The sequence below is a fragment of the Thioalkalivibrio sp. AKL19 genome, from assembly GCF_000420165.1.
Lineage (GTDB): Bacteria > Pseudomonadota > Gammaproteobacteria > Ectothiorhodospirales > Ectothiorhodospiraceae > Thioalkalivibrio.
The window spans coordinates 111534-168552 of record NZ_ATUK01000015.1; the positions used below are offsets into that span (position 1 = coordinate 111534).

Annotated in this window: 52 protein-coding genes and 1 other RNA gene (2 of these 53 only partly in view); 39 read left to right on the forward strand and 14 right to left on the reverse strand. The window is 68.1% G+C overall.

Annotation, left to right across the window (positions count from 1 at the left end):
• On the forward strand, positions 1–163 hold the 3' portion of the coding sequence (hisC, locus tag F817_RS0111715; RefSeq protein ID WP_024327830.1) for a histidinol-phosphate transaminase. It extends 932 nt beyond the left edge of the window; the window shows 163 of its 1095 coding nt (coding positions 933–1095); the start codon falls outside the window, past its left edge; the stop codon is at positions 161–163.
• 445 nt (positions 164–608) lie between these two features.
• Here hisC and F817_RS0111720 read toward each other — a convergent pair whose 3' ends face one another.
• The 6 genes from F817_RS0111720 to F817_RS0111745 all read right to left on the reverse strand — a co-directional run bounded on the left by F817_RS0111720 (position 609) and on the right by F817_RS0111745 (position 7679).
• Positions 609–5126: a DEAD/DEAH box helicase gene (locus F817_RS0111720; RefSeq protein WP_024327831.1), complete on the reverse strand. Its 4518-nt coding sequence runs from the start codon at positions 5124–5126 to the stop codon at positions 609–611.
• 13 nt (positions 5127–5139) lie between these two features.
• Complete coding sequence (locus tag F817_RS0111725) at positions 5140–5442, reverse strand: hypothetical protein (protein ID WP_024327832.1); 303 nt, start codon at positions 5440–5442, stop codon at positions 5140–5142.
• A 61-nt stretch (positions 5443–5503) separates the two neighbouring features.
• Positions 5504–6715 carry an alkaline phosphatase family protein gene (locus F817_RS0111730; RefSeq protein ID WP_029681122.1) on the reverse strand — a complete coding sequence of 404 codons (1212 nt, stop codon included), beginning with the start codon at positions 6713–6715 and terminating at the stop codon, positions 5504–5506.
• Between the two features lie 4 nt (positions 6716–6719).
• The gene (locus F817_RS0111735) at positions 6720–7043 is read right to left on the reverse strand and encodes a BolA family transcriptional regulator (RefSeq protein ID WP_018176172.1); all 324 of its coding nucleotides are present in this window, start codon (positions 7041–7043) and stop codon (positions 6720–6722) included.
• 115 nt (positions 7044–7158) lie between these two features.
• A complete protein-coding gene (locus F817_RS0111740) occupies positions 7159–7458 on the reverse strand; it encodes a type II toxin-antitoxin system RelE/ParE family toxin (protein WP_024327834.1) in 300 nt (99 codons plus the stop codon).
• On the reverse strand, positions 7455–7679 hold the full coding sequence (locus F817_RS0111745; RefSeq protein WP_024327835.1) for an addiction module protein: 225 nt from the start codon (positions 7677–7679) through the stop codon (positions 7455–7457). The genes F817_RS0111740 and F817_RS0111745 overlap by 4 nt, the downstream gene beginning before the upstream one ends.
• A 130-nt stretch (positions 7680–7809) precedes the next feature.
• On the opposite strand from F817_RS0111745, the gene F817_RS0111750 reads away from it, so the two are divergent.
• The 5 genes from F817_RS0111750 to F817_RS0111770 all read left to right on the forward strand — a co-directional run bounded on the left by F817_RS0111750 (position 7810) and on the right by F817_RS0111770 (position 12911).
• The gene (locus F817_RS0111750; RefSeq protein ID WP_024327836.1) at positions 7810–8478 is read left to right on the forward strand and encodes a haloacid dehalogenase type II; all 669 of its coding nucleotides are present in this window, start codon (positions 7810–7812) and stop codon (positions 8476–8478) included.
• Positions 8479–8581: 103 nt separating this feature from the next.
• Entirely contained in the window at positions 8582–9553 is a 972-nt protein-coding gene (locus F817_RS0111755; protein ID WP_024327837.1) for a hypothetical protein, read from the forward strand.
• A 41-nt stretch (positions 9554–9594) separates the two neighbouring features.
• Positions 9595–10185 (forward strand): RQC-minor-1 family DNA-binding protein, encoded by a 591-nt coding sequence (locus F817_RS0111760; protein WP_024327838.1) that lies wholly within the window; start codon positions 9595–9597, stop codon positions 10183–10185.
• A gap of 79 nt (positions 10186–10264) precedes the next feature.
• Positions 10265–11434, forward strand: a complete 1170-nt coding sequence (locus tag F817_RS0111765) for a GNAT family N-acetyltransferase/peptidase C39 family protein (protein WP_024327839.1) — start codon at positions 10265–10267, stop codon at positions 11432–11434.
• Positions 11427–12911, forward strand: a complete 1485-nt coding sequence (locus F817_RS0111770) for a RimK family protein (RefSeq protein ID WP_024327840.1) — start codon at positions 11427–11429, stop codon at positions 12909–12911. The genes F817_RS0111765 and F817_RS0111770 overlap by 8 nt, the downstream gene beginning before the upstream one ends.
• Before the next feature lie 59 nt (positions 12912–12970).
• Here the strand turns inward: F817_RS0111770 and F817_RS0111775 are convergent, their stop codons facing one another.
• Together F817_RS0111775 and F817_RS0111780 are read right to left on the reverse strand one after the other, a co-directional pair.
• Positions 12971–13516 (reverse strand): glycine cleavage system protein R, encoded by a 546-nt coding sequence (locus F817_RS0111775; RefSeq protein ID WP_024327841.1) that lies wholly within the window; start codon positions 13514–13516, stop codon positions 12971–12973.
• A 290-nt stretch (positions 13517–13806) separates the two neighbouring features.
• Positions 13807–14628, reverse strand: a complete 822-nt coding sequence (locus tag F817_RS0111780) for a TatD family hydrolase (protein WP_024327842.1) — start codon at positions 14626–14628, stop codon at positions 13807–13809.
• Between the two features lie 438 nt (positions 14629–15066).
• Here F817_RS0111780 and pepN point away from each other — a divergent pair, with 438 nt between their 5' ends.
• The gene (pepN, locus tag F817_RS0111785; RefSeq protein WP_024327843.1) at positions 15067–17700 is read left to right on the forward strand and encodes an aminopeptidase N; all 2634 of its coding nucleotides are present in this window, start codon (positions 15067–15069) and stop codon (positions 17698–17700) included.
• A gap of 280 nt (positions 17701–17980) precedes the next feature.
• Here the strand turns inward: pepN and F817_RS0111790 are convergent, their stop codons facing one another.
• Positions 17981–18223 carry a hypothetical protein gene (locus F817_RS0111790; RefSeq protein WP_231369412.1) on the reverse strand — a complete coding sequence of 81 codons (243 nt, stop codon included), beginning with the start codon at positions 18221–18223 and terminating at the stop codon, positions 17981–17983.
• Here F817_RS0111790 and F817_RS14725 point away from each other — a divergent pair.
• The 5 genes from F817_RS14725 to F817_RS0111810 all read left to right on the forward strand — a co-directional run bounded on the left by F817_RS14725 (position 18113) and on the right by F817_RS0111810 (position 23042).
• Positions 18113–18487, forward strand: a complete 375-nt coding sequence (locus tag F817_RS14725; protein WP_231369413.1) for a hypothetical protein — start codon at positions 18113–18115, stop codon at positions 18485–18487. The genes F817_RS0111790 and F817_RS14725 overlap by 111 nt on opposite strands.
• A 145-nt stretch (positions 18488–18632) precedes the next feature.
• Entirely contained in the window at positions 18633–20252 is a 1620-nt protein-coding gene (locus F817_RS0111795) for a TolC family protein (protein ID WP_024327845.1), read from the forward strand.
• Complete coding sequence (locus F817_RS0111800; RefSeq protein ID WP_024327846.1) at positions 20252–21652, forward strand: multicopper oxidase family protein; 1401 nt, start codon at positions 20252–20254, stop codon at positions 21650–21652. The genes F817_RS0111795 and F817_RS0111800 overlap by 1 nt, the downstream gene beginning before the upstream one ends.
• Positions 21653–21758: 106 nt before the next feature.
• Entirely contained in the window at positions 21759–22130 is a 372-nt protein-coding gene (locus F817_RS0111805) for a copper resistance CopC family protein (protein ID WP_024327847.1), read from the forward strand.
• A 3-nt stretch (positions 22131–22133) separates the two neighbouring features.
• Positions 22134–23042, forward strand: coding sequence for a copper resistance D family protein (locus tag F817_RS0111810; protein ID WP_024327848.1), 909 nt, complete (start codon positions 22134–22136; stop codon positions 23040–23042).
• 26 nt (positions 23043–23068) lie between these two features.
• Here F817_RS0111810 and F817_RS0111815 read toward each other — a convergent pair whose 3' ends face one another.
• Complete coding sequence (locus F817_RS0111815; protein ID WP_024327849.1) at positions 23069–24190, reverse strand: S1C family serine protease; 1122 nt, start codon at positions 24188–24190, stop codon at positions 23069–23071.
• A gap of 41 nt (positions 24191–24231) precedes the next feature.
• Between F817_RS0111815 and F817_RS0111820 the strand changes: the two genes are divergently transcribed.
• The 6 genes from F817_RS0111820 to F817_RS0111845 all read left to right on the forward strand — a co-directional run bounded on the left by F817_RS0111820 (position 24232) and on the right by F817_RS0111845 (position 29217).
• A complete protein-coding gene (locus F817_RS0111820; RefSeq protein WP_024327850.1) occupies positions 24232–24981 on the forward strand; it encodes a Nif3-like dinuclear metal center hexameric protein in 750 nt (249 codons plus the stop codon).
• A 323-nt stretch (positions 24982–25304) separates the two neighbouring features.
• Positions 25305–25907 (forward strand): ubiquinol-cytochrome c reductase iron-sulfur subunit, encoded by a 603-nt coding sequence (gene petA / locus F817_RS0111825; RefSeq protein WP_024327851.1) that lies wholly within the window; start codon positions 25305–25307, stop codon positions 25905–25907.
• On the forward strand, positions 25907–27316 hold the full coding sequence (locus tag F817_RS0111830; RefSeq protein WP_024327852.1) for a cytochrome b N-terminal domain-containing protein: 1410 nt from the start codon (positions 25907–25909) through the stop codon (positions 27314–27316). Before petA ends, F817_RS0111830 begins: the two co-directional genes overlap by 1 nt.
• Positions 27316–28059 (forward strand): cytochrome c1, encoded by a 744-nt coding sequence (locus tag F817_RS0111835; protein WP_024327853.1) that lies wholly within the window; start codon positions 27316–27318, stop codon positions 28057–28059. Before F817_RS0111830 ends, F817_RS0111835 begins: the two co-directional genes overlap by 1 nt.
• Before the next feature lie 106 nt (positions 28060–28165).
• Positions 28166–28792 (forward strand): glutathione S-transferase N-terminal domain-containing protein, encoded by a 627-nt coding sequence (locus F817_RS0111840; protein ID WP_024327854.1) that lies wholly within the window; start codon positions 28166–28168, stop codon positions 28790–28792.
• Positions 28789–29217, forward strand: a complete 429-nt coding sequence (locus tag F817_RS0111845; RefSeq protein WP_024327855.1) for a ClpXP protease specificity-enhancing factor — start codon at positions 28789–28791, stop codon at positions 29215–29217. The genes F817_RS0111840 and F817_RS0111845 overlap by 4 nt, the downstream gene beginning before the upstream one ends.
• A 50-nt stretch (positions 29218–29267) precedes the next feature.
• Here the strand turns inward: F817_RS0111845 and F817_RS0111850 are convergent, their stop codons facing one another.
• The 3 genes from F817_RS0111850 to F817_RS0111860 are packed head-to-tail and all read right to left on the reverse strand — an operon-like array spanning position 29268 to position 32874.
• A complete protein-coding gene (locus F817_RS0111850; RefSeq protein WP_024327856.1) occupies positions 29268–30647 on the reverse strand; it encodes an FAD-binding oxidoreductase in 1380 nt (459 codons plus the stop codon).
• Positions 30648–30657: 10 nt separating this feature from the next.
• Positions 30658–31014 carry a YraN family protein gene (locus F817_RS0111855; RefSeq protein WP_024327857.1) on the reverse strand — a complete coding sequence of 119 codons (357 nt, stop codon included), beginning with the start codon at positions 31012–31014 and terminating at the stop codon, positions 30658–30660.
• Positions 31015–32874 carry a penicillin-binding protein activator gene (locus F817_RS0111860; RefSeq protein WP_024327858.1) on the reverse strand — a complete coding sequence of 620 codons (1860 nt, stop codon included), beginning with the start codon at positions 32872–32874 and terminating at the stop codon, positions 31015–31017. It abuts the gene before it with no gap.
• A gap of 82 nt (positions 32875–32956) precedes the next feature.
• On the opposite strand from F817_RS0111860, the gene rsmI reads away from it, so the two are divergent.
• The 19 genes from rsmI to lpxC all read left to right on the forward strand — a co-directional run bounded on the left by rsmI (position 32957) and on the right by lpxC (position 53344).
• A complete protein-coding gene (rsmI, locus tag F817_RS0111865) occupies positions 32957–33793 on the forward strand; it encodes a 16S rRNA (cytidine(1402)-2'-O)-methyltransferase (protein ID WP_024327859.1) in 837 nt (278 codons plus the stop codon).
• A gap of 273 nt (positions 33794–34066) precedes the next feature.
• An RNA gene (gene rnpB / locus F817_RS13870) (RNase P RNA component class A) lies at positions 34067–34418 on the forward strand.
• A 287-nt stretch (positions 34419–34705) separates the two neighbouring features.
• Positions 34706–35146, forward strand: a complete 441-nt coding sequence (mraZ, locus tag F817_RS0111870; protein ID WP_024327860.1) for a division/cell wall cluster transcriptional repressor MraZ — start codon at positions 34706–34708, stop codon at positions 35144–35146.
• 5 nt (positions 35147–35151) lie between these two features.
• Entirely contained in the window at positions 35152–36078 is a 927-nt protein-coding gene (gene rsmH, locus F817_RS0111875; protein WP_024327861.1) for a 16S rRNA (cytosine(1402)-N(4))-methyltransferase RsmH, read from the forward strand.
• The gene (gene ftsL, locus F817_RS0111880) at positions 36078–36362 is read left to right on the forward strand and encodes a cell division protein FtsL (RefSeq protein ID WP_024327862.1); all 285 of its coding nucleotides are present in this window, start codon (positions 36078–36080) and stop codon (positions 36360–36362) included. Before rsmH ends, ftsL begins: the two co-directional genes overlap by 1 nt.
• Positions 36350–38065 (forward strand): penicillin-binding protein 2, encoded by a 1716-nt coding sequence (locus F817_RS0111885; RefSeq protein WP_024327863.1) that lies wholly within the window; start codon positions 36350–36352, stop codon positions 38063–38065. The genes ftsL and F817_RS0111885 overlap by 13 nt, the downstream gene beginning before the upstream one ends.
• Positions 38062–39600 (forward strand): UDP-N-acetylmuramoyl-L-alanyl-D-glutamate--2,6-diaminopimelate ligase, encoded by a 1539-nt coding sequence (locus F817_RS0111890; RefSeq protein ID WP_024327864.1) that lies wholly within the window; start codon positions 38062–38064, stop codon positions 39598–39600. Before F817_RS0111885 ends, F817_RS0111890 begins: the two co-directional genes overlap by 4 nt.
• Positions 39600–40970 (forward strand): UDP-N-acetylmuramoyl-tripeptide--D-alanyl-D-alanine ligase, encoded by a 1371-nt coding sequence (gene murF, locus F817_RS0111895; protein WP_024327886.1) that lies wholly within the window; start codon positions 39600–39602, stop codon positions 40968–40970. Before F817_RS0111890 ends, murF begins: the two co-directional genes overlap by 1 nt.
• Complete coding sequence (gene mraY, locus F817_RS0111900; protein ID WP_024327865.1) at positions 40951–42033, forward strand: phospho-N-acetylmuramoyl-pentapeptide-transferase; 1083 nt, start codon at positions 40951–40953, stop codon at positions 42031–42033. Before murF ends, mraY begins: the two co-directional genes overlap by 20 nt.
• Positions 42034–42037: 4 nt before the next feature.
• A complete protein-coding gene (murD, locus tag F817_RS0111905; protein ID WP_024327866.1) occupies positions 42038–43381 on the forward strand; it encodes a UDP-N-acetylmuramoyl-L-alanine--D-glutamate ligase in 1344 nt (447 codons plus the stop codon).
• Complete coding sequence (ftsW, locus tag F817_RS0111910; RefSeq protein WP_024327867.1) at positions 43378–44583, forward strand: putative lipid II flippase FtsW; 1206 nt, start codon at positions 43378–43380, stop codon at positions 44581–44583. Before murD ends, ftsW begins: the two co-directional genes overlap by 4 nt.
• Complete coding sequence (murG, locus tag F817_RS0111915) at positions 44580–45674, forward strand: undecaprenyldiphospho-muramoylpentapeptide beta-N-acetylglucosaminyltransferase (RefSeq protein WP_024327868.1); 1095 nt, start codon at positions 44580–44582, stop codon at positions 45672–45674. The genes ftsW and murG overlap by 4 nt, the downstream gene beginning before the upstream one ends.
• Positions 45671–47101 carry a UDP-N-acetylmuramate--L-alanine ligase gene (murC, locus tag F817_RS0111920; RefSeq protein WP_024327869.1) on the forward strand — a complete coding sequence of 477 codons (1431 nt, stop codon included), beginning with the start codon at positions 45671–45673 and terminating at the stop codon, positions 47099–47101. The genes murG and murC overlap by 4 nt, the downstream gene beginning before the upstream one ends.
• Positions 47098–48060 (forward strand): UDP-N-acetylmuramate dehydrogenase, encoded by a 963-nt coding sequence (gene murB, locus F817_RS0111925; protein WP_024327870.1) that lies wholly within the window; start codon positions 47098–47100, stop codon positions 48058–48060. Before murC ends, murB begins: the two co-directional genes overlap by 4 nt.
• Positions 48057–48995, forward strand: a complete 939-nt coding sequence (locus tag F817_RS0111930; RefSeq protein ID WP_024327871.1) for a D-alanine--D-alanine ligase — start codon at positions 48057–48059, stop codon at positions 48993–48995. Before murB ends, F817_RS0111930 begins: the two co-directional genes overlap by 4 nt.
• Before the next feature lie 65 nt (positions 48996–49060).
• A complete protein-coding gene (locus tag F817_RS0111935; protein ID WP_024327872.1) occupies positions 49061–49783 on the forward strand; it encodes a cell division protein FtsQ/DivIB in 723 nt (240 codons plus the stop codon).
• A 23-nt stretch (positions 49784–49806) separates the two neighbouring features.
• Positions 49807–51042: a cell division protein FtsA gene (gene ftsA / locus F817_RS0111940; protein ID WP_024327873.1), complete on the forward strand. Its 1236-nt coding sequence runs from the start codon at positions 49807–49809 to the stop codon at positions 51040–51042.
• Positions 51043–51141: 99 nt separating this feature from the next.
• Positions 51142–52299 (forward strand): cell division protein FtsZ, encoded by a 1158-nt coding sequence (ftsZ, locus tag F817_RS0111945; RefSeq protein ID WP_024327874.1) that lies wholly within the window; start codon positions 51142–51144, stop codon positions 52297–52299.
• Positions 52300–52423: 124 nt separating this feature from the next.
• Positions 52424–53344, forward strand: a complete 921-nt coding sequence (gene lpxC / locus F817_RS0111950; RefSeq protein ID WP_231369414.1) for a UDP-3-O-acyl-N-acetylglucosamine deacetylase — start codon at positions 52424–52426, stop codon at positions 53342–53344.
• A gap of 19 nt (positions 53345–53363) precedes the next feature.
• On the opposite strand, the gene F817_RS0111955 is transcribed toward lpxC, so the two are convergent.
• On the reverse strand, positions 53364–53801 hold the full coding sequence (locus F817_RS0111955; RefSeq protein WP_024327876.1) for a DciA family protein: 438 nt from the start codon (positions 53799–53801) through the stop codon (positions 53364–53366).
• A 45-nt stretch (positions 53802–53846) separates the two neighbouring features.
• Between F817_RS0111955 and F817_RS0111960 the strand changes: the two genes are divergently transcribed.
• Positions 53847–54737 (forward strand): M23 family metallopeptidase, encoded by an 891-nt coding sequence (locus F817_RS0111960; RefSeq protein WP_024327877.1) that lies wholly within the window; start codon positions 53847–53849, stop codon positions 54735–54737.
• Positions 54738–54856: 119 nt separating this feature from the next.
• Positions 54857–57019, forward strand: partial view of a preprotein translocase subunit SecA gene (gene secA, locus F817_RS0111965; protein ID WP_024327878.1) — the 5' portion only. 636 nt of this gene lie beyond the right edge of the window; the window shows 2163 of its 2799 coding nt (coding positions 1–2163); it begins with the start codon at positions 54857–54859; its stop codon lies beyond the right edge, outside the window.

Sequence of the window (57019 nt, forward strand, 5' to 3'; positions counted from 1 at the left end):
GGCGGGGCATGCGACCTTCGCGGCCCTGCGCGACGCCGGGATCCTGATCAAGGACGTCGGCCGCGCGCATCCGCTACTCGCGGATTGTCTGCGCGTGACCGTCGGTCGCCCCGACGAAAACGACGCCTTCCTCGCCGCGCTGGGGCAGGCCCTCGCCGCCTGACGCTTTTCCCGGCGCCACGCCTTTTGGTTGCACCACAGAGTGCACAGAGGACACGGAGAAATTCGTGGAGTGGTTTCCGGAACGGGTTAAGTGGAGCGCACACGGGGTCTTGCCATCGCGTACGCCGCGGCGAGATCGGATGAAGGCGGGGCACCAGGTCCGGTTTTCGTTCACCCTGTCCCGACCTCGGAAAACCGGAGGTCTTCCCGGCCGCAACGTAGCGAAGAGCCGGGATCTCCGACGTAAATCCTGCCCTCCAGCGTTCGGTTGGGCCACACCGCGGAGATCCCGGATAACCGCTGCGCGGTTTCCGGGATGACAAGGGGGCGTTGCCGGGCCGGTGTGCAAGAGCGGCGATAGCCCCTGACAGCCCTGCGCATTTCTCCGTGTCCTCCGTGCCCTCTGTGGTGAAAAGCCTTTCCTGGCCCTTTCCCGGCGCGGCTTGTCAGCGTCGGCCTGTGGGCGGTTCCAGACGCAGGCCGCGGACCTCGCCCATGGCACCCCCGGCACGCAGGGCGTCGGCGAACGGGGACTGGCGGGCGGGTTCGCCGTTGATGCTCTCGATGGTGATGCCGCGGCGTTTGGGCAGCCAGCGGCTGCCGGCGAGCTGGCGGATGGCCTCGGTCACCAGGGCGGCGTGTTCCTCCGCGGTGTCGATGCCGGGGATCGCCTCCCAGACGAACAGCTGGCGGCCGGAGGCGGCCAGGTACAGCAGCGGCTGGCCGCCGGCCAGCGCGACCAGGGCCCCGGCCACGCGGCGCAGGCGGCCCTCGGCGGCCTCCGGCGGCTGCGGCCAGGGCAGGAGTTGGCCCCAGGGGTTGGCCGGGTCGACGCTGGTCAGCCACTGCGGCTCGGGGCTGGCGTCGGCCGTGCGTTCCAGCGCGCGCAGGCGGTCCACCGCGCTGGCGCGCGCGAACTGGGCGCCGGTCAAGCCCTCGACGAAGTGGCCGCGGCGCAGCTTGCCGGCGTCCTCCATCGCACGGTAGACGGGATAGACGCGGCCGAAGCCGCCTGGCAGGCCCTCGGCGCGGGCCATCTCGCGGCTGACTACGCCGTAGCGCGCCAGCAGGTTCTCGGCCTGATCGCGGGCGCGTTCCGTCAGCGACACGCCGGGATCGATCAGGTCGGCCACCCGTGACCAGCGCCCGCCGGCCAGGCCCTGGCCCGGGCGCCGCCGGCCGCGCGAGCTGGGCTTACGCTGGCCCAGGCTGCGCAGCGGGGCAAAGGTGTCATTGGTGATCTGCCCGGCCCAGACCCGATCCCAGATCGCGGCCTCGATCGCGTCCTGGCGGGCGTCCGGCTGTGCCTCGCGGGCCGCGCGTTCCAGCTCCATGTAGAAGCAGGCACCGCGTCGGTTCAACGTCTCCAGGATGGCTTCGGCCAGTGGGTCGTCGCCGGCCGGTGTCTCCGCCTCGGGTGTGTCCGGCTCCAGCAGCACCATCGCCTGCTCGCGGCGCAGGAAGCGGATGCGCCCGTCACGCTGGCCCAGCGCGCCACTGCCCACCCAGACGAACTCGCCGGACGCGGTAATGCGGTCCAGCGCGTCCAGCGAGAAGTCGCGCACCCGCATCGGCAGCACATGGGCGGTCCAGGCCGACCAGGGCAGGGCGACGCCTTCGAGCTGCGTGAGCACTTCGCGCAGGGTGCCGATGCCTGACCCGGGCTCGCTCAGGCCCTGCCAGGCGGGCAGGAAGCGGCCCAGCGCGCGGGCGTCCACCGCCGCCGCCTCGTCGCGCAGGCGGGCCAGGGTGCGGCGCTTCAGCCGGCGCAGGATGTCCAGTTCGCACCAGTCCTCGCCCTGGCCCTGCGGGCGGATCTCGCCGCGCAGCAGCACGCCGGCACCCTCTAGCGTCTCCAGCGCCGGAAGCAGCGCGCCGGGCGCGAGGCCGTAGCGAACGCCCAGGTCCTCGACGCGGAATGGCCCATGCGTGCGGGCGTAGCGGCGCAGCAGCTGTTCCAGCGGGCGTTGCGGCGGCTCGAGGAAACCGGCGGGCAGGCCGGGTGGTGGCACGACCCCGAGCGCGTCGCGAAAGAGGGCGGCGTCCTCGGCCGCGACCCAGCGTGGCTCGCCGGCGATCCGGACCTCGACCGCACGCAGCCCGTCGGCCAGGGTCTGTAGCCAGGGTGTGGGGTTTTCGGCCGCTGCGGCTTCGATCTCCTGCCGCGTCAGGTCGCCGCGCCGGCGCAGTAGGTCATGCAGCTCGTCGGCGTCGCGGACCTGTGTGGCCTCGGTGGTGTGCGCCAGTTCGGCCTCGAGTTCGGCCAGGGCATCGGGGTCGATCAGCTCGCGCAGCTCGGCCTGGCCCAGCAGCTCGGCCAGCATCCCGCGATCGAGCGTGAGCGCCTGTGCCTTGCGCTCGGCCATCGGCGCGTCCTGCTCGTAGATGTAGGCGGCGACGTAGGCGAATACCAGGCTGCGCGCGAACGGCGAGGCCCGTGGTGTTTCCACCTCGTGCACGCGGATGTGGCGCTCCTGCACCCCGCGCAGGATCTCGCGCAGGGCGTCCAGATCGAACACGTCGGCCAGCACCTGGCGGTAGGTCTCCAGCACCACCGGGAAGCTCGCGTACTCGCGCACCGACGCGAGCAGCTGCTGCGACTTCAGGCGCTGGGCCCACAGCGGCGTGCGCTGGCCCGGGCGGTTGCGCACCAGCAAGAGCGCCCGCGCCGCGTTCTCGCGGAAGGCGCTGGCGAACAGCGTGGAGTTCCCCAGCTCGCGGGTGACGGCCTCCTCCAGCTCCTCCGGGTCCGGAAACAGACTGTCCAGCTCGGGCAGGTCCTCGCTATCCGCGAGTCGCAGCACGATGCCGTCATCGGTGTACATCACCTGCACCTCGAAGCCAGAGGTGCTGGTCAGCGCGCCCTGCAGGGCCAGCGCCCAGGGGGCGTGCACGCGGGCGCCGAACGGGGTCAGGATGCACACGCGCCAGTCGCCGACCTCGTCGCGAAAGCGCTCGACCACGATGCGCTTGTCCGACGGGAGCTGCCCGGTGGCCTCGCGCTGTTCGTCGATGTAATCGCCGAGGGTCTCGACCGCCGCCTCCGACAGCGGGGCATGCTCCTTGAGCCAGGTCGCGCGCTCGGCGCGGTCCATGCGCGCGAGGCGTTCGGTGGCCGCGCCGATTGCGCGCCCGAGTTCGATCGGCCGGCCGGGGCCGTCGCCGTGCCAGAAGGGCAGCTTGCCGACCTCGCCGGGGGCGGGGGAGACCAGCACGCGGTCGCGGGTGATCGCCTCCACGTGCCAGGTGCTGGCGCCCAGGGTCACGTTTTCGCCGGTCTTCAGCTCGAACACCATCTCCTCGTCCAGCTCGCCGATGCGCGGGCCGCCCTCGCCGACATGCACGCCGTACAGGCCGCGGTCGGGGATGGTGCCGGCGTTCAGGCGCGCGGCCAGCGCCGCGCCCCGGCGCGGGGTCAGCTCGTCGCGGGCGCGGTCCCAGGCGAGCCACGGGCGCAGGTCGGCGAAGTCGGTGCTGGGGTAGTGGCCGGAGAGCATGTCCAGGGTCGCCTCCAGCAGCGGGCGCGATAGCTCGCGCCAGGGTGCAGCGCGGCGCACCAGCGCGTGCAGCTCGTCCACCGTGCGCGGGCGTTCGCAGACCATCGCGACGAGCTGCTGGGCGAGTACGTCCAGCGGGTTGTGCGGGGCATGGATTGGTTCCAGCGCGCCGACCTGCATGCGCTCGCCAATCACCGCGCATTCCAGCAGGTCGCCGCGAAAGCGCGGCAGCAGCAGCGAGCGCGAGACCTGGCCGACTCCGTGCCCGGCGCGTCCGGCGCGTTGCAGGCCGCGGGCAACCGAGCCGGGCGACTCGACCATGATCACCAGGTCCACGGCACCCATATCGATGCCCAACTCCAGCGAGCTGGTGGCGACGATGCCGCGCAGGCGGCCGGTCTTCAGCCGACCCTCGATCTCCGCGCGGCGCTCGTGGGAGACGCTGCCGTGGTGAGCGGCGACCAGGTCTCCGGGCTTTTCGGCGTCCTCGGGCTGCTGTTGGCGCCAGGCGTCGTTGATGCGCTGGACCAGGCGCTCGCACAGCCCGCGGCTGTTGACGAACACAATGGTCGAGCGGTGTTCCAGGATTGCGGCCATCAGGCGCGGCTCCAGGCGCGCGGCACGGTCGCCGCCCGTGGCCGGGAGTGGTGCGGTGCCCTGGCCGTAGACCGCACCGAGGATGGAGCCGGACGGGATGGTGTCCGCGTCTTCGGACGCTTCGATGGTGGGAGGTGCGTGTGCCGCTGGCGGCTCCTCCGGGGCGAGGATCTCGAGATCCAGGCGTGGGGCCTCGGCGGCGTCGATCACCTCTACCTCGCGGTCGCCGCCGAGGAAGCCGCGCGCGACCTCGACCGGGTGCACGGTCGCGGAAAGCCCGATGCGCTGCGGGTCCTGGCCGCAGCGCTCGGCCAGGCGTTCCAGCGACAGGGCCAGGTGCGCGCCGCGCTTGTTCCCGGCCAGGGCGTGCACCTCGTCGATGATTACCGTATGGACGGATTCGAGGTTCTCCGCCGCCTTCGAGCCCAGCAGCAGGTAGAGCGACTCCGGCGTGGTCACCAGGATGTCGCCGGGTTCGCGCGCTTGGGCGCGGCGCTCGGCCTGCGGGGTGTCGCCGGTGCGGATGTGCACCACGGGTTCGCGGGCCGACTCGTCGCCCAGGCGCGCGGCGGTCCGTGTGATGCCGGTCAGCGGGGCGCGCAGGTTGCGCTCGATATCGGTGGCCAGTGCCTTCAGTGGCGAGATGTACAGCACCGAGTAGCCGCGGCGGGTGTCGGGCGCGGGTTCGCCGGTCAGGCGGTCGATCGCGCTCAGGAATGCGGCGATCGTTTTGCCGCTGCCGGTGGGGGCGATCAGCAGGCAGTGGCGGCCGGCCCGGATCGCGGGCCAGCCACGCGACTGGATGGTGGTTGCCTGCCCGAAGGCCTCGCGAAACCAGGTGTCGGTCGCGGGACGAAAGGGCGTGACCATGGCCCCGGCGGGGTCAGGCGTGGCCGACGGTGGTGTCGGTGGTGGCGTGGAAATAGTCGCTGTCGCGCGCCAGCTCGTCGATCAGCTCGTGCAGCATGGCCAGACGGCTCTCGGCATCCGCGAACGGGGCGCAGTCCTGGCACAACGGATCGCCGCAGGGCTGGCGGCTGTACAGCCAGAAATGCACGGCACCGGCCAGCAGGCCGTCGGCAACGTCGCCGGTCTCGTCGGCCTGGCCGTCGTCGGCCAGGCGGTTGGCCAGCTCGATCAGGTGCTGGGCGGCGTTGTTGTAGGTCTGGTCGGCGGTGTCGTTCATGGGATCTCGAAATCGGTTTACGGCAAGCCGCGATCATTCGACCGCGGGCAAACCCCGCAGTTTACCGCGTCTGCCCGATATTCCGAAGAAACAGGGGAATATGGCGCTCCTCCGGGGACAGCCCGCCGTGGGCGCCGACGAAGAACGGGCCCTCGTCGTCCGCCGGCGGGTCCACCAGGTAGGCGTCCTCGGCGGGCAGCAGCAGGTAGTCGCCCGCCCGCGCGCGCAGTTCGGGATGTTCCGGGCCGTGGCCCAGAGTTCGGTCCTGCGCGCCGGGTTCCAGCCAGTCGGCGGCGGGTACCACGGCGACGTCATCGCCAAATGCGGCGTGCAGGGCGGCGAGGAAGTCTGCGTCACGTCCCTCGCGCACGTGGGCGAGGGCGGCGCGGGGTTCGCCGGTCAGGCGGTGGCGCAGACAGGCCTGGACCGCCGGGTGCTCGCGCAGGTCCAGCCGGCGCTCCATGGTACGCATGCCGTGGTCGGCGGTGGTCAGGAACACGCTCTCCGGGCGCTGGATCTGCGCGCAGGTCGCGGTATAGGCCAGGTCCAGCTGTTTCAGATGGCGCTCCACCTCCGGGCTCTCCGGGCCGTATTCGTGGCCCAGGTGGTCCAGCTCCGACCAGTACACGTAGGTGAAATGCGGCCCCGGTGTCGCGTTCACGTGCGCGGCCACCCGCGCCGGCAGCTCGGACAGGTCCTCGAAGCCGATGAAGTCCGCGCCGCCATTCATCATGCGGTTGTACGGCGTGTCGCCAATCCATTCCGGGCCGATGCAGGTCATGCCGCAGCCCAGCCGGTCGCTCAGGCGGTCGGGTTGCACGCGGCCGGTCAGTTCGCGGTAGCCGAGCGTGTTGATGCGGTCTTCGCTGTCGCGCTCCTGGCCCATGAGCACGGTCAGCGTGCGCTCGGCGGCGGACAGGCGGGTGTGCCAGCCGAGCAGGCCGTGCTGCGCCGGATGGCGGCCGGTCAGGATGCTGGTGATCGCGGTGGCCGTGGTGCTGGGGAACACGGTTTCGAGGTCGGTCACGTAGTCCGCGCCCAGCAGCGGCGTGTGGCGGCGATAGCGCGTGGCAAAGCCGTCGATCAGCCAAAGCACGATGTGGCGGTCCGCCCCCAGGTGCTCGGATGCGCCCGGCAGCGGCGGGTGGCTGGCCGCCGGGTTCAGGCTGGCCTCGATCTGGCCGAGCAGGTCCATCAGCCCGGGGGATTCCAGCCGCGCGCACAGGATGGCGTCCACGGCCGAGTGGGCCGTTGGGGTGGCAGTGACCGACAAGACCTCAGGCCTTCGCGCCGCCGTCGCCGCCCATGCAGGGCGGGGAATCCGCGACCTTTCCGGCGCGCTCGAACCACTGGTCCGGGTCCAGGGTGTGCAGCGCCAAGGCGTGGATGCCCCCGGCCAGCTCGTCGGCCAGGGCCTGGTTCACCAGCCGGTGCCGCGCGATCAGCTTCTGGTCGCGAAAGGCCTCGGATACCACGGTCACCTTGAAGTGCGACTCCGAACCCGGCGGCACGTTGTGCATGTGGCTCTCGTTCACCACCTCCAGATGCTCGGGCGCAAAGCGTTCCTCCAGCTTCCGGCTAATGGTCTCCTGCATAGTCATCGACGACTCCAGTGCTTCGAATGGTGGGTCAACCAACGTGTCCAGTCTGCCGTGTCGGCAACGCATGTCCAGATCCTCTGTGGGCCGCATGGCTGCCGTGCCCGGAAGGCCGGGATTACGCGCCCGGTGCGCGGGTCTTCCAATAGTCCGGATCACGATGCAGGTGCATGATGGCGAGAATCAGAACAGCGTCCTCGTCTTCTGTGTAAAGGACTCCGTACGGAAATCGCTTCACGAACGAGCGCCGTACTTCGCCCTCGAGAACCGTCCATGCGCGCGGATAAGCGAGGGCGCGTTGCACCGCTGCAAACACTTCAACCGCAAAATCGTTCCCGAGTCCGGGCTCGATTTCTTCGTAGTACTGGACGGCTTCCGTGAGTTCTTGCTCCGCTTCCGGATGAAAGCGAAAACTCATCGTTCAAACCGGTGCCATATCTTCTCGAAGACCTGCTCGCCCGGAATGGCCGCGACCGTGCCAGACCGGATCTCTTCCAGGCGTTTTCGGGAGACTGCCGCCCATTTTCGGTCTACACCCGCATCGGGCGGGTTCAGGCTGCGCAGGAGAGAATCGACTACCAGGGCGCGGTCCTCCACGGGTAGGGACTCGGCTTCGTCGATGAGGTCTTTGATCTTCATGTCATCATCCTCGTGACATCGCTGTGGGCGATGGCCGGAGCAAGGTGTCTGCTCATACTGGCATGGTAGTGCGAGAGGGCGCCATTGTGGCCGGCATGAAGCAGGTGGTTCCCGCTCCCGGGAGGTGATGATGCGACAGACACTGGCGTTCGATGTGTACGGGGCGCTGATCGATACGCAGGGGATTGCGGCGACGCTCGAAGGCTGGATCGGCGAGCGGGCACCTGTGCTGGCGCGTGCCTGGCGCGAGAAGCAGCTGGAATACACCTTCCGGCGCGGGCTGATGGGGGCGTATGCGGACTTCGATACCTGTACCGAGCAGGCGCTGCGCTATTGCTGCCAGGCGTTGGATATCGCGCTCGAACCGGAGCAGGAGGCGGAGTTGTTGCGGCGGTATCAAGAGCTCCCGGCGTTTGCCGATGCGGGACCGGCCCTGGATGCGCTGCGCGCGGATGGGCACCGGCTGTTTGCGTTCTCCAACGGGACGGCCGAGACGGTCAGCGGGCTGCTGCGGAACGCCGGGCTGGCGGATCGCTTCGAGGATCTCGTCAGTGTGGACGAGATTGGCTGCTTCAAACCGGACCCGCGCGTGTACCGGCATTTCCTGCAGCGGGCGAATGTGCTGCCCCAGCAGGCATGGCTGGTTTCAGGCAACCCCTTCGACGTGATTGGCGCGCAGGCTGCGGGTATGTGCACGGTCTGGGTCGACCGGGCGCGGCAGGGTCTGTTCGACCCTTGGGGCGGGGATCCCACGGCCACCATCGGCAGCCTCGCTGGGCTGGCCGGGGTACTGCGTTAGTCTCGATGCATGGATGATTGGAAGTGGCGATCCGGTTTAGCCTTGTCTTCAGGATTGATCCATACACGGCCCGGCAGCCTCCGCCGTCGCGAGGTATCCATTCATGAAGAAATCCGGTACGAACCCACCGCGCGAGGATGAAATGAACGCGATCGTCGCGGCGATCGAACAGTCCCTGGCGCAGGACTCCCCTGGTGACCGAGCCGAAAGGGATGCGGTAGTGGCCGCTGCCGTCGCCGAGGTGAATGCCCGGCCGCTGGACGACTTCGCGGGCTTGTCGCCCGAGCAGATGGGGGCACTCCTTTATTCACCGTTCGAGCACCCGGAGCTGGTGAGTTTTGCCGAGGGTGTAGCGGAATGTCCGACCACCGTGATGAGTGTGCTGTTCCGCGTGTTGGCGGATACCATTCGTGCAGAGGGCGGCATCCCGTTGACTCCAAAAGGCAATCTTCCGCTTCGAGTCGTGGCAGATGCGTGGGCCGCGGTGGAAGCCGCGGGGCTGGAACCGGAGTGGCACCCCGGGTCGCGGCGCAAGGAGGATGATTTCCCGGAACTGCATGTGACCCGGTTGCTGGTGCAGATGAGCGGGCTTGGGCGGAAATACCGCGGGCGGCTGCAACTGACCCGCTCGACGCAACAGAAAATCGAGCGCGGGGATTGGGCGTCAATCTTTCGCGAACTGCTGCGCTGGCATACCCGCGAGTTCAACTGGGCCTACCAGGACGGGTATCCGCCCCTGCCGACTGTCCAGCAGGGGGCGCTGTTTTCTCTGTATCTGCTTGCACGTTTTGGCGATGAGTGGCGCCCCGTATCGTTCTACATCGATGCCTTCGAGCGGGCCTTCCCGGTGGCGCTGGACGAGGCGGACGAATACGACGGCCCCTTCAGCGCGCAGGAGGTGCTGCGTAATGTCTGGCCCCTTCGGACCTTTATGCGGTTTGCTCACCCCTTCGGCCTGATCGAAGAACGCGACGATCCGGACGAGCCCGATTCCCTGCTGGCATTCGAGCGAACCCGAGAGGTCCGCAAGAGTGCATTTTATGATCAGGCCGTGACCTGGAAAGTCCCAGGTTGAGGTCAATGGGGAAACGGGGTGTTTCTGGAGGTTGAGGCGACATGAGCCGTTCCCGTCATCGCGTCTCCTTGCAACTGCGTCCTTGCTCGGACGACCTCTCGGACGAGGAGTTGCGCGCCATCCTCCGCGCGGCGGACGACCTGATCATGTCCGGTGGGCGGAACCTGCTGGCCAAGGTGTTGAAGGGATCACGGGCGAAGAAGGTCCTGGAACTCGGCCTGGATGACAACCCTGCGCATGGTTTCTACCGCTCCCTTTCCGAAGACGAGACCCTCGCGCGGATCGATCGGGCCATCGTGGGTGGCTGGCTGGCGATCGAGTACGACGGTCGCTTGCCTTTGCTGGTGTTCACGGACCGAGGCTGGGCCATCGAGCGGGAGGTTCGCGCGCGGGAGCTGTTCGATCAGATGGCCGAGAACGCCCGGCGTGGCCCGCCGTTCGAGGTGGAGATGCTGCGCGATCGCAACCGGTCGATGATCTGGCGCTTGCTGGATCTCGTCGAGGCCTCACATGATCCCGACTTCATCGCGTTGTTGCAGGCCTGGGGGGAGATCGACTACCGCAAAGTTCGTCAGCGCATTCGTTCGGTCATCGCGCAGCTCCAGGCAGCGAGAACGGCTGGATCCGAGTAGCCTTTTTCTCGGTGCTTGCCGTCACTCCATGCGTGGCCGTGGAGTACGATGGAGATCGGGCAGCCGCCGGGAGAGGAGTGTGAGCCAGCAGGTCAAGCAACGGGTCGCGCCCGCAGTGGAATCGCCCCTGATTCGTGCGGCCACGCTGGAGGATCTGGAGGCGCTTGTGGCGCTGGAACAGGCGGCGTTCGAGGTCGATCGCATCTCGCGGCGGCAGTTTCGCTACCTGCTGACGCGCGGGCATGCCGCTACGCTGGTGGCAGAGGGCACGGCTGGTGAGGGCCTGCTTGGCTATGTGATGCTATTGTTCAGCCGGGGCACGTCGCTTGCGCGGCTGTACTCCATCGCGGTCAGCGCGCGGGCGCGCGGGCAAGGGCTCGGGCGGCGCCTGGTGGAGGCGGCGGAGGAGGTGACGCGGGATCATGGCCGGACCGATCTGCGCCTGGAGGTGCGGCGTGACAACGCGGCCAGTCAGGCGTTGTTCCGTGGGCTGGGGTATCGCGACTTCGGCACCATCGACGACTACTACGAAGACCATATGGATGCGCTGCGGCTGCAAAAGTCGCTGGCGCCCGGTCCCGATCCGGCGCTGGTGCGCGCACCGTACTACGCGCAGACGCTGGAGTTCACCTGCGGCCCGGCCGCGCTGATGATGGCGATGCGCGCCATCGACCCGGACCTGAAGCTGGACCGGCGCCTGGAACTGCGCCTGTGGCGTGACGCCACTACCATCTTCATGACCTCCGGCCACGGCGGTTGCGGGCCCTACGGGCTGGCATTGGCGGCCGCCCATCGCGGGTTCGAGGTGGAGCTGCTGGTGCGCGATCGCGGCGTGGCGTTCGCGGATTCGGTGCGCAGTGCGGAGAAGAAGCAGGTCATGCAGCTGGTGCAGGAAGAGATGATCGAGGAGCTGGAACAACTCGGCGTGCCCGTGGTGCACGGTCCGGTGAACGTGGCCAAACTGGAGGCACGCTCTGCCGAGGGTGGGGTGCCGGTCGTACTGATCAGCAGCGTGCGACTGTATGCCGAACGCTTCCCGCACTGGGTGACGGTGACCGGGTTCGACGAGCGCTTTGTCTACGTGCACGACCCGTTCGTGGACGCCGAGCAGGGCGAGCGCGCGCTGGATTCGGTCAACATGCCGATCGCCCGCGCAGACTTCGAGCGCATGGCGCGCTATGGGCGCGCGGGGTTGCAGGCGGCGGTGATCGTCGGCCCCCGCAAGACGCCAGGGGTGGCGCATGCCTGAGCACCGTATCCTGGTCGAGCGCCGGGCGGACTGGAAGCCGCACTTCCCCGACCTGCCGGTGATGGCGATCGACGACTACCTGCGCGGCCCGGCGGTCGACGACCCCACCACCCTGCGGGTGATCAACCTGTGCCGCAGCCAGCGCTACCTGTCGGCCGGCTACTACGGCTCGCTGCTGGCGGAGGCGCGCGGGCATCGCGTGATCCCCAGCGTGCGCACCCTGCAGGACCTGTCGCGCAAGTCGATCTACAGCCTGGATACCGAGGAGCTGGACGAGCGCGTCGCGCGCGTCCTCGGGCGCAGCCGCCAGGGCGTGCAACCCGAGCGCCTGGAACTGACTGTGCTGTTCGGCCAGTGCGACGAGCCGGCGCTGCAGGAGATCGCCGGGCAGCTGTTCGCCCTGTTCCCCGCGCCGATGTTCCGGGTGGAGTTCCGTCTGCAGGGGCGCTGGCAGATTCACGCCCTGCGCCCGTTCGCGCTGAACGCGCTCGAGCCCGAGCAGGAGCCGTCCTTCTTCGCCGCGCTGGAGCGCTACCTCTCCAAACCCTGGCGACGCCGCCGCGGGGCACGCAGCGCGCGCTACGAGCTGGCCATCCTGCACAACCCGGACGAGGCCCTGGCCCCGTCCACGCCGGCCACACTCAAGCGTTTCGCCCGCGCCGGACAGGAGCAGGGGATGGATGTCGAGCTGATCCAGGCGCGCGACCTGCCCCGGCTGGCGGAGTTCGATGCCCTGTTCATTCGCGAGACCACGGCGATCGACCACTACACCTATCGTTTCGCGCGCAAGGCCGAGGCCGAGGGCATGGTGGTGATCGACGACGCCGACTCCATCCTGCGCTGCACCAACAAGGTCTACCTGGCCGAGCGCCTGGCTGCTCATCGCGTGCCCACGCCGAAGACGGTGATCCTCAACCGCGAGACCATCCTGCGCGCCGAGGAATCGATCGGCTATCCCGTAGTGCTCAAGATCCCGGACGGCAGCTTTTCGCGCGGCGTATTCAAGGCGAACGACCGCGGCGAGCTGGAATCCATCGCTCGGCGCCTGCTCAAGGAGAGCGATCTGATCCTCGCCCAGGAGTTCGTCTACACCGAGTTCGACTGGCGCATCGGCGTGCTCAACCGCCAGCCGCTGTACGCCTCGCAATACCTGATGTCGCGCAAACACTGGCAGATCGTCAACCACGACGCCAAGGGCGGCGCGCGCGAGGGCGGCTTTCGCACCCAGGCCCTGGCCGACGTGCCCGCGGCGGTGGTCAAGACCGCCGTCAAGGCCGCCAACCTGATCGGCGACGGCCTCTACGGCGTCGACCTCAAGCAGACCCCGCGCGGCGTGATGGTGATCGAGGTCAACGACAACCCCAACCTCGACGCCGGCATCGAGGACAAGGTCCTCGGCGAAGCCCTCTACACCACCCTGATGCAGGACTTCGTCCGCCGCCTCGACGCCGCCCGCCGCCACCGCGCCGCACCCTGACGAGGCTTTCCGGCGCGCTCGTTGCGGGCGAGGGGTGTCGAGGTTGTTCGGGTTCCAGGTCAGGCTGCGGCTTCGGGCTGTTCGCGTTGCGGGTCGTGGAGTTCGAGGTCGACCATCAGCTCGTTGGCGAGCGCCTCGAGGTCGTCCTGCAGGGTATCCAGATCCACGCCTTCGGGGACGCCGAGTTGCGCCTGCGCGTGGAACATCGGTTCGCCGGTCATCGAGGCGGGCTCGCAGGCCGTGTCCAGGGTTTCCACGCCTACGCTGTGGCGCGCGAGGACAGCGGTGATGTCCTGCACGATCCCCGGCCGGTCGTGTCCGACCAGATCGAGCATGACGTGATGCCGGACCGGTGCCGAAATATCGCTCCCGCGCTGAATCTGGACCTGCAGCCCATCCCCCTCCAACTCGCGCAGCGCCGATTCCAGGTTGTCGGCAACATCCGTTTCGGCCTCCAGCAGCACCACCCCGGCAAACTGCCCGGCCAGCTGCGCCATGCGGCTCTCCAGCCAGTTGCCGCCCGCTGCCCGTGCCCGGGCCGCCACCGCGCTGACCAGCCCCGGTCGGTCCGGCCCAATCACCGTCAAAATGATCGAAGTCTTCATACGCACGTCCCTCACGCCAATCGCTTTCGGACCAAACATCCTGCGCGCGGTTGCGAGCGGAGGCAACGCGGCCACTGGCGGCCCGCAGATTGATGCGGGCAAAGGCATACGGAAGGCATGACGGGGTTGGGCCACGGTAACCATCGGAAAACACCAAAAAAGGCAACGCAGAGCGGCCCGGTTTCGGGCTTGGGGGCGCGATTTTGGCGTCCAAATTGTCTTGCCGCGGACCACGGGTTCAGGTCTGGCTGGTTGCCCCAGCCAAGCCCGACCGCTACGGCCCGTGCGCGTCAGGCATCCGCGGTTTCGGGGAGGTTGTAGAAGGCGCGGGCGGTGGCGGTGGTGTGGGTGGCGAGTTCTTCGGTGGTCTCGTCGCGCAGTTTGGCCACGTATTCGCCGATGTGGGGGAGGAAGGCGGGCTCGTTGCGGCGACCGTTGCCGATCTTCTTGCCGGTGCCCTTGGGCAGGCTGCGCGGCAGGAGGTAGGGTGCGTCGGTCTCGATCATCAGGCGGCCGCGCGGGATGCGCGGGACCAGCGGGTGCAGGTGGTGGCCGCGGCGTTCGTCGCAGACCCAGCCGGTGATGCCGATGTGGCAGTCGAGGTCGAGGTATTCGGCCAGGGCGTCGGCCTCGCCGGTGAAGCAGTGCACCACTGCGGCCGGCACCTTGTCGCGCCAGCGGCGCAGGATCTGGGCGAAGTCGTGGTGGGCGTCACGTTCGTGCAGGAACACCGGCAGACCGAGGTCGGTGGCCAGCTCCAGCTGGGCCTCGAAGGCGCTGCGCTGCTGCGGGCGCGGCGAGTGGTCGCGGTTATAGTCCAGCCCCATTTCGCCCATCGCGACCACATTGGCGTCCGTGCGGGCGAGGTCACTGAACCGCGCGGCGATCGCGTCGGTCCACTGTCTGGCGAGATGCGGATGCACGCCCAGGGTGGCGCGGCAGCAGTCCGGGTAGCGGTCGGCGATCTCCAGGCACTTTTCGCTCTGGTGGGCGTCGGCGCCGGTGATCAGCATCCAGGAGACACCGGCCTCGCGGGCGCGCTCGAGGACCTCGTCGCGTTCCTTGTTGAACGATTCGTGGGTGAGGTTAAAGCAGATATCGATCCATTCCATGCGCGGTATGCTAACGGATTGGACGCGTGGTGCCAGTTCCCGGGGCTTTCATTGCGAGGGGTCGCCACCGCCGTGGCACAAAAGCGCGAAGCGCGTTGAACGGCCGCAGGCTGGCCCGAAGGGCGAGCGCAGCGAGTGACTTCCGTCCGAGACCACTGGAGCTCTCGAACCGCCGCTTCGCCAGCTTCAGGAGATTGCTTCGTCGCCTGCGGCACCTCGCAATGACGGGGGCGGGGAGCACGTCATCGCGAGGAGCGCAGCGACGTGGCGATCTGTGGGGGTGGCCCTGCGCTGGGACGGAGAAACGCGGGGGTTTCGGATGGAGGTTGCGACGGCCCCTTGCGGGGCCTCGCAATGACGGGGTGGTGGTCCGGGTTTGGGGCTGAGGCCGCGTCGGCGTGTTAAACCTTGTGCAGTGCTTTTGATTTGGAGTTTGGAATGCGTGATGCGAGTCCCCAGGCGGTTTATCTGAGTGACTATCAGCCGCCGGCGTTTTTGGTGGAGCGCCTGGAGCTGGACTTTGATCTGGCGGCGGCAGCCACCGAGGTGACGACGCGCATGGCGGTGCGGCGCAACCCGGAGGCGGTGGAGCCGGATGCACCGCTGCGGCTGTATGGCGATGGTGTGGAGCTGGTCTCGTTCACGGTGGACGGCGCCAAGCCGGCCGAGGGTTTGCTGGAACAGGACGCCGAGGGCTTGTTGCTCCATGGCCTGCCGGAGGCCGCGCGGCTGGAGATCGTCAGTCGTTGCCACCCGGAGCAGAACACTCAGCTTGAGGGCTTGTACGCCTCCAGCGGCAACCTCTGTACCCAGTGCGAGCCGGAGGGATTTCGCCGCATCACGTTCTTCCCCGATCGGCCGGACGTACTGACAACGTATCGCGTGCGACTGGAGGCGGACCGGGTGCAATACCCGGTACTGCTGGCGAACGGTAACCGGGTGGAGGCCGGCGAGCTGGACGGTGGCCGGCATTACGCCGTGTGGGAGGACCCGTTCCTCAAGCCGTCGTACCTGTTCGCGCTGGTCGCGGGCGATCTGGCCTGCCAGCGCGACACCTTCACCACGATGTCCGGGCGTGAGGTGGCGCTCGAGCTGTACGTGGAGGCACACAACGCCGATCGCTGCGACCACGCGCTGGCCTCGCTGAAGCGCGCGATGCGCTTTGATGAGGAGGCCTTCGGCCGCGAATATGATCTGGATGTGTACATGATCGTCGCGGTGGACGACTTCAATATGGGGGCGATGGAGAACAAGGGGCTCAACCTGTTCAACGCCAAGTACGTGCTGGCCAGTCCCGACACCGCCACGGATGACGACTTCGTCGCCATCGAGTCGGTGATCGCCCACGAGTACTTCCACAACTGGTCGGGCAACCGCGTGACCTGCCGCGACTGGTTCCAGCTGTCGCTGAAGGAGGGGCTCACGGTCTTCCGTGACCAGGAGTTCACCACCGACTGCACCCTGTTCGGCGTGAAGCGCATCGACGACGTGGCCATGCTGCGCGCTTTCCAGTTCCCGGAGGACGCCGGCCCGCTGGCGCACCCGGTGCGCCCGGACCACTACGCCGAAATCAACAATTTCTACACCCTGACGGTGTACGAAAAGGGTGCGGAGCTGATCCGCATGCTGCGCACCCTGATCGGGCGCGAGACCTTCCGCCGCGGACTGGATGTCTATTTCGAGCGCTTCGACGGCCAGGCGGTGACGACCGACGACTTTGTCGCGGTGATGGCCGAGGTCAGCGGGCGCGACCTGTCCCGTTTCAAGCGCTGGTACACCCAGGCCGGCACGCCGCGAGTGACGGCCGCGACGTCGTTTGACGGCCCCGGCGGCCAGGCGCGCATCACGCTCACGCAGGAAACGCCGCCAACTCCAGGGCAGGAGCGCAAGGAGCCGGTCGTGATCCCGATGCGGGTGGCCTTTCTGGATGCCGACGGGCAGCGCATCACGGCCCACCAGCAAGGCGGCGAGGTGCAGGACGAGTGGGTGCTGGAATTGAGCGAGCGCGAGCAGACCTTCCGCTTCGAGGCGCTGTCCGATTCGCTCGCCGCGATCTCCTGGCTGCGCGGCTTCTCCGCCCCGGTGATCCTGAACGCTAACCAGGGCGTGGACGAGCTGGCCCACCTGCTGGCCTATGACGACGACGCCTTCGCCCGCTGGGAGGCGGCGCAGACGCTGTTCCGCCGTGCGATCCGGTCACGCATTGACCACGATGCGGCCGACACCGCGCTGGAGGCGGCGATCGAGCATGCCCTGGCGGCGCTGCTGCGCGACGAGGCGATCGAGCCGGTGCTGCTGGCGACTATCCTGCAGCTGCCGCCGACCCGCGAGCTGGCCGAGCTGTTCGAGCGCGTGGATCCGGTGCGCCTGCGCAACGAGCGCGACGACTTGGAGAAGCGCCTGTACATGCCGCTGACCGAGGCGATGCAGCAAATCCAGCCGAAGCTGGATGACGTCGACAACGGTGCGTTCACCGCCGAGGCCATGGGCCGGCGCCAGCTGCGCAACCGGCTGCTGGCGCTGCGCGTCGCCGCGCGCGACCAGGCCGCGGTGCCGGAGGCCCTGGCGCAGTACCAGAAGGCGCGCAGCCAGACCATGCGCATGGGCGCACTGAACGCGGTCAACGAGCTGGACCACGAGGCGCGCCAGGTGCTGCTGGCGGATTTCGCAAAGCGCTACCGCGACGATCCGCTGGTGCTGGACAAGTACTTCGGGCTGCAGGCCGGCAGCCAGGTCGCCGGCGGTTTCGAGCGCCTGGACGCGCTGCTGGAGCACCCCGGCTTTCGCTGGACCAACCCGAACCGCGTGCGCGCGGTGCTCGGGCCGTTCATGGCGCGCAACGAGCGCCACTTCCACCAGGACGACGGCGAGGGCTACCGCCGCATGGGCGGCTTCGTCGAGAAGCTGGACGCGATGAACCCGCAGACCGCCGCACGCCTGGCCCAGCCGCTGACGCGCTGGCGCAAGGTGGACACCGCCCGTGGCGAGCAGATGCGCAGGGAACTCGAGCGCCTGGCCGCACTCGAACTCTCGCGCGACCTGCGTGACGTGATCGAACGCGCGCTGGCGTAGGAGTCCAGCCCTCTGGCCGATGGGGTGCAGGATAGGCCCTGATCGCCAAGGGGGCAGCCCCCGATCTGTAGGAGGCGTGCCCTCTCGCCGATCCGGCGCCGGGGCTTGGTCCGGGGGTTGCCGCGTCGCCTTCGGATCCTCGCGACGACGGGGCTGGAAGCTTGTCATCGCGAGTCGCGAAGCGACGTGGCGATCTCCGTGGGTGGCCCCGGTGCGGGGCCGTTCGCACGTCGGGGTTGCGTCCGCAGGTGGCTGTGGCTTGTGGTAGGTTGATGTCAGGTTACAGGGGTGCGACACCCCTCGAGACGAGGTTCGGACCGACGTGAAACGGGTCTTCCACCGACTGTTGTGCTGGATGCTGGTGCTGGCGATTGCCGGCCTGCCGGCGCTGGCCGCGGCTGTGGGTGTGGGTGTGGAAGACGGTCACGCCGGGCACGCGATGCATGGTGCCCAGTTCAAGGGCGACGCCGAGCACGGGGCCCACGATCACGGGCGCGACGCTGCCCATCATCACCATGTGCATGGCGACCGGGCGGACCCCGCCGATTCGTCGCAGGGTCCCGATCCTGTGCCATCGGGACATTCTCAGGCCAGCGAGTTGCTCGTACATGCCGATTGCGTGGATGCGGCTTGTCTGGCTGCCTGCGCCGCCTGTAGCCACTGTCAGGGCATGCCGTCCATCACCGGCATGAGTGTGGTGGCGACCGAAGCGCCGGGCGCAAACCTGCATTCCTTTCAGAGCGGTCCTTCCACGGCCGCGTTACACCGCCCTCCAATCCTCTCCTGATCCCGACTGCCGGCCGTTTGGCCGGTTCCTGCCCGTGCTGCCTGGGTGATCCGCAGCAGCGGGCGGCATGGCCGTGTCGTGCGTTCGCGCACGGTGCGGAATCGAGTACGGAATCAAGGAGATTTTCACGATGCGAGCGACCCGATTGCTGCTCCCCGTCGTGTCGGTGCTGTTCCTCGCCGGTTGCGCGGTTACCGCGCCCGAGCTGGACCGGTCCGATCTGGCGGAGGACATCTCGGTGCAGGGGATCGACCTGCCCGAGTCGGAGATGCCCCGACCCTCCGGCGAGCTGACGCTCGACGAGGCCATTCACCAGTCCATCTGGCGCAACCCGCGCATGCAGCAGGCTTATGCCAAGCTGGATCTGACCGCGGCCGACGTGGTCGAGGCATCGCAGTTTTCCAACCCCTCGCTGTCGCTGTCGGTGATGCGCCCCGAGGGTGGTGGTGGCAACGAGTACGGTGTTGGCCTGGCCTGGGGGATCTCCGGGCTGCTGATGCGCGGCTCGCGCCAGGAGATGGCGCAGTCCCACTGGGAGTCCACCCGCCTGCAACTGGCCGAGGGCATCGTTGCCCTGGCCAGCGATACCGAGCGTGCCTGGTATGACGCCGTGGCCGCACGCCAGCGCACCGAGGTTCAGCGCCTGGAGACTCACGCGGCTGATCTGGGCGCGCGTCTGGGCGAGCGCTTCTATGACGCCGGCAATATGCCGGACCTGCAACGCGCACAGCTGCGTATCCGTGCGGCCGAGGCCCGCCTGAAGCTCGAGGATGCCCGCCAGCGCGAACGCGAGGCGCGCCTGCGTCTGGCACATCTGATGGGGCTGCCGGGCGAAGTCCATGACTGGGAGCTGCCGAAGGAGCTGCCGCTGCCCCTGGATACGCTCGAGGAGCGCCAGGCCCTGGTGGACCAGGCCCTGGAACAGCGCCTGGATCTGCGCGCGCTGGACCATGCCCTGGAGGGACTGACCGAGGGTGTTGCGCTGGTGCGGCGTTACCGCTGGATGGGCGATATCGAGCCCGGGCTCGAGTTCGAGCGCGAGGGCGACGGGACCCGCCTGTGGGGCGGTGGCATCTCGTTCACCCTGCCGATCTTCAACCAGAACCAGTCCGGGATTGCCCGTGCCGAGGCGCGACTGGCGGATGGCGAGGCCCGCCGCGAGTCGCTGGTGCAGGCGGTGACCCATGACGTGCATCAGCACTTCGAGCGCCTCGCCCACCATCGTGCGCGCTTCGATGTCCTGCAGGACGAGTTGCTGCCGGCCCGCGAGGTCGCGACCGAGCGGCTGCAGGAGCGCGTGAACTTCATGTTCGACGACGTGTTCGACCTGCTCGCCATCAAGCAGGAGGAACTGGCGGACTGGCAGAAGACCGTCGGGGCCCTGGGCGACTACTGGCAGGCGCGCGCCGCGCTGGCGCATGCCGTGGCCGGCGAGCTTCCGGGCGGCGAGCCGGGCAGCGCCGGGTATTTCGAGACCTCCGGGCTGGAACACGACCCCGCGGCGATGGACCACGCCCATCATGGCCACGGTGACCACGGTGACCACGGTGACCACGGTGACCACGGTGACCACGGGGATCACGGAGATCACGGAGATCACGGAGATCACGGAGCCCATGGCGGCATGGATCATGGCGAAGGCCACGAAGGCCACGAAGGCCACGAAGGCCACGAAGGCCACGAGGGCATGGATCACGATGACCACGGTCAGCAGGACCAGGACCACCGCGATCATTCCAACCACGGGCATGGAGGGCATCACTGATGAAACGCCGTAACTTTCTGATTGCCGCCAGCGCCCTGCTGCCGGCGACCACCCTGACGCGGGTGATGGCCGAAACCGGCCACGAGCACCACAACGAGGGTGACCAGACGCCGGGCGAACGCACCGAGCAGGGCTACATGCCGGTGCACACGCCCAATGGCTGGACCCTGCCCTACACGATGAACGACGGGGTGAAGGAGTTTCACCTGGTGGCCGAGGAGATCGAGCACGAGTTCGCGCCGGGTTCGGTGGCCAAGTGCTGGGGCTACAACGGCACCACGCCGGGGCCAACGATCGAGGCGGTGGAGGGCGATCGTGTCCGCATCTACGTGACCAACCGGCTGCCCGAGTACACCTCGGTGCACTGGCACGGCATCCACCTGCCCTCGGGCATGGACGGGGTGAAGGGCGTGACCCAGCCGCCGATCCACCCGGGCGAGACCTTCGTCTACGAGTTCGAGCTGAACCAGCACGGCACGCACATGTACCACCCGCATGCGGACGAGATGGTGCAGATGGCGATGGGGATGATGGGTATGTTCATCATCCATCCGAGGGATGGCGAGATCGAGCCGGTGGACCGCGACTACGCGATCCTGTTGCACAACTGGGGTCTGCATCCCGGTACGCGCACGCCGGATCCGTCGATCATGGTGGACTTCGACCTGTGGTCGATGAACTCCAAGGTGTTCCCGGCCATCGACTCGCTGGTGGCGAAGACCGGCGAGCGGGTGCGTATCCGCATGGGCAATCTGTCGATGTGGAACCACCCGATGCACGTGCACGGGGTGTCGTTCGAGGTCACCGGCTCCGATGGCGGGCGCTGGCCACGCAACCAGTGGCGCAAGGAGACCACCGAGATCGTGGGGGTCGGGCAGACCCGCGATGTGGAGTTCGTCGCGCCGCCGGGCGACTGGGCCTTCCACTGCCACATGTCGCATCACACCATGAACCCGATGGGGCACGGTATTGCCAACCCGCTGGGGGTGGATCAGTCCGGTATCGAGGAAGAGATCCGCTCGATCCTGCCCGGCTACATGGCGATGGGCGAGCACGGCATGGCCGACCACCAGGAGCACACTGATGGCGGGCACATGCAGGGACCCGAGAACACCCTGGCGATGGCCATGGGGCAGGGCCCGTTCGGCAGCATCGGCATGGGCGGGATGTTCACCCTGATCAAGGTCCGCGACGACCTGGAGCCGGGCGACTTCCGTGACCCGGGCTGGTACTGGCATCCGGAAGGCGAGGTCGCCAGAAGGGTCAGCGATGACCCGGACTTCGGCGATCCGGTGCGCCGCGGCAAGCTTGCCGGCGAGGGCTCGGACGCGCTGCCGACCCCCAGTCGCGACGCGAACGGCCATGGCGGTCACGGGGGGCATGGAGGCCACGACCACTAATCTCCGGTATGGAAAACCGGCCGGAGGGTCCAGTTGGACCCTCCGTGTTACCCACACCTGTTTCAAACAACGTTTGCCACACGGCTAAACAACAAGAGGACACGACATGCAGACCAAGAGCACGATCCACAACACCACCCGAGCCGCCCTGGCGGCCCTGCTGCTGGCTGTGGCCATGCCGCTGCTGGCCCATGAGGGCGAACTGGGCAGTACGCCGGAGGATGGCGCGACGGTGCAGGGTTCACCCGAGAAAATCGGCATCGAATTCGAGGGTGCGATGCGTATCACCCAGTTCGATGTCTCCGGCCCCGATGGCCGCGTGCGCCTGACGAATCCCCCGGGCAACGATCCTACCGAACGCTACTTTGTGGAGCCGGCCGAGCCGCTGCCGGCCGGAGACTACCAGGTGCGCTGGCGCGGGCTGGCCCGCGACGGTCACATGATGTCCGACGGCTTCCGCTTCACGGTAGAGGACTGATCCATGGCCTGGATGTCGGCACTCGCCGGGGTGGAGGCCTGGACCGTCGCGATGATCCTCGTGACGGCCGGGTTCTACCTTGGGGCCCTGTTGGCGACCGGGGCGGTGCTGTTTCGCATGGCGTTTCCGGATCTGCCCGATCCGGAACGCCGGGCGGCCAGCCGCACGGGGGCGATCGCGGCCTGGGCGGCAATCGCCCTGGCTCTTGTCCAGTGGCCCCTGCAGGCCGGGTATCTCGGGGGCGGCAACGGCGCGTCCGCGATCGACCCGATGCTGCTTGGTATGGTGTTCGAAGGGGCGCAGGGGACCCGGCTGATCCTCGCGGTCACCGGGTTGCTGCTGGTTCAGGCGATCCTGCTGGATGCCCGGCGTCTCCCGGGGCTGGGGTACGGTCTGAGCCTCGCCGGGGTCCTGTTGGTGATGCTCGCCTTCGTGCAGGTGGGGCATACAGCCGGCGAGCCTCGTCTCCTGTTGGCCGGCTTGTTGATCGTGCATCTGCTGGCAGCTGCCTTCTGGGTCGCGTCGCTGGCGCCACTCTACCGGCTGGCCGGGCACCCACCCGAGGGCGCGGATGCCGCGCGCATCCTGGCCCGTTTCGGGCGGGTCGCGATGGCTGGAGTCGGATTGCTGGTGCTGGCGGGGGTGGTTCTCGCCTGGTGGTTGCTGGGTGGCATCACGCCGTTGCTGACCACCGGCTATGGCCAGTTCCTGATCGGCAAGGTGCTGATCGTCGCACTGCTCCTGCTGCTGGCGGCCGCGAACAAGTGGCGGCTGGTGCCGGCCTTCGAGCGCGGCGAGCCACGGGCCCCCGGGCGGCTGCGCCGCAGCATTGCCCTGGAGGGTGCCCTGGTCGCGACGATCCTGCTGTTGACCGCGGTGCTGACCACCGTGAGTTCGCCGGCGAACGGGTAACCGGCGGGCGGTGGTGGATGCCGTCGTCAGATCGGCCGCTGGGCCACAGTAGCGGCGAGCTCGAGGTCTTCGCCCTCGCGCTGGATACGGATGTCGAGGGTCTCGCCGGGCGCGGTCCGGGCGATCACGTTGAGGGCCTCGCGGGGGGTGTTCACGCTGTCGTCGTCGAGGTGGGTGATGATGTCGCCTGGCCGGATGCCGGCCTCTTCGGCGGGCCCCTCGCGCAGGATGCCGGCGACCAGCACGCCGCGCGGCGTATCCAGGCCGAAGGACTCGGCCAGTTCGCGGTTCATCGCCTGGACCTCGATTCCCAGCCAGCCACGGGCAACGAATCCCTGTTCGATGATCTCGGTCATCACGCTGCGCGCGAGGTCCACCGGGATCGCGAAACCGATGCCGTGGGAGCCGCCGGAGCGCGAGAAGATGGCGGTGTTGATCCCGACTACCTCGCCGCGGGCATTGATCAGCGCCCCGCCGGAGTTGCCCGGATTGATGGCCGCGTCGGTCTGGATGAAATCCTCGAAGGTGTTGATCCCGAGCTGGTTGCGCCCGGTGGCGGACACGATCCCCTGGGTCACCGTCTGGCCGACGCCGAAGGGGTTGCCGATGGCGAGCACGACGTCGCCTACCTGCAAGTCGCTGGAGTGTCCCACTGTGGCCACGCCCAGCCCCGGTGCGCGCACGCGCAGCACGGCGAGGTCGGTATCCGGGTCGATGCCGATGATCTCGGCGGCGTGGGATTCGCCGCCGGGGAGCATGATGGCGATGGCATCGGCCTCCTCGATCACGTGGTGATTGGTGAGGATGTGCCCTTGTTCGGTCATGATGACACCCGAACCGAGACTGGACTGCTCCTGCTCGCCCGGTGGCGATGGCTGGCCGAAGAACTCGTGCAGGCCGAAGCCGGAGGGTCGGTCGATGGTGCGCGAGGTCATGATATTGACCACGGCCGGCGCGGCGCGGCGGACGCCGTCGGCGTAGCTGGCGGGGGCGCCGGTCGCGGCCGGGGTCGGCACCGGCTCGGCGACCTGGAGCTCCGCTCCGGGCTCGTCGCGGCCGAGGATCTGGGGGAAGAACACCGCGATCACCACGGCCAGGGCGATACCGGTCAGCGCGGCTTGCAGCAGGAAGCGAGAGAAATTCACCATATGCCGAATATACCGAATCATCGTTCAAAAGGGGGCCCGCCGTGGTCGATCGCGACGAACTGATGCAGGCACTGAATACGGAGCTCGAACCCGGGCGCTTCCGTGACTACTGTCCGAACGGCTTGCAAGTGGAGGGGCGGCGCGAGATCCGCCGCATTGTCAGTGGCGTCACTGCCTCGCGGGCGCTCGTGGAGGCCGCAGTGGAGGCCGGGGCCGACCTGATCCTGGTGCACCACGGCTACTTCTGGAAGGGCGAGCCACAGGAAATCACCGGCATGAAACGTGAGCGCATGCGGCTGCTGCTTGCGCACGATATCAACCTGGTGGCCTACCACCTGCCACTGGATGCCCACCCGGTGCTCGGTAACAATACCCAGCTGGCCGGACGGCTCGGCTTCTCCATCGACGGCGTGCTGCGCGAGGATGGCGTGGGCCAGGTCGGCGCGCCGGCGCGGGTGCTGTCGGCATCGGACATGCAGGCGCACATCAGCAACGTGCTGGGGCGCGAGGCCCTGTGCGTAGAGGCCGGTGACCACCCGATCCGGCGCATTGCCTGGTGCACCGGCGGCGCGCAGTCATTGCTGACGGAGGCGGCGGCACTGGGGGTGGATGCGTACCTCAGCGGCGAGATCTCCGAGCAGACCACCCACGAGGCGCGCGAGCTGGGGGTGCACTATTTCGCCGCCGGGCACCACGCAACCGAGCGCTATGGGGCCCCGGCCCTCGCCCGGTGGTGCGCCGAGCGCTTCGGTCTCGAGCACGAGTTCATCGAGATCGACAATCCCGCCTGATCAGTCGCTGCGCGCCTGCATGCGCCGAGCACTGCGAGATTGTGGTGCAATCTGTGCGGTTTCGGGGCGTTGCCGGCGTTCGGTCCAAGCCACCAAATAATCAGAAGGTTATAAGGGTCTGACTGCGGTGTGACCGAGCGCAAGGCTCGGTCTTAAGGCAGTAATCTACTTGACCTTATTAGCGTGTTCGGGAATTCTATCGGATTTTACAGCCCGCCCAGATGGGCATTCGCGCGTGCGGCCCAGGGCCCTCGCGCCCAGGCTGCGCCTTCGCTGTGCGGTCGCGGGAACACGATTTCAACACGTTGTTTGGAGAGACAAACATGGCAAACCAAGGCGTAAACCGAGGCCGTCGCCGGTTCCTCGTCGCCGCGACATCTGTCGTAGGCGGAGCCGGGGTCGCCGCAGTCGCGGCCCCGTTCCTGGCGTCCTTGCAGCCCAGCGCGCGCGCTCAGGCAGCCGGGGCCCCTGTCGAATTCGACGTGTCCGCCGTCGAGCCGGGTCAGCGTGTCAGCGTCGAATGGCGCGGCCAGCCCATCTGGGTCGTGCGACGCACCGAGGAGATGATCGCCGGTTTGTCCGAGGTGACCGATCGCCTGCGGGATCCGGAATCCGAGGTCGAGACCCAGCAGCCGGAATACGCGCAGAACGAGCACCGTTCGCGCGATCCGGAGATCCTGGTGGTCGTGGGCATCTGTACCCATCTGGGCTGCTCGCCGACGTACCGCCCGGAGATCGGCGATCCCGAGATGGGTTCCGACTGGCAGGGCGGCTGGCTGTGTGGCTGCCACGGTTCGCGTTTTGACCTGGCGGGTCGCGTGTACCGCAATATGCCGGCGGCGACCAACCTGGTGATCCCGCGGCACATGTTCCGGACCGATACCTTGCTTGTCATTGGTGAAGATGAAGACGGGGAGGCGATCTGATGGCCAGCAATCCTGATACCAAGATCCAGGGCGGTCTGCTGGGCTGGGTGGACGCCCGCTTCCCGCTCTCCCAGATGTGGAACGAGCATCTGGCGCAGTACTACGCGCCAAAGAACTTCAATTTCTGGTACTTCTTTGGGTCCCTGGCCCTGCTGGTGCTGGTTATTCAGATCGTCTCCGGCATCTTCCTGACCATGTTCTACAAGCCCGATGCCGATCTCGCGTTCGCGTCGGTCGAGTACATCATGCGTGACGTGGAGTGGGGCTGGCTGATCCGATATATGCACTCCACCGGCGCCTCGATGTTCTTCGTGGTCGTCTACCTGCACATGTTCCGGGCGCTCCTGTACGGCTCTTACAAGAAGCCGCGCGAGTTGATCTGGATCTTCGGTGTGCTGATCTACCTGGTACTGATGGCCGAGGCCTTCGCCGGCTACCTGCTGCCGTGGGGTCAGATGTCCTACTGGGGCGCGCAGGTGATCGTGAACCTGTTCCAGACCATCCCGTACATCGGACCGGACCTGGTGACCTGGATTCGCGGTGACTTCCTGCTGTCCGACGCGACGCTGAACCGCTTCTTCGCGCTGCACGTGATTGCCCTGCCGCTGGTACTGATCATGCTGGTGGCCGCGCACATCATCGCGCTGCACGAAGTGGGTTCGAACAACCCGGACGGTGTCGAGATCAAGAAGAACAAGGACGAGAATGGCATCCCGAAGGATGGCATCCCGTTCCACCCCTACTACTCCGTGAAGGATCTGGTGGGTGTTGGCGTGTTCCTGATGGTCTTCGCCGTGATCATGTTCTTCTTCCCGACCGGTGGCGGGCTGTTCCTGAAGCCGGACAACATGATCCCGGCCGACCCGCTGGTGACCCCCGACCTGATTCCGCCGGTGTGGTACTTCACCTCGATGTACTCCGTGCTGCGTTCGGTGCCGGATCCATTCCTCGGCGTGGTCGCGATGGGTGCCGCGGTGGTGATGCTGTTCTTCATCCCCTGGCTGGATCGCAACCCGGTCCTGTCGATGCGCTATCGGTCGTTCGCGGCCAAGTTCAACCTGGCGGTGTTCGTGGTGGCCTTCGTGATCCTGGGCTGGCTGGGTCTGCAGCAGGCGACCACCGAGGTCAGCGAGATGAGCCTGCGCTTCTCCACGGTCTACTTCGCGTTCTTCTTCCTGCTGTGGTTCCTCAGCAAGGAACGGTCCGCGGTCTTCAGCCTGATCGCGTTCGCCGTGGTAGTCGGGATCTACACGATCTACGACATCCTGCGTTTCGACCCGAGTGACGCGAGCCTGATCATGTGGTCCTGGCTGATTCCGACCGTGTATCTGTTCGTGACCATGGTGGCCCCCGCCTTCGCGCGTGGCCTGGGCCGTGACCGTGCCGTTCCGGAAAGGGTGACTTCGTAATGAAAACGCTGATTGCAACTACGTTCCTGGCCGCTGCGGCCCTGTTCACCGTCCCGGCCGCCTCGGCGGCCGGGTATGACGGCGACCTGCAGAAGGCCAATATCGACGTGACCAACGAGGCCTCGCTGCAGCGCGGTGCCAACCTGTTCATGAACTACTGCATGGGGTGTCACGCGACCGAATATATGCGCTACAACCGTGTGGCGCGGGATATCGGGCTGACCGAGCAGCACATGGAAGAGAACTTCATCTTCATCACGGATGAGGACGGCGAACCGGTCGGTGTCGGTTCCCTGATGAAGAACGCCATGAGCGACGACTATGGTGAAGAAGCCTTCGGTGTGGTCCCGCCCGACCTGACCATGACCACGCGCATCAATGGCGAGGACTGGGTCTACACCTTCCTGAAGAGCTTCTACATCGACGAGTCGCGTCCGCTGGGTGCGAACAACGAGGTGTTCGAGAATGTCGGCATGCCCCACGTACTGTGGGAGTTGCAGGGCTGGCAGGAAAAGGTCGTCGACGAGGATGGCAACGAGCGTCTCGAACTCGTGCGCTCCGGCCAGATGACGCAGAGCGAGTACGACCGTGCCGTGCGCGACATCGTCACCTACCTCTCGTATATGGGCGAGCCGATGCAGCTGGACCGTCAGCGCATTGGCCTGTACGTGCTGATTTTCCTCGGGATTTTCACGATCCTGGCCTACTTCTTGAAAAAGGAGTACTGGAAAGACGTACACTAGGCGGCCTGAACCGTCGCCGGCGCGTTGATCATGGAGGATCGCGCGCCGGTGTTATTGACCGTCTGCCCGGCACGGGAAACCGTCAGGCCGGGGTAGGGAGAAAGCCATGGCGCTGGTCGCCAACCGTCGTTCCGTTATGACCCTCTTTTCTGCTCACGACTGTGTTCGCTGTCACCGTGTGCGTATCATCCTCGCGGAGAAGGACATCGCGGTGGATGTCGTCAATCTTGGGCCGGACGAGCTGCCCGAGGATCTCTCCGACCTGAATCCGTACAACGAGGTCCCGACCCTGGTGGATCGCGACCTGGCGCTGTATGGCACCCACGTCATTACCGAATACCTGGACGAGCGTTTTCCGCATCCGCCGTTGATGCCGGTCGATCCGGTTTCGCGTGCGGCCGCGCGGCTGGCGCTTTATCGCGTGGAGCGCGACTGGTACGAGGGGCTGGATGCCGTGTACAAGGCCTCCGGTTCGGGGCTGACCAAGGCACGCAAGATCCTGCGCGAGAGCCTGGTGAGTTCGGCCGAGATCTTCGAGCTCAAACCGTACTTCCTGAGCGACGAGTTCTCCATCGTCGATTGCGCGATCGCGCCGGTGATGTGGCGGCTGCCCGCGGTGGGTATTGACCTGTCCTCGCTGCCGCAAGCGATCCAGGAATACGCCGACCGGGTCTGCAAGCGCGAGTCGTTCCAGGTGAGTCTGACCGAGGCCGAGCGCGAGCTGCGCCTGTGACTTCGTCGCGCCCTTATCTGCTCCGCGCCCTGTGGGAGTGGGTCACGGATAACGGCTTCACGCCGCATATCCTGGTCGACGCCACGGTCGAGGGGGTGGTGGTTCCGGACGCGTTCGTGGATCAGGGGAAGATTACCCTCAATGTCGGACCGTCCGCGGTACAGGCGCTGAATATCGGCGACGAGGCGGTGGCGTTCTCGGCCCGGTTTGCCGGCAACCCGATGGACGTATTCGTTCCCATGCAGGCCGTCCTAGCAGTCTACGCGCGCGAAAACGGCCAGGGGATGATGTTCGGTAGCGAACCCGGTCCGGGTCCCGAGGACGACGGTCCCGGCACGCCGCCGGATGGCCCGGACGATGGTGGTGGCGGGGAGAATGGCCCGGCGCCCAAGCGCAAGGGGCCGGCCCTGAAGGTCGTGAAGTAGGGCCCCGAACGGGGCCCTACTTGTTTCGGGGGGCAGTCGGGGCCGCCGGGCTACCCGGGGCTGGGTGCCTTGCCCGGATTGAGGATGTTGTCGGGGTCGAACTCACGCTTGATGCCCGCCATCAGCCTGAGCGCGACCGGATCGAGCTCGCGAGCCACATAGGGGCGCTTGACCAGTCCGATCCCGTGTTCTCCGGAGAGCGTCCCGCCGAGGGCGAGGACCAGCGTGAAGACGCCGTCCAGGCAGCGCTCGGCTGCAGCCAGTTCGGCCGGGTCATCGGGGTTCACCAGCAGGTTGACATGGATGTTGCCGTTGCCGGCGTGCCCGAAGTTCACGATCTTGATCGCGTGTTCGGTGGCCAGCCGGTCCAGCCCGCCGATCAGCTCCGGGATGCGCGAGACCGGGACGACGACGTCCTCGTTGATCTTCTTCGGCGCCACGGTGCGCAGGGCCGGTGACAGGGCCTTGCGTACCGCCCAGAGCGCCTGCGCCGCCTCGGGCGTGTCCGCACCGCGGGTCTCCAGGCAGCCATCGCCCTCGGCCGCGCGGCGAATGCCGTTGGTCGTGGCGTCGATCCCGGCCTCGGTGCCGTCGGTCTCGATCATCAGGATGGCCCCCGCGTCCGCGGGCAGGGGGCACTCCGGGTCGTAGTCGCGGATCATCGCGATCGCCGAGTGATCCATGAATTCCAGCGCCGACGGGATCTCCGCGCGGGCCATCAGGCGCGAAACGGCGCGGGCCGCATCGCCGACGTCGCGGTACACCGCCTGGATTAGGCGGGTGGCCTCGGGCCGCGGCGTTAGGCGCAGGGTGGCTTCGGTGGTCACGGCCAGCGTGCCCTCGGAGCCGATCAACAGCCGGGTGAGGTCGTAGCCCACGACACCCTTGGTGGTGTGGACGCCAGTACGGAAGGCTTCGCCGGTCCCGGCCACTGCTGCCAGGCCCAGGGTGTTGTCCCGCGGGGTCCCGTATTTCACTGCATGGGGGCCGGCGGAATTGTAGGCCAGGTTGCCGCCCAGGGTGCAATAGGCACTGCTGGTCGGGTCGGGTGGCCAGAAGAACCCGTGGGCGCCGGCGGCCTCCTGGACCTCGCCGTTGGTCGCGCCGGGTTCGGCGATCAGCCAGCGATTTTCGGGATCCACCTCGAGGATCCGGTTCATGCGTTCGAAGGACACCACCAGGCCGCCGTGGTCCGGCACCGCCGCGCCCGTTGTCCCCGTGCCACGGCCCCGACTGGTCAGGGCCACGCCCAGGCGTCGGCACAGGCGGACCAGTTCGCGCACGGTGTCTGCGTCACGCGGGAAGGCGACGCCATCCGGCACCGCGTGCAGCTTCGAGTTGTCCGCGCCGTAGGTCCAGCAGTCAGCGGGATCGAGCAGGCGGTCCCCGGGGTCCAGGAGTTGTTCCAGTTCTCGGGCCAGGGGGGTCATGGGCAGGTGCTCAGTCGGGGGACGCCTGGATGGCATCCTGCAGCCAGTCGATGTGGTCCTGGCCGTCCAGGGTCATGACATCGAAGCGGACCGGGCCGTTCCAGGCGCTTTCCTGCAGGTAGGCCTCGGCGACGCGCAGCAGGCGCGCCTGTTTCCGCCGGTCGATGCTTTCCGCGCCACCTCCGAAACCGGGATGGCTGCGCTTGCGGACCTCGACCAGGACAAGCGTCTCGCCTTCCTGGGCGACCAGGTCGAGCTCGCCGTAGGGGCGGCGCACGTTACGGGCGCGAATCTGCAGGCCGCGGGTCTCGAGGTATGCCGCAGCCCGGTCCTCGGCCGCCTGCCCCGAGGCGCCCGGGCGAAACATTCAGGACGCTCCGGCCGGGAGGTCGATCCGCCGGGGCTCGCCGCGTTCGAAGCGGCCCCACGCGGGTTCCCGGATCCACTCGTGGCTGAACGGGTTGAGGCTCCAGCTCCCGGTTCCTCCGGTGAGCTGGTGGTGAGGCGCGTCGCGAATGGCTTCCTGACGCAGGCTCAGGCGCATGGCATCCATGCCCAGGGCCACAAACCGGGGCAGCGACTCGTCCCTCGTCTCGGCCTCGTCCCCCAGCAAGCGCACCTGGTCGAACAGCCGCGGGGCGTCGGGGAACACGATTCCGTTCAGGTCGGCGTCTCGGCCGGCATCCGGTCGCCCGGCGTATACATGCGCCGTGGCCATCATCGGGAGATGGCTGGCGCGGTGAAAGTGGATATGCGGCACGATGCGCCGCACCTGCGATGCCGTCCCGGCAATGAACAGATGGTCCACATCCGCACGTACCTGCGGGTCGCCCTCGAGTGCCAGACCCGTGCGCCGCGAGACGTCACGGATACGGGCCTCGCTCTGCGGGATGCCGAGCGCGCTGCCGATGGTGGCGTTCAGTTCGCCGGCGGTGGGCTGGACCCGGATCATGTCCCGGGGGCGGCGGTCCTCTTCGGCCAGAGCCGCCCGGTACGCCATTGCGACCCGGTCGCCAAAATCCCCGTCCGGCAGCAGAACCAGGGGGTGGTTCCAGCCCGCGCGCGCCGCGCGATCCGCCACGGCGCGCGCATCCTCTTCCGGGTTCAGGGCGAGCGTCGTCTGCGCGCTGGCGGTGACGGCATCGGTGCGGTTAAGCAGGATCGACGGCACGGCCTGATCGCCCTGTGCGACTTGCTGCACCGCTTCACGGCGCAGCGGGCCAATGATTCGAGCGACGCCTGATTCCACCCCCCGGCGGTACAGGGCGGCGGCGGCATCCGGTTCGCCGCGCGTATCACGAACGATCAGCCGGCCGTTGCCTTCGCCCTCGGCGTAGAAGGCGCGGGTGATACCGTCCAGGATTGCGTTACCCAGTTCGGCGAGATCGCCGGACAGCGGCAGCAGCACGAGGGTGTCTCCCGGCCTGCCGGTAGCCAGTGGATGGCTGGCGAGAAGGTCCGGCAGCAGGCTATTGGCCGGATGCGACGGATGCCGTTCGCGCCACTGGCCAGCGGCCTGGCGCGCCTCGTCCTGGGTGTCGGCCGCGCGCAGCAGGCGGAACAGGCTGACCCAGGCGTCGCCGTCCGGCGGGTGGCTCCCGACCACGCGCTCGCGCTGGGCGGGCCGCAGCGCAGCAAGCAGACCCCAGATGCGCTCCTGGTTCTCGCCATGAAGGTCCGGCTCCATGACCAGAAGCCCGTCCAGGCGCAGTCGGGTGTCCAGGGCCTGATACCATTGCCCCTCCCGTTCCAGCAGGCGGGCGTGCAGGGACAGCCCCTGACGGTAGACCTCGGGAGTGCGAGTCGGGTCGTCCGGGTCATCCGCACCGAGGCGCTCACGGGCCAGGGCCCAGTCACGCTGGGCCGCCGCGAGGCGGGCGCCCAGCAGGCGGGCCTCCTGTGTGTCGCGCTCTGCTTCGGGGAGCTCGGCCCACAGGCTATCGGCCTGGTCCAGCTGATCGGGTGTCGCCGGGTCCAGTGCCAGCACGGCCTCGATGGCGCCGCGCACCCGGTCGGGCTCCGGACGTGAACGGGCCTCGCTCAGCAGGAGGCTGGCGCGCACCTCCGGCGGGAGCTCGGCGAGATCCGGGCGCGCCTCGGGATCCGGGGTGGGCTCCGGATCCGGGCGCGGGGTGGCACAGCCCACCACGATGACCGCGGCCAGCAGCAACAGGGCAAGGCGGGACAGGGGCCGGGCATGCCCGGCGCAATTGAGAATTCGGGTCACGATAGCGTTTCGTCGGCAGATTAAGGGGTCAGTATTGAAAGCGCATCAGGCCGTGTCAACGAACTGGGGCACGTTATGGGTGGTGGCCACCCCGATCGGCAATCTTGGCGACATGAGCCCGCGTGCCGGCGAGATCCTGGCCCAGGTGCAGCGCATTGCGGCGGAGGATACGCGACACAGTGCCGGGCTGCTGGCCCACCTGGGCGTGCGGACGCCGCTGGTCAGCCTGCACGAGCACAACGAGGCCGAGCGGGTCCCTGCGCTGCTGGAAGCGTTGCAGAAAGGGGAATCCGTGGCCCTCATCTCGGATGCGGGGACACCGCTGGTGTCCGATCCCGGATTCCGGCTGGTACGGGCGGCTCAGGAGGCCGGCGCGCCGGTGCGCGCGGTCCCGGGCGCCAGCGCCCCTCTGGCGGCGCTGGCCGTGGCCGGTCTGCCGTCGGACCGCTTCTGCTTCGAGGGTTTTCTTCCGCACGCCGCCGGGGCCCGCATGCGACAACTGGAGACACTGCTCGCGCAGCCGGTTACCACCATCCTGTTCGAATCTTCGCATCGCATCCGCGCCGCGGCCGGGGACCTCGCGGGACTGGCGCCGGAGCGCGAGGTGTTCCTGGCGCGCGAGCTGACCAAGCAGTTCGAAGAGCACTATCGCGGCGATGCCGGCGGATTGCCCGCCTGGCTGGATGCCGACCGTAACCGGACGCGCGGCGAGTTCGTCCTGATCCTGGGGCCCGCACCGGCCCCGGAAACCGGCGGCGAGGCCGACGAGCCGCTGTCGGCCGAGCACGAGCGCCTGCTGGCGGCGCTGTTGCGCGAGCTCCCCCTCAAGCGCGCCGCGCGCCTGATCTCCGACGCCACCGACCTGCCACGCAACCGCGTCTACGCCCGTGCCCTCGCCCTCAAGGACACCGCCGGCTAGGGTCTGTTGTTCAGCCACAGAGAGGTCAAGGGCAAGAGCCGTCGACAGGAAGGTTAGAAGATGCGAAGAACATCATTGTTGGTAGGGGGCTGGTTGTTGCCGTATCGGCCGGATCTCGGTGTTTGGAGTCCAATTGAGTTCCTTCCGATCTTCATGCCTTCCTGTGAATCGCTCTTGACCCGAATCCGTACGCCTGATGGCGGGCCAGGACCTTGTTGGCCAGGGCCTGGTAAAGCCTTGCGTTCGGGGGCGCGGCGGCGTACAAGGAGCGCGGGAGTCGGCCAGGCAGTCGCTGCATCCTCGGATGTGGAGGAAAGTCCGGGCTCCACAGGGCAGGACGCCAGGTAACGCCTGGGCGGCGCGAGCCGACGGAAAGTGCCGCAGAAAATATACCGCCGATGGCCCGGTTCGCCGGGTACAGGTAAGGGTGAAATGGTGCGGTAAGAGCGCACCGCGCGACTGGTAACAGTTCGTGGCAGGGTAAACCCCGTCCGGAGCAAGGCCAAATAGGGGTGTATGGTGTGGCCCGCATCGCACCCGGGTAGGCTGCTCGAGGCGTCCGGTGACGGACGTCCCAGATGAATGACTGTCCTCGACAGAACCCGGCTTACGGCCGGCTCCCACTTTTTCCCACCTGCGAGACACCCGCCCCCGCGCCGGTTCGGGGCAACCCCGCTGCGTGCGCGGCAAACTTGTAAAGTGATGCATGAAGTTTGGGCCTCAACACGAGGCTTTTAATACCCTTCTTCCGGCCCTTTTAGCGACCCGGAGCCGGGGGCGCTAAGTCTCTGTGATTCAACGCTTATTTTTTGTTTTTCGGGGTCAATTTCCTTGACTCTGGAGGATGCCCGTACCTATAGTGTCGAAAAGTGGGTCAAAGTGGGGAAAGGTGGGTAACCACCGCTACCAGCCATGTTCCGAGGCGTCAGCCAGCTCAATCTGGATGCGAAGGGCCGCCTGGCCATGCCGGCGCGGTATCGCGACGACCTCGCTGCGAGCTGCAACAGCCAGCTGGTGCTCACCGTTGATCCCTCCCGCTGCCTGCTCCTCTATCCGTTTCCGGAATGGGAGCGCATCGAGCAGAACCTGATGTCCCGCCCCAACATGAACCCCAGGGTGCGCAACCTGCAGCGTCTGCTGGTGGGGCATGCCACCGAGTGCGAACTGGATGGCAGTGGTCGTCTGCTGCTGCCCACGCCCCTGCGTCAGTACGCCGGCCTGGAAAAGCGGGTCGTGCTGCTGGGACAGGGCAAGAAGTTCGAAATCTGGGACGAGGCCACCTGGGAGGAGACCTGCGCCCAGGTGCTGGGGGGTGACGTGGATGACGAAGCGCTCGAGTCCATCGCGTTGTGACGGACATGGAAACCGTCTCCCACATCCCGGTGCTGCGCGACGCGGTGCTGGAGGGCCTGGCCGTGCGTGCTGATGGCTTCTACGTCGACGGCACCTTCGGGCGCGGCGGGCACAGCCGCGCGATCCTGGAGCGGCTGGGCCCGGATGGCCGGCTGCTGGCCATGGACCGTGACCCCGACGCCGCCGAGGCTGCCGCGGTGCTGGCCGATGATCCCCGTTTCGCCTTCGAGGCCGGACCGTTCTCGAGCATGGCGGACGTGCTGCGCGAGCGCTTCCCCGGGCGTGGGCCGGACGGGGTGTTTCTGGATCTGGGCGTCTCTTCGCCGCAGCTCGACACCCCTGAACGTGGGTTCAGCTTCCAGCATGACGGTCCGCTGGACATGCGCATGGACCCCGCCCACGGCGAGAGCGCGGCGGACTGGCTGGCGCGCGCCGACGAGGCCGCGATCGCCGACGTGATCTACCACTATGGCGAGGAGCGTCACTCGCGGCGTATTGCCCGGGCCATCGTGGCCGCCCGTGCCGAGGCCCCGATTGCCCGGACTGGCGAGCTGGCCGAGATCGTGCGCCGCGCGGTGCCGAAGCGCGAGCCGGGCAAACACCCGGCGACCCGGACCTTCCAGGCCCTGCGCATCTTCGTGAACGAGGAGCTGGCCGAGCTCGAGCAGTGGCTGGCGACCATTCCCGACGTACTCCCGGCCGGTGCCCGGCTGGTGGTCATCAGCTTCCATTCGCTGGAAGACCGGATGGTGAAGCAGGCCCTGCGCAAGCCGGTGTCCGGGGTGCGGCTGCCGAAGGGGTTGCCGGTGATGCCGGAAGAGCCGGAGCGCAAGCTGCGGCCCGTGGGCAAGCCGATCCATGCCGATCGCGACGAGCAACGGATCAATCCGCGTTCGCGGTCTGCCGTGTTGCGCGTGGGGGAGCGGCTCTGATGGTCGCGCGTGGACTCCTGGCCGTCGCGCTGGCAACCGGCGTGTTCGCCTCGGCGATTGGTGTGGTCGCGGCCAAGCACGAGGCGCGCCAGGCCTTCGTCGACCACCAGCAGGCACTGAGCCAGCGCGATGTCCTGAACCTCGAGTGGACGCAGTTGCAGATCGAACAGTCCACCTGGGCGACCCAGGGCCGGGTCGAGGAACAGGCGCGCGAGCGTCTCGGCATGATTCAGCCGGAGTCCGACCACATCGTGGTGATCGGGGGTGATGCATGGGCGCGCTGAAGCGGCAGATCAGTGGCGGTCGCCTGAAGGTTGTGATCGTGGTCTTTGCCGTGGCGAGCGTCGCGCTGCTGTTGCGGGCCGTGGACCTGCAGGTGCTGGAGCGCGACTTCCTGACCAAGCAGGGTGAACAGCGCCAGGTCCGCACCCTGACCGAGTCCGCCCACCGCGGCATGATCACCGACCGCCACGGCGAACCCCTGGCGATCTCGGCCCCGGTGCAGACCGCCTGGGCCAACCCGCAGGACCTGATCGGACAGCGCGACCGCTGGCCCGAGCTGGCCGCGGCGCTGGAGGTGGACCCGGACTGGCTGGCCGAACGCCTCGAGGCCCGCGCCACGCGCGAATTCGTCTACCTGCGCCGGCACATGCTGCCGCAGCAGGCCGAGCGTGTGGCCGCCCTGCGCATGCAGGGCGTCGGGTTGACCCGGGAGTTTCGCCGCTATTATCCGCACGGCGAGGCCACGTCGCACGTACTCGGTTACACCAACATTGACGATCAGGGACAGGAGGGCGTGGAACTGGCCTTCGATCAGTGGCTGTCGGGACAGCCGGGGGCCAAGCGCGTGCTGCGCGACCGTCACGGTCGCACCATTCGCGACGTGGCCAGTATCCGCCCGGCGCGCGACGGCAACACCCTGGCATTGACCCTGGATCAGCGCCTGCAGTACCTGGCCTATCGCGAGCTGAAGGCCGCGGTGGCCGAACATCATGCGCGTGGCGGTTCCGCCGTCCTGCTGGATGCCCGCACCGGCGAGGTCCTGGCGCTGGTCAATCAGCCGGGGTTCAACCCGAACAACCGCGGCGCCATCCGCTCCGACCGGGCGCGCAACCGGGCCATCACCGACACCATGGAGCCCGGCTCGGTGATGAAGCCGTTCACCGTCGCGGCGGCCCTGGATGCCGGGGTGGTGGACGCCAATGCCACGCTCGAGACCGGCCCCGGCACCATGCGCGTGGGCCGTCTGACCGTGCGTGACCTGCGCGATTACGGGACGATCGACCTGACCACCCTGATCGCTCGTTCAAGCAACGTCGGGGCGACCCAGCTGGCCCTGGAGACCCCGGCCGATCGCTTCTGGCAAACCCTGCACCAGGCCGGTTTCGGCCGAGCCCCGGGGACCCACTTCCCCGGCGAGGCCAGCGGTCGCCTGCGCGACTTCACCACCTGGCGCGAGGTCGAACAGGCCACGCTTGGATATGGCTACGGCCTGTCGTTGTCGCCCCTGCAGATGGCGGCGGCGTACACCGCGTTTGCCAACGACGGCGAGCGGGTGCCGGTCCGGCTGGTGCGCACCGCCGATGACCTGCGCGAGCCCGCCCAGGTGATGACCCCGCGCACCGCGCGCCAGGTGCTGGCCATGATGGAACACGTGATCGGGACCGAGGGCACGGCCCGCCAGGCCGCGATCGACGGCTACCGGGTGGCCGGCAAGACCGGGACCAGTCGCAAGAGCGGTCCGGGCGGTTATACCGAGGACCGCTACTTCTCCAGTTTCGTCGGCCTGGCCCCGGCCTCCGATCCGCGTTTCGTCATGGCCGTGGTGATCGACGAGCCGGATGCGGGTGTCTACTACGGGGGCGCCGTTGCCGCCCCGGTGTTCCAGCGGGTTGTGAGTTCGGCCCTGCGCATGTTCAACGTGCGCCCCGATGCGATGCCGGAGATCCCGATGCGCCTGGCCGTGGAGCGCGAGGGGGCGACATGATGGCCGCGCGCGAGACACGCGATACGATTGGGCCGGTGCTGGGCGATCTGCTGTCGGGGGACGATCTGCGCCCCGACGTCGCCCAGATGCCCGTTGCCGATCTTGTTCACGACAGCCGCCGGGTCGCCCCCGGCGCGGTACTGGTGGCGCTGGCCGGGACGCATGGCCATGGGCTCGACCACGCCGCCGATGCGGCCGCGCGCGGGGCCGCCGCCATCCTCTGGGACGAGGCTGAACCGCCCGAAACCCGCCCGGACGTTCCGATGATCCATGTGCCGGGCCTGCGCGAGCGGCTGCCCGGGATGGCGCGCGCGCTGTTCGGCGCCTGGCCGGAGGCCGCCCCGCTGGTGGCGGTTACCGGCACCGACGGCAAGACCTCGGTTACCCACCTGATCGCGCTCGCGCTGGAGGCCCTGGGTCGGCCCACCGGGCTGATCGGCACGCTGGGTGTCGGGCGCCCGGGCCAGCTTGTCGATACTGGCCACACCACGCCGGGCGTGATCGACCTGTACCGTCACCTGGCGCAACTGGCGGGAGCCGGTTGCCAGGCCGTGGCGCTCGAGGCCTCCTCGCACGGCCTGGCACAGGGGCGTCTCGCCGGGGCGCCGATCAGCGTGGGCGTGCTGACGCAGCTGAGTTCCGATCATCTCGATTTTCATGGCAGTCAGGAGGCCTATGCCACCGCCAAGGCCCGGTTGTTCGCCTGGCCCGGCCTGCAAACCGCGGTGCTCAATGTTGACGACGCCTTCGGTCGCCAGGTGGCACAGACCCTGCCGCCCGGCATCCAGGCCCTGACCTACAGCGCAGCGGGTGCCTCCGCTGACCTGCGTGCCCGGGACGTGGAGGCCACGGCGGACGGCCTGCGGTTCGTTCTCGAGGCCGACGGCCGGAGCTACCCGGTTCGTTCCGCGCTGTTCGGCCTGTTCCAGGTCGGAAACCTGCTCGCGACCCTTGCCGTGCTGCAGGCCGTTGGGGTGGCGCGTACGCGTGCGCTCACGGCGGTCGCCGAGCTGCCCGGTGTGCCCGGGCGCATGGAACGTTTCCCGCTGCCGGGCGGGGCCCTGGCGGTAGTCGATTATGCCCACACCGCCGAGGCGCTGGAGGCGGCCCTGTGTGCCCTGCGCCCGCACACCGAAGGACGCCTGAGTGTGGTCTTCGGCTGTGGCGGCGACCGCGATCGGGGCAAGCGCCCGGCGATGGGCCGGGTTGCCTGCCGCCACGCGGACGTGGTCTTCGTGACCGACGACAACCCGCGCGGGGAGGATCCGGCCGCGATTCGCGCCGCGATCCTCGCCGGCTGCGCCGATGCCGCCGAATGCCACGAGATCGGTGATCGCGCGACCGCGATCGCCAGCGCGCTGGCCGAGGCGGATGCGGGGGATGTGGTGCTGGTGGCCGGCAAGGGCCACGAGACGACACAGGAGATTCGCGGTCAGCGCTATCCGTTCAGCGACCGCGAGCAGGTGCAGGCACAGGCCGGCCGGCACCCAAAGGACGCGCGCGGCCACGACCGTGCGCCCGGGGAGGAGGGGTAATGATTCGAATGACCAGCCAGGAACTGGCCGAGGCGGTCCAGGGGCGCCTGCAGGGGGCGCCGGATGGGGCCTTCGAGGGCGTGTTCACGGATACCCGCGAGCCGCGCCCGGGGGCGTTGTTTATCGCGCTCAAGGGGCCCAACTTCGATGCCCACGAGCAGGTGGCCGCCGATCTGCCGGCATCCGTGCTGCTGGTCGAACGCCCCCTGGATGTGCTGCAGCCGCAGGTCATCGTGCCGGATACCCGCGAGGCACTGGGCCGCCTGGGCCGGCATTGGCGGCGCCAGTGCCGGGCGCGGGTGATTGCCTTGACCGGGTCGAACGGCAAGACCACCACCAAGGAGATGCTGCGATGCATCCTCGAGGGCGTGGGCTCGGTGCACGCCACGGCGGGCAACCTGAACAACGAGATCGGCACGCCGCTTACGTTGTTGGCGATGCCCCCCGATGCCGATTACGCAGTGATCGAGCTGGGCGCCAACCATGCCGGCGAGATTGGCCGCATGGTGCGCTGGGTCGAGCCACAGGTCGCGCTCATCACCAACGCCGGCCGCGCACATCTGGAGGGCTTCGGCAGCCTCGAGGGCGTGGCACATGCCAAGGCCGAGATCTACTCCGGCCTGCCGGCCCAGGGCGGCACCGCCGTCATCAACCTCGACGATCCCTTTGCCGATTACTGGCTGTCGTTGAACGCGCATCACCACTGCCAGCGCTTCTCGCTCGAGGGCGGCGGCGAGGTCGAGGGGATGTGGCAGGCCCCGGACCGGCTGCGTCTGGCCATCCTCGGCGCCGGGCGCGATCTGCGCCTGGCCGGCCCCGGGCGGCACCTGGCGGCCAATGCCGTCGCGGCGGCCGCGGCGGCCAACGCCGTGGGCATCGGGATCGACCGAATCGTCGAGGGCCTGGCGCGCTGGAAGCCGGTGCGCGGGCGGCTCCAGGAGATGTGGCACGTCAGTGGCGCGCGGCTGTGGGATGACAGTTACAACGCCAACCCCGACTCGCTGCGCGCGGGGCTGGAGGTGCTGGCGGCCATGCCCGGCCGGCGCATCCTGGTGCTGGGCGCCATGGGCGAGCTGGGCACCGAGACCGCGGCGCTGCACAGCGAAACCGGCCGCCTGGCCCGGGCGATGGGGATCGATTACTGCCTCACCCTGGGAGAGGCCGCGCGCGACAGCGCCGGCGCATTCGGGGACGGCGGCGAATGGTTCGCCGACCACGATGCGTTGCGCGGTCGCCTGGAGACCCTCCTGGCGGAGGGCACCACCGTGCTGGTGAAGGGCTCGCGCAGCCAGCATATGGAACGGATCATCGAGGGTCTGGATCTGGTCTCGTCGGCGTCGGAGGTGGCAAATGCTGTACGCGCTGACTGAGTACCTGAGCCAGTTCTATTCCGCCTTCACGGTCTTCCAGTACCTGACCGTTCGCGCCATCCTCGGGGTGGTCACGGCACTGGCCATCGCGTTGCTGATCGGTCCGGCGATGATTCGTCGCCTGACTGTCGGCAAGGTCGGCCAGCAGATCCGCGACGACGGTCCCGAATCGCACCTGACCAAGGCCGGGACGCCGACCATGGGCGGCGCCCTGATTCTGGTCGCGGTGGCGATTGCCACCCTGCTTTGGAGCGACCTGACCAACCGCTTTGTCTGGATCGTGCTGCTGACCACGCTGGCCTTCGGTGCCGTGGGTGGCTGGGACGACTACCTGAAGCTGCGCTATGGCAACAGCAAGGGCCTCTCCGCGCGTGCCAAGATCCTGTGGCAGACCCTGTTCGCCGTGATCGCCGCCGGCGTGATCATGTACACCGCCCAGGGTCCGGTGGAGACCACCTTCTACCTGCCGGTGTTCAAGGACATCCAGTTCAGCCTGGGCTGGCTGTTCATCCCGCTGGTGTGGCTGGTGGTCGTGGGTTCCTCCAATGCCGTCAACCTGACCGACGGGCTGGACGGCCTGGCGATCATGCCGGCGGTGCTGGTGGCGGGCGCCCTCGGGGTGTTCGCCTACGCGGCCGGGCATGCGGTGTTCGCGGACTACCTCGGCATCCCCGCGGTGCCCGGCGTGGGCGAGGTGGTGATTTTCACCGCCGCCCTGGTGGGGGCCGGCCTCGGATTCCTGTGGTTCAACACCTATCCGGCCCAGGTGTTCATGGGCGATGTCGGGGCCCTGGCACTGGGCGCGGCCCTGGGCATGCTGGCGATCCTGACCCGGCAGGAGATCGTGCTGCTGATCATGGGCGGCATCTTCGTACTGGAGACGCTTTCGGTGATGCTGCAGGTCGCTTCCTTCAAGCTGACCGGCCGGCGCATCTTCCGCATGGCGCCGCTGCATCACCACTTCGAACTCAAGGGCTGGCCGGAGCCGCGCGTGATCGTGCGTTTCTGGATCCTGACCGTGGTGTTCGTCCTCGTCGGTCTCGCGACCTTGAAGGTGCGCTGATCTCATGAAACACGCCGGCGGCGACAACCTGATCGTGGGACTGGGGGCAACCGGACTCTCGGTGGCCCGTTTCCTGCGTGCGCAGGGACAGTCGTTCGCGCTCACCGATACCCGCGCGGCACCCGTCGCGCTGGAGGCCGCGGAGGCGTGGCTGAAGGATGCCTGGGTCGGCCCGCTGGATGGTCTGGACGCCACGCGCTATGCCCGCATCATCGTCTCGCCCGGTGTCACACTTGAGCACCCGGTACTGCAGCGGGCGCGCGCCGCGGGTGTCCGCCTGACCGGTGACATCGACCTGTTCGCCGAACGGGCGACCGCCCCGGTGGTCGCGATCACCGGCTCCAACGGCAAGAGCACAGTGACGGCCCTGGTGGGCGAGTTGCTCGAGGCGGCTGGCTACCACGTCGCGGTGGGTGGCAACTTTGGTACCCCGGCGCTGGATCTTCTGGAGCAGGCGCCGCAGGTGTACGTGCTGGAACTGTCCAGCTTCCAGCTCGAACGCAGCGAGGCACTGGCGCCCGCGGCGGCCGCGCTCCTGAACATCTCCCCCGATCACCTGGATCGCTATGCCGATCTGGACGCCTACGTGCGCGCCAAGGCGCGCATCCTGGACCGTGCCGAACGCGGGGTGCTGAACCGCGAGGACGCATGGTTGCGCGAGATCGCCTTGCCGCGAGGGTTGCAGGTGATCTCCTTCGGGCTCGATACCCCGCCGGGCGCGGCCGATTTCGGTGTGCGTCCCTCCCGCGAGGACGGGCCGCACCTGGTGCGTGGCGACGAGGTCCTGCTCGCGGCCCAGCGCCTGCGCCTGCGGGGCCAGCACAACTGGGCCAACGCCCTGGCCGCCCTGGCCCTGGCCTGGCCCTGGCTGGAACCCGGCGAGCCGCGCGCCCGTGCGTTGGCGGCCCTGGCCGAGTTCGCCGGCCTCCCGCATCGGTCACAGTGGATCGCCGAGGTAGGCGGCGTCGACTACATCAACGACTCCAAGGGCACCAACGTGGGCGCGACCCTGGCGGCCCTGCGTGGCACACCGGGGCCGTTGGTGCTCATTGCCGGGGGTCAGGGCAAGGGACAGGACTTCGCCCCGCTGGCCGACTACGTCCCGGGAAAGGTCCGCGGGGTGGTGTTGCTGGGCGAGGACGCACCTGTGATTGCCCGTGCCCTGGCCTCGGTGGTCCCGGTGCAGCGGGTGGACGATATGGCCGCCGCGGTTGCCCAGGCCGCGGCCTGGGCGGAGCCGGGCGATACCGTCCTGTTGTCGCCGGGCTGTGCCAGCCTGGACATGTACGAGAACTATCAGGCGCGCGGCGATGATTTCGCGCGGGCGGTACGGGGGCTGGCGGCATGAGTGTGTCCAGCACCCGCCTCGGACTCCCGGATCGCGGCCTCGTCGCCGGCCTGCGCGACCACGTGGACCTGCCCCTTCTGGCCGTCGCGGCGATTCTGCTGGGCATCGGCCTGGTGATGGTCGCGTCCGCTTCCATGGGGCTGGGCGAACGCTATTTCGGCAATACCTGGCACTTCTTCCAGCGCCAGGTGATCTTTGCCGCCATTGGTCTGGCGGTCGCGACCTTCCTCTGGTCGGTGCCGCTGGCGCGCTGGGAGCGCGCGGGACCCTGGCTGCTGATCCTGGTGATGGTGCTGCTGATTGCGGTGTTGATCCCGGGCGTCGGGCGGACGGTCAACGGCGCGACGCGCTGGATCCCGCTGGGGATGTTCAACCTTCAGGTTGCCGAGCTGGTGAAGCTGCTGGTGGTGATGTACCTCGCCGGGTACATCGTGCGCCACTACTCGACCCTGCGGTTGCACTTCCTCGGGTTCATCCGGCCGTTGATCGTACTCGGGGTCGGGACCATCCTGATGCTCCTGCAGCCCGATTTCGGTGGCGCCGCGATCATGCTCGCCATCGGCATGGGCATGCTGTTCCTTGCCGGTGCGAAGCTCTGGCAGTTCGCGGCTCTGGCGGCGACCATCGGGGTCGGCATGGCGGTGGTCGCGGTCGCCGCGCCCTACCGCGTGGCGCGCCTCACCGCCTTCCTCGACCCGTGGCAGGACCCGTTCGCTACGGGCTTCCAGCTGACCCAGTCGCTGATCGCGATCGGGTCCGGTGGCTGGTTCGGCGCCGGCCTCGGCAACAGCGTCCAGAAGCTGTTTTACCTGCCCGAGGCGCACAACGATTTCCTGTTCGCCGTCTTCGCCGAGGAATTCGGCTTCGTCGGTGTCGTGGCCCTGATCGCGCTATTCGGCTTGCTCGTCTGGCGCTGCATCCGGATCGGCTTGTTCGCCGAGCGCGCCGGGCATGCCTTTGGCTCGCATCTGGCCTTCGGCGTCGCGATCTGGATGGGTCTACAGGCGTTCCTGAACCTCGCGGTGAACATGGGACTGCTGCCGACGAAGGGGCTCACCCTGCCGTTTCTCAGCTACGGGGGCAGCTCGCTGATCGTTTCCCTGGCGGCCATCGGCCTGGTGATGCGCGTGTACCGCGAGGCCCAGGTCCCGGCACCCCGGGCGGCACCGCCGGCCCGGCGCCGGCGGGGAGGTGCGGCATGACCACCCCGCGCATCCTGATCATGGCCGGCGGCACCGGCGGTCACGTGTTCCCGGGGTTGGCGGTGGCCGAGGCGCTGCGCGCCCGCGGCGCCGAGGTACGCTGGCTGGGCACGGCGCGCGGCGTGGAGGCACGCCTGGTGCCGGAATCCGGCATCGAACTGCACACGCTCCCGATTGCCGGGGTGCGCGGCAAGGGTCTGGTCGGCCTTGCGCTCGCGCCGTGGCGGCTGGGCATCTCGCTGTGGGCGGCGCTGGCCCTGATGACCCGCTTGCGCCCGGACGCTGTGATCGGTTTCGGTGGCTTCGCGGCGGGACCCGGCGGCTTGATCGCGGCGGCGCTGGGGCGTCCCCTGGCGATCCACGAGCAGAACGCGGTCGCCGGCCTGACCAATCGCTGGCTGGCGAAGGTGGCCGACCGGGTGTATTCCGGCTTCGAACACAGCTTCCCCGAGCGCGTGGCGGTCACGGTGGTTGGCAATCCGGTGCGTGACCGGATCACCGGTCTGCCCGCACCGGAGTTGCGCTTCGACGAGCGCGCCGGCCCCCTGAACATCCTGGTCCTGGGCGGCAGTCTGGGTGCGCGCTCGCTCAACCGCGTGCTTCCCGCCGGGCTGGCCATGGTGGCGCAGAAGCAGCCATTGAACATCCGCCATCAAGCGGGCGAGCGTACGCTCGACGAGGCGCGTGACGCCTACGCCGACGCCGGCCTCGAGGCCGAGATCAGTGCCTTCATCGAGGACATGGCCGCCGCCTATGCCTGGGCCGATCTGGTGATCTGCCGAGCCGGGGCCCTGACCGTGGCCGAGATCGCCGCCGCCGGTGTGCCGGCGATCTTCGTCCCCTATCCGCATGCGGTGGACGACCACCAGACTGCGAACGCCGAGGCCCTGGTCCGCTCCGGTGCCGCCTGGCGGATCGCGGATGCCGAGCTGAGTGCCGAGCGCATCCATGAGCTGGTGGGTCCGCTGGATCGCGAGGCCCTGCGCGCCCGAGCCGTGCTGGCACGTGAGGAGGCCTGCCCCGACACCGTGCAGCGGCTGGCGGATGCTTGCATGGAGATGGCGGGTGTCCGCCCGGAGGGATCGTCATGAGCGCCAAACGCCTGCCACGCCACGCCATGCGCCGCATTCGCCGTATCCACTGCGTCGGCATCGGCGGGTCCGGCATGAGCGGGATCGCCGAGGTCCTGCATCAGCTGGGCTACCTGGTCTCTGGTTCCGATCTCGGACAGTCGGCGATGGTCGAGCGCCTGAAGGGCATGGGCATCCCGGTGGTGGAGGCCCACACCGAGGCGAACGTGGCCGAGGCGGATGTCCTGGTGGTTTCCAGTGCGATCAACCCGTCCAATCCCGAGGTGCAGGAGGCCCGGCGCCGCGGCATCCCGATCGTGCGCCGCGCGGAAATGCTGGCCGAGCTGATGCGCTTTCGTTATGGCATCGCCGTGGCGGGGACCCACGGCAAGACGACCACCACCAGCCTGGTCGCCAGCGTGCTGGCGGAAGCGGGCATGGACCCGACCTTCGTGATCGGCGGGCGCCTGAACAGCACGGCCAGCCACTCGAACCTGGGCGCCGGGGATTACCTCGTGGCCGAGGCCGACGAGAGTGATGCGTCGTTCCTGCACCTGCAGCCGATGATCAGCATCGTCACCAACATCGACGCCGATCACCTGGGCACCTATGGCAACGACTTCGGCAAGCTGCGCGCGACCTTCCTGGAGTTCCTGCATCACCTGCCGTTCTACGGCATCGCCGTGCTGTGCGCGGACGACCCGCAGATACGCGACCTTTACCCCGAACTGGAACGTCCGCGCCTGACCTACGGCATCGAGCAGGCGGCCGACGTGCGCGCACTGAACGTGCGCCAGGAAGGCGTACGCATGTACTTCGACCTGGCGCTTCCCGGCCAGAAGCCGTTTGCGGTAACCCTGAACCTGCCCGGGCGCCACAACGTGCTGAATGCGCTGGCGGCGGCTGCAGTGGCCCACGAGCTGGAGGTGGCCCCGGCCGCGATCCAGGCTGCCCTGGAACGCTTCCAGGGGATCGGCCGACGTTTCCAGGTGCAGGCCTGGCAGGCGCCCAGCGGGCCGGTGACCTTGGTCGATGATTACGGCCACCACCCGCGCGAGATTGCCGCGACCCAGGCCGCCGCCCGCGACGCCTGGCCGGAGCGGCGGCGGATTACGATCTTCCAGCCACACCGCTATACCCGCACGCGCGACCTGTTCGAGGACTTTGTCGAGGCGTTGTCGGAGACCGACGTCCTGATCCTGCTGGACGTCTACGCCGCCGGCGAGGAGCCGATCCCCAGCGCCGACGGGCGCAGCCTGGCCCGTGCCATCCGCCTGCGGGGTCAGGTGGAACCGGTATTCGTCGAGCATGCCGGGGATGTGGTCGACGTCCTGCGGGGCATGCTGCGGCCCGACGACGTGGTGATTGCCCAGGGCGCGGGCGACATCGGCCGGCTGGCCGGGCTGCTCCCGCAGCAGCTGGCCGGCACCGCCGAGGGGGACACATGATGGCGGCGCGCGCAGTGGATTCGATGGCGACCCCCTTCGCCGGGCAGCCGCGCGGGCGGCTGGAGGCGCGGGTCCCGCTGGCCGGGCTGACGTCCTGGCGCGTGGGTGGCCCGGCCAACTGGCTGTTTCAGCCGGCCGATCTCGACGACCTGCTGGAGGCGCTGCGTGACCACGCGACCCACGCCCCGCAGATGCCGGTGACTTTCCTCGGCCTGGGCAGCAACGTCCTGATCCGCGATGGCGGCCTGGAAGGCCTGGTCGTGCATCTCTCCGGGGTGCTGAACGAGCGCCGGCGCCTGGATGGCGAACGCCTGCTGCTGGGCGCGGGACTGGCCTGCGCGCAGGCGGCGCGGTTCGGTGCCCGCGAGGGGCTGGTCGGAGCCGAGTTCCTGGCCGGAATCCCCGGAACGGTGGGCGGCGCGCTCGCCATGAACGCGGGGGCATGGGGCGGCGAGATCTGGCCGCTGGTCGAGTCCGTCGCCACGGTCGATTCGCAGGGCGAGCTGCACACCCGTACGCCCGCGGATTACACGATCGGCTATCGCAGCGTTCGCGGGCCCGCGAACGAATGGTTCACCGGCTGCGTGTTGCGGCTGGCCACCGGCGACCCGGAGGCCGGTACCCGGCGCATCCGCGAGTTGCTGCGCGAACGTTCGGCCAAGCAGCCGTTGGGCCTGCCGTCCTGCGGCTCGGTGTTCCGCAATCCGGAGGGCGATCACGCCGCGCGTCTGGTCGAGGCGGCCGGCCTGAAGGGGCTGCGCCATGGCGCAGCCGAGATTTCGCCCAAGCACGCGAATTTCATTACCCACGACGGAACCGCGCGCGCCGCCGATATCGAGTGGCTGCTGCGCCATGCCCAGGCCGAGGTGCAGCGCCGGTTCGGTGTGCACCTGGAGCCTGAAGTCCGGGTTCTGGGGCGGCCCGCGGGGACGAACGAGGCAAGCGAGGGAACGGCATGAGCAAGCGAAGCGCACAAGACTATGGCCGGGTCGCCGTCCTGATGGGCGGCTGGTCTGGGGAGCGCGAGGTCTCGCTGAACAGCGGCCGGGCCGTGCTGGCGGCCCTGCAGCGCCAGGGCGTGGATGCCCATCCGCTGGACCTGACCCGTGAAACGGCTCGCTGCCTCGCCCTGGAGGGCTTTGACCGGGTGTTCATCGTGCTCCACGGCGAATGCGGCGAGGACGGCACCCTGCAGGGCTGCCTGGATATGGCGGGCATGCCCTATACCGGCACCGGGGTGCTGGGCTCGGCCCTGGGCATGGACAAGCTGGCCTGCAAGCGGCTGTGGGCGGGCAGCAACCTGCCCAGTGCCCCGTACCGGTTGCTGACGCCGGGCTTCGACCCAGAGGCGGTGGCCGAGGCCCTGGGTCTGCCGCTGATCGTGAAGCCGGCGCGCGGCGGCTCCAGCCTGGGGATCACACGGGTGGATCGGGTGGCCGATCTGCCGGCCGCCTTCGAGGCCGCGCGGCTGCAGCCGGGGCAGGTGTTCGCGGAGCAGTGGATCAGCGGGCGCGAGTACACCGTCGCGATCCTCGGCAACGAGCCGCTGCCGGTGGTCGAGATCCGCACCCCCGGCGGTTTCTACGACTACCACGCGAAGTACGAGGCCGACGATACCGGCTACGTTTGCCCGCCGCCGCTGGATTCCAGCGCGCTGCTGGAGTTGCAGTCCCTGGCGATCGCCGCCTTCGCGACGCTGGAGGGCTGCGGCTGGGGTCGGGTAGACATCCTGCAGGACGAACATGGCGAGAACTTCCTGATCGAGGTGAACACGATCCCGGGCATGACCGACCACTCGCTGGTGCCCAAGGCGGCCGCGCAGGCCGGGTTCGACTTTGACGAGCTGTGCCTGCGCATCCTCGATTCCAGTTTCGAATGTGGAGGACTGCGTTGAACGCACGGCGCACAACGCGACCCGCGCGCCGGCCCCAGTCGCAGGGGCCGTCGCCCTTGCGCCGCCTGGCCGGCCCGGGGCTGCGCCTGATGGCGGGCATGGGCCTGGCCGCGTTGCTGGTGCTGGGCACGCTGGCCTGGCTGCAGTTCGACCCGGATGCGTGGCTGCCGATCGAACACATCGATGTGACCGGCAATCCGCAGCAAGCGGATGTCGCGGCAGTGCGCGAGGTTGCACGTGCCCATGCGCCGGGCTTTGTCGGGGTCGAGCTGGAGCGCCTGCGGACGGCACTGGAGGCGCAACCCTGGGTCGACGCCGTCCGCCTGCGGCGTCAGTGGCCGGACACGCTGGTAGTAGAGATTCGCGAGCCGGTCCCGGTCGCGCAGTGGGGCGAGGATCACCTGGTCGATCGCCATGGGCGCCTGTTCGGGCCGGTGGCACTGGATGACTGGGAGGGCCTGCCCGCCCTCACCGGGACCGACGGGCGTCAGGTGGTGCTCATGCATCGTTACCTGGAAGTCTCAGCACGGCTGGCCGATGCCGGGCTGGAGGTGGCCGGGCTGGAGGAGGGCGAGCGCCACGACTGGACCATCCATCTCGCGGACGGCGTGCGCGTCCTGATGGGGCGTGACGCCAGCCTGGCCCGGCTGGGCCAGCTGGTCCGAGCGGTGCCCGCGATTCGCGACTATCGCGACGCCCCGGTGGAACGGATCGACCTGCGTTATCCGCACGGGCTCGCGGTGGCCTGGGCGGATGCGGCGGATGACGGTGCGGGGAACGCCCGATGACACGAACGACAGGACGCAGAAAGATGATGGCAAAGAAGTCGGAACCCGGTCTGATCGTCGGCCTGGACGTCGGGACCTCGAAGATCGAGGCGGTGGTCGGGGAGCTGACCGAGGAAGGCGAGATCGAGATTATCGGGATCGGCTCATCGCCCTCGCGCGGGCTGAAGAAGGGCGTGGTGGTGAACATCGAGTCCACCGTGCAGTCGATCCAGCGCGCGGTGGAGGAGGCCGAGCTGATGGCCGGCTGCGAGATCCACTCGGTCTATACCGGGATCGCGGGCTCGCACATCAAGAGCTACAACTCCACGGGCGTGGTGGCGATCAAGGACGGCGAGGTGGTCGCCGGCGACGTCGACCGGGTGATCGATGCCGCGCGCGCCATCGCCATCCCGGCCGACCAGCGCATCCTCCACGTCCTGCCGCAGGAATACATCATCGACGAGCAGGAGGGCATCCGCGAGCCGATCGGGATGTCCGGGGTGCGGCTGGAGGCCAAGGTGCACCTGGTCACCGGGGCGGTCTCCGCCGCGCAGAACATCGTCAAGTGCGTGGAGCGCTGCGGGCTGCGGGTGGACGACATCATCCTCGAGCAGCTCGCCTCCAGCTACTCGGTGCTGACCGAGGACGAGAAGGACCTGGGCGTCTGCCTCGTGGATGTCGGCGGTGGCACCACGGACATCGCCGTGTTCGCCCACGGCGCGATCATGCATACCGCGGTGATCCCGATCGCCGGCGATCAGGTCACCAACGACATCGCGGTGGCGTTGCGTACCCCGACTCAGTACGCCGACGAACTCAAGATCAAGTACGCCTGCGCGCTGCGCTCGCTGGCCGACCCGGGCGAGAGCATCGAGGTGCCCGGCGTCGGCGATCGTGCCGCACGCAGGTTGTCGCGCCAGACGCTCGCCTCCGTGGTCGAGCCGCGCTACGAGGAGCTGCTGCAACTGGTGCAGGCGGAACTGCGCCGCAGCGGCACCGAAGAAATGATTGCCGCCGGGGTGGTACTCACCGGTGGCTCGTCCCGAATGGAAGGTGTGGTGGACCTCGCCGAAGAGGTCTTTCACATGCCCGTACGCCTGGGGGTGCCGCAACGCGTCACCGGGCTCCTGGATGTTGTGAAGAATCCGATCCATGCGACGGGGGTGGGGCTGTTGCTCTACGCCCGCGAGTCGCGTGCGGAGCAGGAGGCCCGGCCCGTGAGCAGCGGGTTCCAGGGTGTATGGGCGCGCATGAAGCGCTGGTTTTCCGGACAGTTCTGATGAACGGGACCCCGGAAGTTTAGGAGGCCGGACCGCTCTCCGGCCATGACGCAGGCAAACAGAAGTCTTGTACTACACACGCAACGAGAGGACGCAATCATGACGTTCGAACTGATGGACACCTATAGCCAGAACGCGACGATCAAGGTCGTCGGCGTCGGGGGCGGCGGCGGCAACGCCGTGCAGCACATGGTCAACTCGCAACTGGAGGGCGTCGACTTCATCTGTGCCAACACCGATGCCCAGGCCCTGAAGAGCCTGGATTCCAAGACGCTGCTGCAACTGGGCGGCGACATCACCAAGGGCCTGGGCGCCGGGGCGGATCCGTCGGTCGGTCGCGAGGCCGCACTGGAGGACCGTGAGCGCATCCAGGACCTGCTGCAGGGGGCCGACATGGTCTTCATCACCGCCGGCATGGGCGGTGGCACGGGTACCGGCGCCGCGCCGGTGGTGGCGCAGATCGCCAAGGAGATGAACATCCTGACGGTCGCGGTGGTCACCAAGCCGTTCCCGTTCGAGGGCAAGCGCCGCATGCAGGTTGCGATGTCGGGGATCAAGGCGCTGACCGAACAGGTCGATTCCCTGATTACCATCCCCAACGAGAAGCTGCTGACGGTTCTGGGCAAGAACACCACGCTGCTGGATGCCTTCAAGGCCGCCAACGACGTGCTGTTCGGCGCGGTGCAGGGCATCGCCGAGCTGATCACCCGTCCGGGTCTGATCAACGTTGATTTTGCCGACGTGCGCAACGTGATGCGCGAGATGGGTATGGCGATGATGGGGACCGGTTCCGGTTCCGGCGAGGATCGTGCGCGCGAGGCGGCCGAGGCCGCGATCGCCAGCCCGTTGCTGGAGGACATCGACATCTCCGGCGCGCGCGGCATCCTGGTGAACGTGACCGGCGGCCTGGATGTCGGGATCGGCGAGTTCGAGGAAGTCGGCGAGGCCGTCAAGGCCCTGGCCTCGGAGGACGCCAACGTGGTGGTCGGTACGGTGATCGATCCGGAGATGACCGACGAGCTGCGGGTGACCCTGGTCGCCACCGGCCTCGGTGCCCCGGCGACGCAATCGGAGCGTCCGCAGGTGCGTGTGGTCGATGCCCAGCCGAAGAAGGCCGTCGGTTCCGATGTCGAGGTGGACCTGGACCAGCCGACCGTCAAGCGCCGCGGTGGCGACAACCTGGCGGTCGACTACAACCAGCAGCAAGGCATTGATGTACTGGATATTCCGGCCTTCCTGCGCAAACAGGCGGACTGAGAGCCGCCCGATATGCAGGACGAGCGGAATCCTGCAATAATGCGGCAATCGTTGTGTGCATGAGGAGCCCGGGAGGGCCCGGGCTCCCCTTATGCGCTCTCCTGGAAGAGAGAGGCTCAATTCGTTGATCAGGCAAAGAACGCTCAAGAACAGCATTCGGGCGACCGGGGTAGGACTGCATACCGGAGAAAAGGTGGTGCTGACCCTGCGGCCGGCTCCGGTGAACACCGGGATTGTGTTTCATCGCTGCGATCTTGATCCGTCCGTCGAGATTCGCGCCTGTGCCGACAACGTCGGTGACACGCGGCTCTCCACCACGCTGGTCAACGGCGACGTCCGGGTCTCGACCGTGGAGCACCTGCTCTCGGCCATTGCCGGACTGGGAATCGACAACCTGCACGTCGACGTGAGCGCCGCCGAGGTGCCGATCATGGACGGCAGTGCCGGTCCCTTCGTGTTCCTGTTGCAGTCCGCCGGACTGAAGGAACAGGACGCGCCCAAGGAATTCATCCGGGTCAAGCGCAGCGTGGAAGTCCGCGAGGACGACAAGTGGGTGCGCTTCGATCCCTACGACGGGTTCAAGGTCGGTTTCTGTATCGACTTTGAACACCCGATGTTTACCGACGGAAGCCAGCGTGCCGAGCTGGACTTCTCGTCCACCTCCTTCGTCAAGGAGGTTTCGCGCGCCCGTACGTTCGGGTTCATGCGTGACATCGAGGCCCTGCGGGCGAATCAGCTGGCGCTGGGCGGCAGCCTGGACAACGCGGTCGTGCTCGATGACTACAAGATCCTCAACGAGAATGGGCTGCGCTACGACAACGAGCTGGTCAAGCACAAGATCCTCGACGTGGTCGGGGACCTGTACCTGCTCGGGCACAGCCTGATCGGCGCCTTCACCGGACACAAGTCCGGTCATGCGCTGAACAACCAGCTGATTCGCCAACTGCTGGCCGACGAGACGGCGTGGGAACGGGTCACCTTCGAGGATCCGAACGAACGCCTGCCGATCTCCTTCGGTCAGCTCGCGCCGACGCCGGCCGGCTGAGACCCGTCTCCGGGCGGGTTCAGTCCTTCCGCGGTGACGGTCTGGCGGCCCGGGCGAGCCGCTCCAGGGCGCCGGCCAGTCCCGGGTCCGGGATGCTGGCGGCCGTGTCGTGCAGGATCCGGCGGGCCTCGTCCGGAATCTCGCGGCGTTCCCGCTGCGCCGTCGGCTCGGGCGCGCGCGGGGTGCTGGTCAGGCGGATGCGCATCTGCTCGATGCCCTCGAAGCCCGCGGCGCTCAGGGTCTTGAGCAGTTCGCGCTGCTGAAAGCGCAGCTCGGTCGCCAGCCCGCGGTCCGCGCAGATCGCGACCAGGGTGTCCTCGCGCAGGGTGAGCGCCAGGCGTCCGGCCTGCAGGGCATTGCCGACCAGCCCCTCGAGGGCGCGTTCCACGCCGCGGTCGCGGCTGGAATGCGCGGACCAGTCGCGGGCGATGAAGCGGGTAATCCGCTGCGGTGTCATTCGGTGACTCGCGCAGGATGGGGCGGACACAACAAGAGGTTTCGCATGCAGTTGATCGTACTACGTCCGGACGGCCTTTGTGCACGCCTCCCCTTGTGGGCCATGGCCCTCGCGGGGTCGGCCCTGGTGCTGCTGATCGCCGCGGCGGTGGTGATGGCCTATCTGGCGGGGCAAAGCCAGCGCGAGGTCGTCCGCATCCCGGTGACCACCACGCTGGACCCGGTCGCAGTGGAAGCGGCTGAACGCGAGGCGGCGCAGGAAGGCCTGAATCACCTGGTCGAGCGCGTCGTCGCGCTGGAGCGCCAGTTGTCGCGGGTGGACCTGCGCATTCGTTCGGTGGGTGATTCCCTGGGCCTGGACGTGGCCGATCTGGCGCCGGACCCGGGCGGCCAGGGCGGCCCGCTACTGGACGGTCCGGATTCGCCGCTGGAGATGCACGATCGCCTGCTGGCGCTGGAACATCTGCTGGGGCGTCACCGCGCCGCGGTGGACACGGTCGATTCCGAACTGCGCCTGGAAGCGGCGCGCGAAGCGCTGTTTCCGCAGCAGCGTCCGGTCGAGGATGACGCCTGGATCAGTTCGGCATTCGGTTACCGCGAGGACCCGTTCACCGGGAACCGCCGGTTCCATTCCGGGATGGACTTTGCCGGGCGCCCCGGCTCGGAGATTCGCGCCGCGGGCGGAGGCCTGGTCGTGTTCGCGGGGCGCAACAGCAGCTTCGGCAACCTGGTCGAGATCGCCCATGGTGGCGGGCTGAATACCCGCTACGCCCACAACGCGGAGATCCTGGTCGAACCCGGCCAGCGCGTGGAGGCCGGGGAGGTGATCGCGACCATGGGCCGCACCGGCCGCGCGACCGACACCCACCTGCACTACGAGGTGGTCAACGCCGGCCAGGCCCTGAACCCCTACGACTTTCTCCCCGACCGGGATTGAGCCCGCGCGGGGCCGCGCCGGCGCGCGGGAGACCCCGCGGCTTCGGGTCTCGCCGGCACAGCGTTTCCCCGGCGGATCGTTTATCCTAGGCGGGTTTCAGCCAACCCTTTCGGATCCCCATGGTCAAGCAGCTCGTTCAGAAGATCTTCGGTAGTCGCAACGATCGCATCCTCAAGCGCTATACTCGCGCGGTGGAGCGCATCAATGCGCTCGCCGACTCCACCGAGGCGCTGTCGCGGGACGAACTGCGTCACAAGACCCAGGAATTCCAGCGCCGCCTGGGCGAGGGCGAGGATCTCGAGAAGCTCCTCCCGGAGGCCTTCGCCGTCTGCCGCGCGATGAGCGCTCAGGTCCTGGGGCTGCGCCACTTCGATGTACAGCTGATCGGCGGCATGGTCCTGAACGACGGCCGCATCGCCGAGATGCGCACCGGCGAGGGCAAGACCCTGGTGGCGACCCTCCCGGCCTACCTCAATGCGCTGACCGGCGACGGCGTGCACGTGGTCACGGTTAACGACTACCTGGCCCGGCGCGACGCGGCCTGGATGGGGCGCCTCTACCACGCGCTGGGCCTTTCGGTCGGCGTGGTCAACAGCTCCGGCGGCCTGGGTGTCGATTCCGCCTCCTATCTCTTCGATCCGGAGTACCAGGCCGAGGAAGGGGGCTTCGACCACCTGCGTCCGGTGACCCGCCGCGAGGCCTATGCCGCGGACATTACCTACGGGACGAACAACGAGTTCGGCTTCGACTACCTGCGCGACAACATGGCCTTCTCGGCCGATCAGCGGGTACAGCGCGCGCTCAATTTCGCGGTGGTCGACGAGGTCGACTCCATCCTGATCGACGAGGCGCGGACCCCGTTGATCATCTCCGGCCCCAGCGGCGACAGCTCGGAGCTCTATGAACGCCTGAACACCATCCCGCCACAGCTGACCCGTCAGGAAGACGAGGAGAGCGAGGGCGACTACTTCGTCGACGAGAAGGCCAAGCAGGTCTTCCTCAGCGAGGAGGGTCACGAGAAGGCCGAGGAACTGCTGCGCCAGGCGGGGCTGCTGGAGGAGCACCAGACCCTGTACGACTCCGCGAGCATCGCGGTGCTGCATCATCTGAACGCGGCCCTGCGCGCCCATGCGCTGTTCCAGCGCGATGTCGACTACCTGGTGCGCGACGACAAGGTCCAGATCATCGACGAGTTCACTGGCCGCATCATGGCCGGACGGCGCTGGTCCGAGGGGTTGCACCAGGCGATCGAGGCGAAGGAGGGCGTGCCGATCCAGCGCGAGAACCAGACGCTGGCCTCGATCACCTTCCAGAACTACTTCCGCCTGTACGACAAGCTGGCCGGGATGACCGGTACCGCAGATACCGAGGCCTACGAGTTCAAGACCATCTATGACCTGGAAGTGGTCGTGATCCCCGGCAACAAGCCGCTGGTGCGCGACGACATGCAGGACCTGGTCTTCCTGACCCAGGAAGAGAAGTACACCGCCATCATCAAGGAGATCCAGTGGTGCGTGGACCGCGGCCAGCCGGTGCTGGTCGGGACGGCCTCGGTGGAGAGCTCCGAGCGCCTGGCCGATGCCCTCAAGAAGACCGGCATCCCGTTCGAGGTCCTGAACGCCAAGCAGCACGAGCGCGAGGCCGCGATTATCGCTCAGGCCGGCCGCCCGAAGGCGGTGACCCTGGCGACCAACATGGCCGGTCGCGGCACCGATATCGTGCTCGGGGGCTCGCTGGACGCCGAGCTGGCCGAGGTGGACCCGGAGGACACCGCGCAGCAGGAAGCGATCCGGGCCGACTGGCAGCAGCGCCACGACGCGGTGATCGAATCCGGCGGCCTGCACATCATCGGCTCGGAGCGCCACGAGTCGCGGCGCATCGACAACCAGCTGCGCGGACGCTCCGGGCGCCAGGGCGACCCGGGTTCCAGCCGTTTTTTCCTGTCTCTGGAAGACAACCTGATGCGGGTGTTCGCCTCCGAGCGGGTGCGCGGCCTGATGCAGCGCCTGGGCATGAAGGAGGGCGAGGCGATCGAGAACGCCTGGGTCTCGCGCGCCATCGAGAATGCCCAGCGCAAGGTCGAGGCGCACAACTTCGATATCCGCAAGCAGCTCCTCGAATACGACGACGTCGCCAACGACCAGCGCCGGGTAATCTACGACCAGCGCGCCGAGCTGCTGACCACCGACGACATCAGCGAGACCATCGACACCCTGGTGGAAGATGTCGTCAATGCCCTGATCAGCCAGTACATCCCGCCGGGTTCGATCGAGGACGAGTGG

Bases quoted from the DNA above. Each gene is read 5' to 3' on its own strand.
- F817_RS0111720 (WP_024327831.1), bottom strand. From the start codon at position 5,126: ATGGTCACGCCCTTTCGTCCCGCGACCGACACCTGGTTTCGCGAGGCC.
- F817_RS0111725 (WP_024327832.1), bottom strand. From the start codon at position 5,442: ATGAACGACACCGCCGACCAGACCTACAACAACGCCGCCCAGCACCTG.
- F817_RS0111735 (WP_018176172.1), bottom strand. From the start codon at position 7,043: ATGACTATGCAGGAGACCATTAGCCGGAAGCTGGAGGAACGCTTTGCG.
- F817_RS0111740 (WP_024327834.1), bottom strand. From the start codon at position 7,458: ATGAGTTTTCGCTTTCATCCGGAAGCGGAGCAAGAACTCACGGAAGCC.
- F817_RS0111745 (WP_024327835.1), bottom strand. From the start codon at position 7,679: ATGAAGATCAAAGACCTCATCGACGAAGCCGAGTCCCTACCCGTGGAG.
- F817_RS0111750 (WP_024327836.1), top strand. From the start codon at position 7,810: ATGCGACAGACACTGGCGTTCGATGTGTACGGGGCGCTGATCGATACG.
- F817_RS0111755 (WP_024327837.1), top strand. From the start codon at position 8,582: ATGAAGAAATCCGGTACGAACCCACCGCGCGAGGATGAAATGAACGCG.
- F817_RS0111760 (WP_024327838.1), top strand. From the start codon at position 9,595: ATGAGCCGTTCCCGTCATCGCGTCTCCTTGCAACTGCGTCCTTGCTCG.
- F817_RS0111770 (WP_024327840.1), top strand. From the start codon at position 11,427: ATGCCTGAGCACCGTATCCTGGTCGAGCGCCGGGCGGACTGGAAGCCG.
- F817_RS0111775 (WP_024327841.1), bottom strand. From the start codon at position 13,516: ATGAAGACTTCGATCATTTTGACGGTGATTGGGCCGGACCGACCGGGG.
- F817_RS0111780 (WP_024327842.1), bottom strand. From the start codon at position 14,628: ATGGAATGGATCGATATCTGCTTTAACCTCACCCACGAATCGTTCAAC.
- pepN (WP_024327843.1), top strand. From the start codon at position 15,067: ATGCGTGATGCGAGTCCCCAGGCGGTTTATCTGAGTGACTATCAGCCG.
- F817_RS0111790 (WP_231369412.1), bottom strand. From the start codon at position 18,223: ATGCACATGGTGATGATGGGCAGCGTCGCGCCCGTGATCGTGGGCCCC.
- F817_RS0111800 (WP_024327846.1), top strand. From the start codon at position 20,252: ATGAAACGCCGTAACTTTCTGATTGCCGCCAGCGCCCTGCTGCCGGCG.
- F817_RS0111805 (WP_024327847.1), top strand. From the start codon at position 21,759: ATGCAGACCAAGAGCACGATCCACAACACCACCCGAGCCGCCCTGGCG.
- F817_RS0111810 (WP_024327848.1), top strand. From the start codon at position 22,134: ATGGCCTGGATGTCGGCACTCGCCGGGGTGGAGGCCTGGACCGTCGCG.
- F817_RS0111815 (WP_024327849.1), bottom strand. From the start codon at position 24,190: ATGGTGAATTTCTCTCGCTTCCTGCTGCAAGCCGCGCTGACCGGTATC.
- petA (WP_024327851.1), top strand. From the start codon at position 25,305: ATGGCAAACCAAGGCGTAAACCGAGGCCGTCGCCGGTTCCTCGTCGCC.
- F817_RS0111830 (WP_024327852.1), top strand. From the start codon at position 25,907: ATGGCCAGCAATCCTGATACCAAGATCCAGGGCGGTCTGCTGGGCTGG.
- F817_RS0111835 (WP_024327853.1), top strand. From the start codon at position 27,316: ATGAAAACGCTGATTGCAACTACGTTCCTGGCCGCTGCGGCCCTGTTC.
- F817_RS0111840 (WP_024327854.1), top strand. From the start codon at position 28,166: ATGGCGCTGGTCGCCAACCGTCGTTCCGTTATGACCCTCTTTTCTGCT.
- F817_RS0111850 (WP_024327856.1), bottom strand. From the start codon at position 30,647: ATGACCCCCCTGGCCCGAGAACTGGAACAACTCCTGGACCCCGGGGAC.
- F817_RS0111855 (WP_024327857.1), bottom strand. From the start codon at position 31,014: ATGTTTCGCCCGGGCGCCTCGGGGCAGGCGGCCGAGGACCGGGCTGCG.
- mraZ (WP_024327860.1), top strand. From the start codon at position 34,706: ATGTTCCGAGGCGTCAGCCAGCTCAATCTGGATGCGAAGGGCCGCCTG.
- rsmH (WP_024327861.1), top strand. From the start codon at position 35,152: ATGGAAACCGTCTCCCACATCCCGGTGCTGCGCGACGCGGTGCTGGAG.
- ftsL (WP_024327862.1), top strand. From the start codon at position 36,078: ATGGTCGCGCGTGGACTCCTGGCCGTCGCGCTGGCAACCGGCGTGTTC.
- F817_RS0111885 (WP_024327863.1), top strand. From the start codon at position 36,350: ATGGGCGCGCTGAAGCGGCAGATCAGTGGCGGTCGCCTGAAGGTTGTG.
- F817_RS0111890 (WP_024327864.1), top strand. From the start codon at position 38,062: ATGATGGCCGCGCGCGAGACACGCGATACGATTGGGCCGGTGCTGGGC.
- murF (WP_024327886.1), top strand. From the start codon at position 39,600: ATGATTCGAATGACCAGCCAGGAACTGGCCGAGGCGGTCCAGGGGCGC.
- mraY (WP_024327865.1), top strand. From the start codon at position 40,951: ATGCTGTACGCGCTGACTGAGTACCTGAGCCAGTTCTATTCCGCCTTC.
- murD (WP_024327866.1), top strand. From the start codon at position 42,038: ATGAAACACGCCGGCGGCGACAACCTGATCGTGGGACTGGGGGCAACC.
- ftsW (WP_024327867.1), top strand. From the start codon at position 43,378: ATGAGTGTGTCCAGCACCCGCCTCGGACTCCCGGATCGCGGCCTCGTC.
- murG (WP_024327868.1), top strand. From the start codon at position 44,580: ATGACCACCCCGCGCATCCTGATCATGGCCGGCGGCACCGGCGGTCAC.
- murC (WP_024327869.1), top strand. From the start codon at position 45,671: ATGAGCGCCAAACGCCTGCCACGCCACGCCATGCGCCGCATTCGCCGT.
- murB (WP_024327870.1), top strand. From the start codon at position 47,098: ATGATGGCGGCGCGCGCAGTGGATTCGATGGCGACCCCCTTCGCCGGG.
- F817_RS0111930 (WP_024327871.1), top strand. From the start codon at position 48,057: ATGAGCAAGCGAAGCGCACAAGACTATGGCCGGGTCGCCGTCCTGATG.
- ftsA (WP_024327873.1), top strand. From the start codon at position 49,807: ATGATGGCAAAGAAGTCGGAACCCGGTCTGATCGTCGGCCTGGACGTC.
- ftsZ (WP_024327874.1), top strand. From the start codon at position 51,142: ATGACGTTCGAACTGATGGACACCTATAGCCAGAACGCGACGATCAAG.
- F817_RS0111955 (WP_024327876.1), bottom strand. From the start codon at position 53,801: ATGACACCGCAGCGGATTACCCGCTTCATCGCCCGCGACTGGTCCGCG.
- F817_RS0111960 (WP_024327877.1), top strand. From the start codon at position 53,847: ATGCAGTTGATCGTACTACGTCCGGACGGCCTTTGTGCACGCCTCCCC.